General features: G+C 40.5%; 31 protein-coding genes. 28 read left to right on the top strand and 3 right to left on the bottom strand.

What is annotated here, in order from left to right; all coding sequences use genetic code 11:
* The coding region (locus AB5542_RS00155) for an arginine repressor (RefSeq protein ID WP_368242936.1) at positions 1–456 on the bottom strand (456 nt) is incomplete at its 3' end.
* Between the two features lie 247 nt (positions 457–703).
* Between AB5542_RS00155 and carA the strand changes: the two genes are divergently transcribed.
* The 3 genes from carA (at position 704) to AB5542_RS00140 (ending at position 6066) form a co-directional block, all read left to right on the top strand.
* Positions 704–1786, top strand: a complete 1083-nt coding sequence (gene carA / locus AB5542_RS00150) for a glutamine-hydrolyzing carbamoyl-phosphate synthase small subunit (RefSeq protein ID WP_118305207.1) — start codon at positions 704–706, stop codon at positions 1784–1786.
* Positions 1787–1998: 212 nt separating this feature from the next.
* Positions 1999–5223, top strand: coding sequence for a carbamoyl-phosphate synthase (glutamine-hydrolyzing) large subunit (gene carB / locus AB5542_RS00145; protein ID WP_279038653.1), 3225 nt, complete (start codon positions 1999–2001; stop codon positions 5221–5223).
* Positions 5224–5367: 144 nt separating this feature from the next.
* Positions 5368–6066 carry a hypothetical protein gene (locus AB5542_RS00140; RefSeq protein ID WP_087419275.1) on the top strand — a complete coding sequence of 233 codons (699 nt, stop codon included), beginning with the start codon at positions 5368–5370 and terminating at the stop codon, positions 6064–6066.
* Positions 6067–6109: 43 nt separating this feature from the next.
* On the opposite strand, the gene AB5542_RS00135 is transcribed toward AB5542_RS00140, so the two are convergent.
* On the bottom strand, positions 6110–7282 hold the full coding sequence (locus tag AB5542_RS00135; protein ID WP_288215003.1) for an ATP-binding protein: 1173 nt from the start codon (positions 7280–7282) through the stop codon (positions 6110–6112).
* 181 nt (positions 7283–7463) lie between these two features.
* Here AB5542_RS00135 and AB5542_RS00130 point away from each other — a divergent pair, with 181 nt between their 5' ends.
* The 25 genes from AB5542_RS00130 (at position 7464) to AB5542_RS00010 (ending at position 45528) form a co-directional block, all read left to right on the top strand.
* Positions 7464–7871: a hypothetical protein gene (locus tag AB5542_RS00130; protein ID WP_288215002.1), complete on the top strand. Its 408-nt coding sequence runs from the start codon at positions 7464–7466 to the stop codon at positions 7869–7871.
* A gap of 116 nt (positions 7872–7987) precedes the next feature.
* On the top strand, positions 7988–9157 hold the full coding sequence (locus tag AB5542_RS00125; RefSeq protein WP_087419278.1) for an ATP-binding protein: 1170 nt from the start codon (positions 7988–7990) through the stop codon (positions 9155–9157).
* Between the two features lie 1197 nt (positions 9158–10354).
* Positions 10355–12688, top strand: a complete 2334-nt coding sequence (locus AB5542_RS00120; RefSeq protein ID WP_087419279.1) for a transglycosylase domain-containing protein — start codon at positions 10355–10357, stop codon at positions 12686–12688.
* A 198-nt stretch (positions 12689–12886) separates the two neighbouring features.
* Positions 12887–14251, top strand: a complete 1365-nt coding sequence (gene radA / locus AB5542_RS00115) for a DNA repair protein RadA (protein WP_087419280.1) — start codon at positions 12887–12889, stop codon at positions 14249–14251.
* A 90-nt stretch (positions 14252–14341) separates the two neighbouring features.
* Positions 14342–15472: an AAA family ATPase gene (locus AB5542_RS00110; RefSeq protein ID WP_279039758.1), complete on the top strand. Its 1131-nt coding sequence runs from the start codon at positions 14342–14344 to the stop codon at positions 15470–15472.
* 105 nt (positions 15473–15577) lie between these two features.
* Positions 15578–16141, top strand: coding sequence for an RNA polymerase sigma-70 factor (locus AB5542_RS00105; RefSeq protein ID WP_279039756.1), 564 nt, complete (start codon positions 15578–15580; stop codon positions 16139–16141).
* 109 nt (positions 16142–16250) lie between these two features.
* A complete protein-coding gene (locus AB5542_RS00100; RefSeq protein WP_279039755.1) occupies positions 16251–17417 on the top strand; it encodes a FecR family protein in 1167 nt (388 codons plus the stop codon).
* Positions 17418–17581: 164 nt separating this feature from the next.
* The gene (locus AB5542_RS00095) at positions 17582–21058 is read left to right on the top strand and encodes a SusC/RagA family TonB-linked outer membrane protein (RefSeq protein ID WP_279039753.1); all 3477 of its coding nucleotides are present in this window, start codon (positions 17582–17584) and stop codon (positions 21056–21058) included.
* Between the two features lie 19 nt (positions 21059–21077).
* Positions 21078–22472, top strand: a complete 1395-nt coding sequence (locus tag AB5542_RS00090; protein WP_279039751.1) for a RagB/SusD family nutrient uptake outer membrane protein — start codon at positions 21078–21080, stop codon at positions 22470–22472.
* 22 nt (positions 22473–22494) lie between these two features.
* Positions 22495–23610 (top strand): hypothetical protein, encoded by a 1116-nt coding sequence (locus tag AB5542_RS00085; protein ID WP_279039750.1) that lies wholly within the window; start codon positions 22495–22497, stop codon positions 23608–23610.
* Positions 23611–23747: 137 nt separating this feature from the next.
* Positions 23748–24671, top strand: coding sequence for an ABC transporter ATP-binding protein (locus AB5542_RS00080; protein WP_279039749.1), 924 nt, complete (start codon positions 23748–23750; stop codon positions 24669–24671).
* 23 nt (positions 24672–24694) lie between these two features.
* A complete protein-coding gene (locus AB5542_RS00075) occupies positions 24695–27034 on the top strand; it encodes a Gldg family protein (protein WP_279039748.1) in 2340 nt (779 codons plus the stop codon).
* A 219-nt stretch (positions 27035–27253) separates the two neighbouring features.
* Entirely contained in the window at positions 27254–27799 is a 546-nt protein-coding gene (locus AB5542_RS00070; RefSeq protein WP_270542975.1) for a sigma-70 family RNA polymerase sigma factor, read from the top strand.
* Positions 27800–27883: 84 nt separating this feature from the next.
* Entirely contained in the window at positions 27884–29053 is a 1170-nt protein-coding gene (locus AB5542_RS00065) for a FecR family protein (RefSeq protein WP_270542976.1), read from the top strand.
* Positions 29054–29202: 149 nt separating this feature from the next.
* Positions 29203–32466, top strand: coding sequence for a SusC/RagA family TonB-linked outer membrane protein (locus AB5542_RS00060; RefSeq protein WP_270542977.1), 3264 nt, complete (start codon positions 29203–29205; stop codon positions 32464–32466).
* Positions 32467–32491: 25 nt separating this feature from the next.
* Positions 32492–33973 carry a RagB/SusD family nutrient uptake outer membrane protein gene (locus AB5542_RS00055; protein WP_270542978.1) on the top strand — a complete coding sequence of 494 codons (1482 nt, stop codon included), beginning with the start codon at positions 32492–32494 and terminating at the stop codon, positions 33971–33973.
* 11 nt (positions 33974–33984) lie between these two features.
* Entirely contained in the window at positions 33985–34797 is an 813-nt protein-coding gene (locus AB5542_RS00050; protein ID WP_270542979.1) for a DUF4843 domain-containing protein, read from the top strand.
* 32 nt (positions 34798–34829) lie between these two features.
* On the top strand, positions 34830–36371 hold the full coding sequence (locus AB5542_RS00045; RefSeq protein WP_270542980.1) for a PKD-like family lipoprotein: 1542 nt from the start codon (positions 34830–34832) through the stop codon (positions 36369–36371).
* 28 nt (positions 36372–36399) lie between these two features.
* Complete coding sequence (locus AB5542_RS00040) at positions 36400–37488, top strand: thioredoxin domain-containing protein (protein WP_270542981.1); 1089 nt, start codon at positions 36400–36402, stop codon at positions 37486–37488.
* Positions 37489–37533: 45 nt separating this feature from the next.
* Positions 37534–39825, top strand: coding sequence for a GH92 family glycosyl hydrolase (locus AB5542_RS00035; protein WP_279039763.1), 2292 nt, complete (start codon positions 37534–37536; stop codon positions 39823–39825).
* 21 nt (positions 39826–39846) lie between these two features.
* Positions 39847–42141 (top strand): GH92 family glycosyl hydrolase, encoded by a 2295-nt coding sequence (locus AB5542_RS00030; RefSeq protein ID WP_279039741.1) that lies wholly within the window; start codon positions 39847–39849, stop codon positions 42139–42141.
* Between the two features lie 35 nt (positions 42142–42176).
* Complete coding sequence (locus AB5542_RS00025; RefSeq protein ID WP_270542983.1) at positions 42177–43334, top strand: MFS transporter; 1158 nt, start codon at positions 42177–42179, stop codon at positions 43332–43334.
* Positions 43335–43474: 140 nt separating this feature from the next.
* On the top strand, positions 43475–44572 hold the full coding sequence (locus AB5542_RS00020) for an ROK family protein (RefSeq protein ID WP_270542984.1): 1098 nt from the start codon (positions 43475–43477) through the stop codon (positions 44570–44572).
* Positions 44573–44832: 260 nt separating this feature from the next.
* Positions 44833–45045, top strand: a complete 213-nt coding sequence (locus tag AB5542_RS00015) for a hypothetical protein (RefSeq protein WP_270547526.1) — start codon at positions 44833–44835, stop codon at positions 45043–45045.
* A gap of 252 nt (positions 45046–45297) precedes the next feature.
* Complete coding sequence (locus AB5542_RS00010; protein ID WP_087419294.1) at positions 45298–45528, top strand: RNA polymerase sigma factor; 231 nt, start codon at positions 45298–45300, stop codon at positions 45526–45528.
* A 44-nt stretch (positions 45529–45572) separates the two neighbouring features.
* Here the strand turns inward: AB5542_RS00010 and AB5542_RS00005 are convergent.
* A partial coding sequence (locus AB5542_RS00005; protein ID WP_368242925.1) for a glycoside hydrolase family 2 TIM barrel-domain containing protein occupies positions 45573–47272 on the bottom strand: 1700 nt, incomplete at its 5' end.

Below are 47272 nucleotides of genomic sequence, written 5' to 3'. Positions count from 1 at the left end.
AGCGTGTATAGACGAGAGAGCATCCAGCAACTCGTTATGGGTAACGCCTTCCCGCATGACAATAAGGACTGTATCGTCACCACCGATAGTTCCCAGTACCTCAAAATAATTTTCATTATCAATCAGAACGGTCACGGCTTTCGCATATCCGGGAAGAGTTTTCATCACGGCAATATTTCCTGAAAAATCAATGCTTGAAATGGCGTCCGTCACGATGGCGGAGGCTTTTTCATCGGCTTGTTCATTCTGAATACTGTCCGGGATAATATATATGTAACCTTTATCTTTATGAGGTATTTTAGCTACTCTCATGAATTTAAGATCGCGTGATAACGTACTTTGCGTTGCCTCTACGTTTAGCTCTTTCAGTCTGAACAATAATTCTTCCTGCGAGCAGATCTGTTCGTTCTCAATAAGCTTTCGAATGGCCAACAGGCGTTTCGTTTTATTTCTCATAGGTGTTTATATTACGCCTCACAAAGTTAGGGAAATTTGTTTTATATTCAATACGGGGATATAAAATAAAGAGAGGGTATTGATGTACTTATCTGGGGAGTATAATGGTTTGATAAGTTTTAGAATACGGTGTATTGATGTCCCTATAATCTTAAAAATATTTATTTTCATAAATATGCTTTGTAAATTCATATATTCACCATATTTTTGCATAAAATTTAATTTATAGTTGATTGATTGAATAAATATGCATGAATTAAAGAAAGCCCGTCTCGTTTTAGAAGACGGGACAGTTTATGAGGGAACTTCCTTTGGTTACGAGAAATCGGTGTCCGGGGAAGTTGTTTTTTATACGGCAATGACCGGGTATCCGGAGAGCTTAACAGACCCTTCTTATAAGGGGCAAATTCTGGTTCCGACTTATCCCATGATCGGAAATTACGGGGTCCCGGTCGATGACGAGCGAGACGGAATATCCAAGTTCTTCGAGTCGGATAAGATTCATTGTAAAGCTTTGGTCATTTCGGATTACTCTTCCCGGTATAGTCATTGGAATTCACAAAAAAGTCTCGGAGATTGGTTAAAAGAACAACAGATTCCGGGGCTTTTTGGTATAGATACCCGGGCATTGACTCAAAAGTTAAGGGATCATGGAGCAATGTTGGGTAAAATACTGTTTGACAATGAAGACATACCCTATTATGATCCGAATAAAGATAACATCGTTGCCGAGGTTTCCACGAAAAAGATCATGGAATACGGAAACGGGAAATATAAAGTGGTTCTGGTGGATTGCGGGGTAAAAAACAATATATTGCGATGCTTGTTAAAACGGGATGTTACGGTGAAACGAGTTCCGTGGAATTATGATTTCACGAAAGAAAAATTCGATGGTATCTTTCTTTCTAACGGGCCGGGAGACCCCTCTCGTTGCGAGGAAACGATAGAGCATATACGGAAAGCATTGAAAGGGAATACCCCTATCATGGGTATTTGTCTGGGAAATCAACTCATGGCAAGGGCTGCCGGGGCCTCTACCTATAAATTAAAATATGGACATAGAAGTCACAATCAGCCGGTCATGAACCCCGGTGGAACCCGTTGTTATATTACTTCCCAGAATCATGGATTCGCGATAGATGAGACAACACTTCCCGCTGACTGGGAACCGTTGTTCGTGAACGTAAATGACGGTACAAACGAGGGAATTCAGCACAAGAAAAAACCTTTTTTCTCGGCTCAATTCCATCCAGAAGCATCAAGTGGTCCCGTGGACACGGAGTTTCTTTTTGACAATTTCATTGCTGCAATGAAAACATCGAAGAAGTAATTGAAAACGAGTTAATGATAATGCTGAGAATGGTGAGTATTCCAGCTCCTCCTCTGTTCATAGAGGAGGTGGCACGAAGTGCCAGAGGAGTTATTATTATTTCTATAAACTCCCTCCCCCCTTCGGGGTACTCCCTCTATAAACAGAGGGAGAGTTAGAATACTTATTTTGACGGAAAAAACGAGCAATGAATCTAAAACTTTAAATCTAAAATAAGAATGGGTATAGCAAAGGTATTGCTTCTGGGATCGGGAGCATTGAAGATAGGGGAAGCCGGAGAGTTTGATTATTCCGGATCACAGGCTTTGAAAGCACTTCGGGAAGAAGGTATTTACAGCGTGTTGATAAATCCGAATATAGCCACGGTACAGACATCGGAAGGGGTGGCCGACAAGATATACTATTTACCCGTGACACCGGAATTCGTGGAACAGGTGATCGAGAAGGAACGTCCGGATGGTATTCTTCTCTCTTTTGGGGGACAAACTGCATTGAATTGTGGAGTGGCTCTTTATAAATCGGGTGTTTTAGAAAAGTATAACGTGCAAGTACTCGGAACGCCTGTACAAGCCATCATAGATACCGAAGACCGGGAAATCTTTGCCGGGAAATTGGCAGAAATTAACGTGAAAACACCGAAAAGTATTGCTGCCAGTAATATGGAAGAGGCGTTTGCCGCAGTGGATAAATTAGGTTTTCCGGTGATTATCCGGGCAGCTTACACGCTGGGGGGATTGGGTTCCGGTTTTTGTTCAAATAAAGAAGAGTTGGAACGTTTGGCTGCCAGTGCTTTTTCTTATTCTCCTCAGGTTTTAGTGGAAGAATCTTTGAAGGGATGGAAAGAAGTAGAATACGAGGTGGTACGTGATAAATATGATAATTGTATCACGGTCTGTAACATGGAAAACTTCGATCCGCTGGGAATTCATACCGGGGAAAGTATAGTAGTTGCTCCATCACAGACTTTAAGTAATAGCGAATACCACAAATTGAGATCGATAGCTATAAAAATAATCCGGCATATAGGCATCGTGGGTGAATGTAACGTGCAGTATGCCCTTGATCCGAACTCGGAAGATTATCGGGTAATCGAGGTAAACGCTCGTCTTTCACGGTCCAGTGCATTGGCATCCAAGGCAACCGGCTACCCTTTGGCTTTTGTTGCCGCAAAATTGGGTATGGGATACGGGTTACACGAGATCAAAAACTCGGTAACCAAAGTCACCACGGCATGTTTCGAGCCGGCATTGGATTACGTGGTTTGTAAAATACCTCGCTGGGACTTGAATAAATTCGAGGGAGTTTCCAAAGTGATCGGTTCTTCCATGAAAAGCGTGGGAGAAATCATGGCTATCGGACGATCTTTCGAAGAGGCAATTCAAAAAGGAATCCGGATGATCGGGCAGGGTATGCACGGTTTTGTCGGTAACGTGTTGAAAGCGAAAGATATTGATGAAGAGTTAGTGAACCCGACAGATTCTCGGATATTTGCTATTGCCGGGGCTTTCGACAAGGGATATAGCGTAGAGAAAATTCATGAATTGACGAAAATCGATCATTGGTTTTTACAACGTTTGGAAAACATTCACTTGCTAAAAGAAGAGTTAAGTAAACTTGATAAGGAAACGGATATTAGTGAAGGTCTGTTGCGAAAGGCAAAACAATACGGTTTCTCTGATTTCCAGATCGGTCGATTGACCGTGAAGAATACCTCGTTATCTCACCACGAGAAAATGTTGAAGGTTCGGGATTACCGGAAGAAATTGGGAGTATTACCCTGTGTGAAACAGATTGACACGCTGGCAGGTGAATATCCGGCAATGACAAATTACTTGTATGTCACCTACAACGGGTCCGAAAATGACGTGAAATACGAGCATGACGGGCGTTCCGTGATCGTGTTGGGGTCGGGAGCTTATCGCATCGGTAGTAGCGTGGAATTCGATTGGTGTGGTGTGAGTGCTTTGAATACAATCCGGAAAGCCGGCTATCGTTCGGTGATGATTAATTATAACCCGGAGACAGTCAGTACGGATTACGATACCTGTGATCGTCTCTATTTCGACGAGTTGTCATTCGAACGGGTGATGGATATTATCGAATTGGAAGCACCGAAAGGCGTGATTGTTTCCACGGGTGGCCAGATTCCGAATAACTTGGCTATGCGATTGCATGGTCAACACGTGAATATTTTGGGAACTTCTCCCGAATCTATCGACCGGGCAGAAGATCGTCAGAAATTCTCTACCATGTGTGACGAGTTGGGTATTGACCAGCCCCGGTGGAGCGAATTAACGAGTATAGAGGACATTTATCATTTCGTGGATAAAGTGGGTTTCCCCGTGTTGATTCGTCCTTCTTACGTGCTATCCGGGGCCGCTATGAACGTGGTGTCGAATAAAGATGAGTTATTACATTTCTTGGAGTTAGCAGCAGAGGTATCGAAAGACCATCCTGTTGTGGTATCCGAGTTTATCGAACAGGCGAAAGAGGTCGAGATTGACGCCGTGGCGCAGGAAGGAGAGGTGAAGGCTTACGCTATCAGTGAACATGTTGAATTTGCCGGAGTACATTCCGGTGATGCCACCATCGTGTTCCCTGCCCAGAAGTTGTACATCGAAACTATCCGTCGGATCAAGAAAATAGCCCGTTCCATCGCTAAGGAGTTGAATATATCCGGGCCTTTCAACATGCAGTTCCTCGCTAAGGATAATGATATCAAGGTGATCGAGTGTAATTTGCGGGCATCAAGAAGTTTCCCGTTCGTGTCGAAAGTGTTGAAATACAACTTTATCGATATGGCCACCCGAATCATGTTGGGTGAAAAGGTCGAGGCTTTAAATAAGTCTGTATTTGATTTGGATTACGTGGGAGTGAAGGCATCTCAATTCTCTTTTGCACGGCTTCTGAAAGCCGATCCCGTACTTGGGGTGGATATGGCATCTACCGGGGAAGTGGGTTGTATCGGGGAGAATTATTACGAAGCAATACTGAAAAGTATGCTTTCCGTGGGACATCGAATCCCGAAGAAAAACATACTGATCTCTTCCGGCCCCTTGCGTTCTAAAGTGGAATTGATCAATTCAACCCGTATGTTGATAGAGAAAGGGTTCACTATCTATTCCACGGAAGGAACCGCCAAATTCTTTAAAGAAAACGGTATCGATGTGAATATCTTATACTGGCCGGACGAGGACAAGGAACCGAATATCATGGAGTATTTGCACGACCGGAAAATTGATCTGGCCATCAATATTCCGAAAAACCACACGAAACGGGAGTTGGATAACGGGTATAAAATCCGTCGAGCTGCGGTGGATTACAATATCCCGCTGATCACTAACGCCCGGTTGGCTAGTGCGTTCATCTATGCGATTTGCAAGGTGGATCCGTCGGAGATTGCGATCAAGAGTTGGGACGAATACAGAGAGTATTGAAAGATAAAGACTAAAAATCAAATTGAATCATAATATGCAAAGGGCTGTCTAACAAGATAGTCCTTTCTGATTTTTAAAAACTGTTGTTTTGAATCAGCAATTTTGTATATTTGTATATGAAATTATAAATATAGAAATAGAATTTTGGAAGACGAATGTATAAAGCGGCGAATAAAGATTCCTGACGATTACACGTTTGAGGATTTGAAGAAGGAAATAGATAACGGGGGTAGATTTATTATGTTTCCCTATACTATTTCCATTTTGGCGTTCCCGTTGTCTTTTTTTTCTCCTGCTATTTTGGTAAAAAAGGGGGAATCTATAAGTAAATACAAGTGGCGTTATAATTTGATTTCTTCTATTTTCGGTTGGTGGGGTGTAATTCTTGGGCCTTGGGCGACAGTTAAAAGTATCAGAAGTACGAGCAAAGGCGGGGTGGATGTGACGGATGATGTCTTGTTGAATTTGGATGAAGCAGGTTTTGAGTTACGGGAGTTTGAGTGGAGAGTTTCAAGACAGACTTTTTGTAAGGTTGATAAATGGGATAAGCGAGAATTTATCAAGGCTTTGGCACCTGTTTACGAGAATGATTCTAATATTCGAAAAATTGTAATTGGCTATTATATAGGAGAAAGTTGCGATACGAATGTTTATTGTATAGGTTTGGATTGCGTGTGGAATTTCAATAAATATTATGATATTTTTGGAGCTGCGATATACACTCGTTTCCGGGAAAGTACGGTATTTTTACTTTTGGATCTGAAACAAAATGAGGATTATATGGTTGTGTATTTATTAGAACAGGGTGATGTGATTGTTGATAAAACAATTTGTGAACAGTAGGTCGGATTCAAATATATCTTTTAGTTTTTATCTTTTAGTTTTCTTAATAGATTAATCCGAATGCCCAAAGAGGAATGATATTTTTATATCCGTATTCTATATCATCTTTTACAACATAAGCATTTTCTATCCCTTCAATTTGCTTTTGTGTCTTATTTTTGCCATCAATTTCGAAGGTATATTTACCAATAGTGAAATCTGCTACGGATGATGTGGTAACTTCTTGTGTTGTTCGCATGAAAGAAAAGAACACCGTTTCCCTCACGTTTCCAATATCTGGCGTTGTGTCTGAGATGGCGTATGCAAGATTTGTATCATTAAGATACACCTTGTCAACTTTACCAAGTAGTTTTATTCCTTTGGTATCATTTCGTAATTGGTTGATTACTCCGGCTTTTTCGAGATAGAACATCAAGTCGGGTACGAAATTACGGTTCACGTCTAAATCTCTTGAAAGTTTCGAGAAATTCGGTTTAAAGGGAACACTTTGCGCCACGATATATAATAATTTTTTTAGCTTTTGCGCCGTGGAAATATTCATTTGTGCGAAATTGGGAATATCATTTTCAAGCGTTTGATTTAAAACACTTTTCAAGCGAATGTAATAACCGTCTTCTTTAAAAAACGGGTAATAACCCTGTTGCAGGTACTCTTTAAATAATTGCAACGGTCGTTCCTTATCGTATGGGAATTGTATTTTATTAGATAATATGTCTTCGAATGAATGTACGGGTAATTTTATATTTTTGGCTATATTCAGGTATTCCCTGAATGACAATCCTGTCATATGATATTCTAGTTTACGGCGGCTGAGATCGGCTCCCCCTTGTTCCAGATCAAGAATAGAAGAACCCGTGTATATTACATTTAATCCGGGGATTTGATCATATATATTTTTAATCTCCTTGGACCATGCTTGATATTTATGGATTTCATCAATATATAACTTTTTTCCACCTTGCTGGTAAAATTTCAGTGCAAGCTCATAAAGTGTATTTGTGGAAAAATAGAGATCATCTGCCGTGACAAAAAGAGTTTCGTTAATGTTATCATGGAGTTTTATATGTTGTAATAACAAGGTGGTTTTGCCGACTCCTCTTGCTCCAAGTATTGCCACCAGACGGCTGTTCCATGAAATTTGATCATGTAGATAACGAATGAAATTTGTTGTAGTGTTGTCCAAAAGTAATCTAAATGTTCTATATAGATTTTCCATATTACTGATGTTTTTCAAGTCATTTCTGCAAATATAGGGAAAATTGCATGATATAACAAGCAATGATTTGGTAAAACTGCAAGATATATCTTGCAGTTTTACGGGATGATAATAATTTTTTGGGTATTTGACCTTAAATTGCTAGCTTTGTAATAATCATTATAACAAAAAATAGGTACTTATGACGAGTAAGAAATTGAAAAGAATTCTATATGTTTTCGCGGTTTTAATCATGTTGATACTGGGAATCGTCGTGTGGATGCAATCATCCGGTGGAGTTGTTGAGGAACAGACGTTTACTATTAATAATAAGCAATTGGCCACTTTTGTCTATAACACCGAAACAGAAACTCCCCAAAGGCTACATATCACGGTGAAAGGTTCCTTGGATTGTGATGCTATTTTAACTATAAGAGAAGACGGAGAGACTAGTGGAGTTCGTTCCCGTCGCTCGTTTCCTTTAAAAGCAGGAGAACTGAAAGATCGGGATTTCCAGACGATGTGGACTCATACCGGGATGATCATAGAATTCAAGACAGATGGATGTACCGTTAATGATGTGAAGGTTAAGATTGAGGTGATAGAGTAAATGATTCATAACGATATATTGATTTGCTGATTTAAACTAGCAATTTTTCGAAAATTTGCTGATTTAAATCAGCATTTTTGTATATTTGCATCAATAACATTGATTTTATTACAGTTATGGAACAATTAATTGAACTTTTCCGGCGTTTATTGTTATTGACAGATACATCATATATCCGATATTTGTATGATAAAATTGATTGGTCGGCACGTATGATTGGAATTGTGGGACCTCGGGGAGTGGGGAAAACCACTATGTTGTTACAGCGTATAAAATTAAATCATTCGCTGGATGATACGCTTTTTATTAATGCGGATGACCTGTATTTTGCAGAACATAGACTTTTTGATTTAGCTTCGGATTTTTATAAAAACGGGGGAAGACATCTTTTTATTGATGAAGTGCATAAATATTCGGAGTGGTCTAAGGAACTGAAAATGATATATGATTATTATCCTGATTTTCAGATTATATTCACGGGTTCTTCTATTTTGGATATTTATAAGGGAAATGCAGATTTAAGTCGTCGGGCATTGAGTTACTATTTGCCGGGACTCTCTTTTCGTGAATATTTGAATTTATCGTATGGAATGCAGTTGCCAGCCTATTCTTTAGAGGATATTCTTTCGCACAAAATTGAATTTCCTGAAACAAGGTTACCATTACCTTTATTTAAAGAGTACATGATGAAAGGATATTATCCATTCTTTCGGGATCCTGGTTATGAACAACGCTTGCGGAATGTGATAGGTCTTACGGTAGAGAATGATATTCCTATCTATGCTAGTATGAATATTGCTTCTACAAAAAAAATTCGGCAATTACTTTATATTATTTCTCAAAGTGTACCATTCAAGCCTAATTTTACGAAAATAGGTCAAATGATAGATGTGCATCGTAATCAAGTAACAGATTTCTTGTATTATCTGGAAAGAGCTGGTATAATTGCTCAATTACGTGGTGAAACTGGAGGTATTAGATTATTGGGTAAAGTGGAAAAAGTGTATTTAGATAACACAAATTTGATTTATGCTTTAGCTGAAAATAAATCAGATATAGGAAATATTCGAGAAACGTTTTTTCTTTCCCAGATGAAAGTGTACAATGATGTCTTTTCATCTGAAAAGTCTGATTTCCGGATTGAAAATTTTACTTTTGAGGTTGGAGGCCAAGGAAAACAGCAAAAGCAGATAGAAGGGATAGAAAATGCATATATCGTAAAGGATAACATTGAATATGGATATAAAAATATTATTCCACTGTGGCATTTTGGTTTTAATTACTAGTTTACTTACTTGATTCTTTTTTCAAAAAAACAAATAAAAACATCCTGTGCTAGATCTTCTGAATAATCTCCATTCATGATATAGTGATAGATAAAATTATATATATCAATATAATGGTATTTGAAAATATGTTCAAATTCTTTCTCTTGCATAGTAAGGATTAAAGATACACCTCACAAATATATAAGATAAAATTTTTATTACAAGTATTAAAAATCGTTTTATTTTTTGATCTTGCCTTTCCCTATCTTTTCTCTATCCTTTTTCTATGGTTCCTCTACCACATAAAGTAATCTCGAACATACCGCATACAGAACATGAACACAAATCTATGTTGTTGTTATGTTGTTACTATGTTCATGCTATGTTTATGGTATAGGGAAAGAATAGCCTAACCATGAGCCAAGTATTATGTATTGTCCTGAAAAAAGTTTACAGTAAACTTAGTAAACCAATTTTAGTAAACTACAATTGACAAAAAGATAGTTAACGAATATATAGTTGTTAAATATCATTATTAACAGATTAGATCAATGAAAATTTTTTTTCCAAAAAAGTGATTTTAATTTATAATGTCATATTCGGAAATGGTATGAAACGATAATGTTTCGAAGTATCTTAAATTCAGTGTAAGATCAGACGTGATTTTTAAAAAGATTAGTTTCCAGTGTGAATGAAAAATAGTTTCCATCTGCACTGGAAACTATTCTTTAATAAATAAAGTATTGGTCCTAAAGAATTTTTAATGGATAGATAGATGTTTTGAAAACTTATTAATGGAATGTAAATTGGTTCGTTATCCGTGTAGAATCCGTACATTATCCGTTGAAGACAGGGTGTAGTTAGGGATCAAAGACGTATCACTTTCGAATCAAAGACGTTTCAAAGACGTTCAGCGGGTGTCTTTGATATGGGGGTGAAGGGAATATGGTTATTGTGTGATAGGGTATTTCATTTATTCTTCAGGCTTTGTATTTCGTGAAACATGTGCTATCTTTTTCCCATCAATTGTTCAAGATCGGTATTAACTTCGACAACAAGACACGATATATTGAGAAGTGGATTGTGGAATAAAACTCTTAAGGTTTCAAGAAGTTTTGATCGTTTTTATGAAAGAGCAAGGAGAGATTCTTCTTGATCGGTAGAGATATAAATTTAATTTTCTAACTTTGTATGCTAAAATAAAAACGAGAAGTGATGTTTAAAAGATATTGGAAAGACTTTGCCATTTTCTGGGGGCTATTTATTGTTTTTGTTGCGGGTGTGTTTTTCTTTTTCTACCTTGTTTCGGCGGGTAAATTAGGTTTTATGCCCACGTTCGAGGAGTTGGAGAACCCCAAGAATAAATTTGCCACGGAGATTTATTCCGAGGACGGGAAGATTTTAGGAAAGTATTTCGAGGGGAGTGAGAACCGTCGGTACATGGACTATAAGGATATTCCTCAGAGTGTTATCGATGCGTTGATTGCCACGGAGGATGTACGTTTCTATGATCATAGTGGTATTGACGTGCGAGGATTGTTCCGGGTGGCACAGGGTATGTTGACCGGGAATTCTTCTGCCGGAGGTGGTAGTACGATCACGCAACAATTGGCAAAGATGTTGTTCCCTCGGGAGGCAAATCAGAATTTCATGGAGTTAGCCGTGCGTAAATTTCGGGAGTGGGTGATTGCGGTGAAATTGGAGAAGAGCTACACGAAGGAAGAGATCATCACGATGTATCTCAATAAGTTTGACTTTTTGAACTTGGCCGTTGGTATTAACTCTGCCGCAAACATATATTTTTCGACAACACCCGATTCTTTGAAGGTGGAACAAGCCGCCATGTTGGTGGGAATGGCCAAAAATCCTTCGCTTTTTAATCCTGTACGCAGAGAAGAGAAGACGTTGGGACGCCGGAATGTGGTGTTGGGACAGATGTTGAAATATGACAAGATTTCACGTGCTGAATTTGATTCTTTGAAAGTTCTGCCTTTGGGATTGGATTTTCACAAGGAGGATCATAAAGAGGGTATTGCGACTTATTTTCGGGAATATTTACGGTTATACATGACAGCATCCAAACCGGATAAAAAGAATTATAGCAAGTGGAGTAAAGACCAGTATGCGGTAGATTCTTTGGCTTGGGAAACGAATCCGCTTTACGGGTGGTGCAACAAGAATTTGAAATCAGACGGTTCGCATTATAATATCTACACGGACGGGTTAAAGATTTATACAACATTGGATTCCCGGATGCAGAAATATGCGGAAGAGGCCGTGACGGAACATCTGGGAGGAACGTTGCAGCCGGCATTTATGGCTGAGAGAAGTAGAAAAGCTCATCCGCCTTTTTCGAATGATTTGACGGTTTCCGAGATCAATGATATTTTGAATACTTCTATCCGTCGTACCGAGCGTTATCGGTCAATGAATAAGGCTGGTAAGAGTTTTCAAGAGATAAAGAAATCCTTTGATAAAGCGATCCCGATGTCTGTTTTCACGTGGAAAGGTGTACGGGATACCGTGATGAGTCCGTTGGATTCATTGAAACATTACAAGTCATTCTTCCGGGCCGGATTCATGGCGATGGAACCTTCTTCGGGCCGAATCAAGGCGTACGTGGGAGGACCGGATTATCGTTATTTCCAGTATGATATGGTAAGTACCGGAAAAAGGCAGATCGGTTCAACGATCAAGCCGATTCTTTACACGTTGGCGATGCAAGAAGGGCTGGGACCTTGTGATCAGGTGCTGAACGTGCAACAGACGTTTGTCTTGCCGGACGGGACGACTTGGACACCTCGTAATTCCACGGATAAGCGGGAAGGTGAGATGGTGACTTTGAAATGGGGATTGGCAAATTCGGTGAATAATATTTCCGGTTGGGTATTGAAACAATTTACCCCGGAGGCCGTCGTGCAAATGGCTCACCGGATGGGAATCACGAGTTTTATAGACCCAGTTCCTGCGATTTTCTTGGGCTCTTCTGAGGTTTCCGTGAAAGAGATGGTCGGGGCATTCTCGATATACGCGAATAAAGGGGTATATAATGCACCGATGATGGTGACTAAAATTGAGGATAAGTATGGTAACGTGCTGGCGAATTTCTACCCGGAATCCAGAGAGGTGATTACTGAAAATACGGCATTCCTGATGGCGAATTTGTTACAGGGGGTTGTGGATGAAGGAACGGGGCGCCGTTTGCGTTTCCGGTATGGTTTTAAGAACCAGATCGGGGGAAAGACCGGAACGACACAGAATCACTCTGATGGTTGGTTTATCGGAATTACACCTGATCTTGCCGGAGGGGTTTGGGTAGGTGCGGAAGATCGTTCTATCCATTTCCAGAATCTGGCGAATGGACAGGGAGCTAGTATGGCACTTCCGATTTGGGCTTTGTTTATGCAGAAAGTATATGCGGATAAATCTCTTGCCGTGCCGCAAAGTGATTTCCAAAAACCGAATGGGGTGAACCATGTGCTTGATTGTGGGGATGCGGATAGAGAGGGAATGACGGATTATGATTCTTCAGATGAAATCTTTGATTAATTGAAAATTCATTTTGTTGATGATCTGATTTATAGAAAGTATTGTAAGAATAACGAGATTGAAAAAGTTTTATTTGAGAACTACCCCCACCGACTCCCCCTTACACAGGGGGAGAGTTGATTACCAAGTGGTTTTCCCTATTGGGAGAGGAGAGGTTATTATTTAGATGGTTTATTTCAATCTTCAATTTTCAATTGTATGGCTAAAACAAAAACCGTGTACGTTTGTCAGAATTGTGGAGCAAAGGAATCCAAATGGGTTGGGAAATGCTCTACTTGTGGGGAGTGGAATAGTTTTGTGGAAGAGGTGGAAGTTTCTACCAAAGGAAACCGGGTGGCTTCTATCGTGGGGGCAAGTTCTTCACGGCCTTTGAAGTTGTCGGAGGTGAAGGCGAATGCGGATGAACGTATGGATACCGGAGATGGAGAACTGAACCGGGTGTTGGGAGGTGGAATCGTACCGGGTTCTATGATTCTACTGGGGGGAGAGCCGGGTATCGGTAAATCGACGTTGGTACTGCAATTTGCCTTGCATAATCGTTGTGGGAAAGTGCTGTATGTTTCCGGGGAGGAGAGTGTGTCGCAGATCAAGATGCGGGCGCAACGATTGGGGGCGGAGAATGACGATTGCCTGTTCCTTTCGGGGAACTCGTTGGAGACGGTATTGGAACATTCCCGTGCGCTTGAACCGAAATTATTGATTATTGACTCTATACAAACGCTGGCAACAGAGAGTGTGGATGCCATTCCGGGGAGTTTATCGCAAATCCGGGAATGTACTAACGTGTTGCTGCGTTACTCGAAAGAAAATACGATTACGACTATTTTGATCGGGCATATCACGAAAGACGGTCAGTTGGCCGGTCCGAAGATTCTGGAACATATGGTGGATACCGTCCTGCAATTTGAGGGTGATCAGCAACATATGTATCGTATTTTGCGCTCTATGAAGAACCGTTTTGGTTCGACTTCCGAGATAGGTATCTACGAGATGTTGCAATCCGGTTTGCGACAGGTGGCTAATCCTTCCGAGTTGTTGCTATCCAATCATGACCAAGATTTGAGTGGAGTCGCCGTTTCAGCCACCATGGAAGGCGTTAGAACGATTTTGTTGGAAGTGCAGGCCTTGGTTAGCACGGCGGCTTACGGGACGCCCCAGCGGTCTGCAACGGGCTTTGATACGCGACGCTTGAATATGTTGCTTGCCGTGTTGGAAAAACGGGTGGGTTTCCGGTTGGCGGCGAAGGATGTGTTTTTGAATATTGCCGGAGGAATACGGGTGAGTGACCCGGCTTTGGATTTAGGGGTCGTGATGGCAGTTCTCTCTTCAAATATAGACGCCCCGATACCCACGAATACCGTGTTTGCCGGGGAAGTTGGCTTGTCGGGAGAGATTCGTGCCGTGAGTCGTATCGAACAACGAATACTGGAGGCTGAAAAACTCGGATTCCAACAAATATTTGTTCCGGCGGGAAATAAGAAAGCGTTGACAAAAGTTCCTGCACATATAAAAGTGAGATTTGTTTCTCGGGTGGGAGATATTTGTCGGGAGTTATTTAGCTAAATCGTTTATCCATATTGTATTTTGTGAACTGACTATTTTGTAACTTACAAAATAATCAGTTATATTTGTTCTAGAATAAAACGAATAAATATGGAAACGCCTTTTGTTTTTGGGAAAATAGCTACGGATCAAAATTTCACGGATCGACGAGTGGAAACAGAACGTTTATTGCAGAATTTCAGAAGTTTGACAAATACGATTATTATTTCTCCTCGTCGTTGGGGAAAATCATCGTTAGTAACGCATGTTGCCAAACAACTCCTAGCGTCTGAAGGAGATGTGAAATTATGCATGATTGACCTTTTTAACGTGAGGGAAGAAGAGGAGTTTTATACATTATTAGCGAAAGAGGTTTTAACATCTGTATCTTCCAAGTGGGAAGAAATAGCGATAAATGCCAAAAACTTCCTTGCCCGCTTGATCCCCCGGATTTCTTTTACGGCTGATGTGGAGAGTGAGCTGTCTTTTGGGATTGGTTTGGAGGAATTGAAACGTAATCCGGATGATATTCTGGATTTGGCAGAGGCTTTGGCTGTATCTAAAAATATTCGTTTAATTATTTGTATTGATGAATTTCAGAACGTGGCTAATTTCGGGGATTCTTTGGCGTTTCAAAAGAAGTTGAGGGCCCATTGGCAGCGACATACTCACGTTGCTTATTGTTTATTTGGCAGTAAGCGACACATGTTGATGGATGTTTTTGCGAATGTTTCAATGCCTTTTTATAAGTTTGGAGACTTAATGTTTCTTCAAAAAATAGAAACGGAAGAGTGGGTCCCGTTTATCCGACAAAAATTCCAAACGACTAATAAGGTTATCGAACGGGATGAAATTCAGTTATTGGTGGAATTGGTAGACAGGCACCCGTATTATGTACAGCAATTGGCTCAACAGGTGTGGCTTAGGACAGAGAAGTTAGTTGTGCCATCTGTTGTTAAGGAAGCGTATAATGGGTTGATTGACCAGTTGAGCTTACTTTTTCTGAATAGCATGGAAACGTTTAGTAATGCCCAGCTCGGTTTTTTGAAGGCATTAATAGCGGGAGAAAAGCAATTAAGTTCAAAACAAACATTGCAGGCTTACCGGATTGGTACCTCTGGAAATGTGGTTAGAATAAAGCAAGCTCTTATGGAACGGGAAGTGATTGATGTGAGAGGGAATGAAATCACATTTCAAGATCCCTTGTTCGAGGCTTGGTTGAAACGGGATTGGTTTAAATGAAAATTATGGAACTGACTGTTTTGTAAGTTACAAAATAATCAGTTCCATGATTTTGTTTCTTAGCTGGAATATTTTATATTTGTCAAGAATCCAATTAGGGAGTGAATGGGTATTTCAGAAGATAAATTTATTCAACAGATTAATGCCAAAGAAGTAGGAGCGTTTCGGGCTTTATTCGAACACTTCTACAATTATCTTGTGTTGTATGCCATGAAACGTGTCCGCCAGCGGGAAGTAGCCGAGGATGTGGTGCAGGAGGTATTCGTGGCGATCTGGGAAAGCCCGAAAGAATACAATTCTTTTCATGGATTCAAGGCATTTCTGTATGATGCGGTTCAGAATAGGTGTCTGGATTATTTAAAGCACAAAGCGGTTGAAAATCGGTATCTTGCTTATCAACTTGCCAATCATGATGATGAAGGTGAACGGGAGTATAATTTAATGCGGGAAGAAGTTTACCGGGAATTGTACTTGGCTGTTCGTGAATTGCCTGATCGTTGCCGGGAAGTATTTGAATTACATCTGAAGGGTAAAAAAAATGAGGAGATTGCCGAATTATTATCTCTTTCCGTGGAAACCGTTAAGACTCATAAAAAGAATGCCGTTCGTTTCTTGAAAGAACGCCTGGGTAATTTATTTGTCTTGTTGGTTATGTTTCGAATGTTTTGATTCTAGCCTACTTTTCGTTTAGTTTATAAAATTTTATTGAAAAAAGTCTTTTTCTACTTACCCCTTTTCGAGGTGCTTGTCGTATGTGGTGTAAAATTAGAGAATGGATATGGAAATCTTTAATGAGAAAATAGTTCGAATGATTCGACTTTATTTATCTGGTGCTATTTCTGAGGAGGAACGACAGGAGTTGAAATTCTGGGTAGAGGAGAGCGAGGGAAACCGTCGTTTTTTTGAAGAGATGAAGGAAGAAGGGCGGTTTGCGGAGGAGTTTCCTGAGTTTTGCCGGATTGATATGGAAAAGGGTTGGAGACGTTTTGAACGGCAAATACAGCGTGAGCGGTATTATTTATGGCGACGGGTATTGAAGTACGTGGCTGTGGCTGTGATCCCGGTCATGATAGGAGTTGCTATCTGGATACTGAACCGGGAGGAAGAAGTTGAAAACCGGGTAATAAGCGAGGTCATTGAACCCGGGCAGGTAAAGGCGACATTGGTACTTCCGGGAGGAACGACATTGGCACTGAAAGGAATGAAACAGGAGGAAATAGAGGTCGGAGAAGGGCTGAAAGCTAAACGAACGAGTGGGGGATTGGTGTATGATAGTGGTATTGACGGGAAAGAGGAAAAATTGCAATATAGTGTGTTGAAGATTCCCCGGGGGGGAGAGTTTCACCTGACTTTATCTGATGGGACTAGTGTCATGTTAAATTCTGCGACGAATTTGGAATATCCCGTGAGGTTTGGAAAGGAGGAACGTAAGGTTTATCTGGACGGGGAGGCTTATTTCGAGGTGAAAAAAGATAGTGCTCGACCTTTTTATGTGGAAATAGAAGGAATGCAGGTGAGAGTCTATGGAACGTCGTTTAACGTGAATACGCGTAAGGGAAACGATATACAGACCGTTTTGGTGGAAGGAGAGGTAAGTATTAAATTGCCACATTCAACGAAAGAATATATGTTGAGCCCGGGCAAACTGGCTCGTTTTGACCGGGGAAGTGGAAAAATCGAGATTAAGAGCGTGAATGTCCAGCAGTATGTGGCTTGGACAAAAGGGATTTTCACGTTTGAGGAGGAGAGTTTAGAACAGATTATGAACACACTTTCGTTGTGGTATGACGTGGACGTGTTCTACCAGACAGAGAGTGTTAAACACCTTCATTTTTCCGGTCATCTGGGGCGTTATAAGGAAATTCAGGATATTCTTGATGCGATCACGGAAGCCACGGGGGTAAAATTTACAATCAAGGAACGAATTATTATTGTTACTAAATAAAAAAACGGAAGGCGTTGGAAGCACCTTCCGCTAGTTTAATCTCCGATAGACCTTATCGTGTGAGTCTATTGGTAAATAATCTAACTATCAATTACAAAAGTATGGAAAAAAATCGAATTTGCCTTCGATCCCATTCGGGTTGTTGGCGTAAATTTTGGAAAATTATGAGAATGTGTCTCGTTTTACTGTCTTGTTTCACGTTTTCTCTTTCGGCAAGTACTTATGCCCAACAGGAACGAGTTAGTTTGAACATGAAGGAGGTTACGGTGAAAATGTTACTGGATGAGATTCAGCGGCAGACTGATTTGCATTTTATTTTTAATACCGAACAAACGAATAGTTTGGGGAAGGTGTCTATTGAAGTGAGGAATGAGAGCGTGGAGGCCGTACTGATACGTCTTTTTGAAGGGACGGATTTAACGTATAGTTTTCGAGGAAATATTATCGTGGTGAAACGTCGGGAGGATACCCGTGGACAACAGGAAATGTTGAAAATCACGGGAAAGGTTGTAGATGAAAAGAAACAAGTTTTGCCGGGAGTGACGGTAAAGTTGGAAGGAACGACTGTTGGGACTGCAACGAATACGAAAGGAGTATTCTCGTTAATGTTGCCAGTCCGGGAGGGTTTTCTGGAATTTTCTTTTGTAGGTTTTAAAAGTAAAAAAGTTCGGTTTACAGAAAAAAGTGATACTCTTCTGGTGGTGTTGGTGGAAGATTTGAAACAGATCGAGGAAGTAGTTGTTACCGGTTATCAAGTGATTAAAGAGAAAGCTATGGCAGGATCTTATTCGAAGGTGAAAGCAGAAGATTTGATCATGACAGGTAACGAGACCATTGAGTCCATGTTGCAGGGGAAAATCCCCGGCATGATGGTTACTCACACGAGTGGTTTGACGGGAACCCGGCAGAAGGTGAGAGTGAGAGGAACATCCACGTTGGTGGGTAATGCTGATCCGGTATGGGTAGTTGATGGTATTATTCAAGAAGATAATCTGCCGTTTGAGGCCGAGTCGTTGGCGGCAATCAGCGATGATAATCTTGATATGATGAAAGAGTTTATCGGGGGAGCAGTTTCGTGGCTAAATCCAAATGATATTGAGGATATAACCGTGTTGAAAGATGCTTCAGCCACGGCAATTTATGGTGTAAAAGCGGCGAATGGGGTGATTTTGATCACGACAAAAAAAGGAGAACGAGGACGTTTGTCGGTGAATTATTCCGGGAATTTTTCCATGAGTCAGAGATTGAATTATAACCGGATGGAAATTATGAATTCAAAAGACCGGGTCGCTCTTTCTCGCGAGGCTTTTGAACGAGGTGCGCAGGTTAGTGACGAAAGAATTGGCTATATTGGATTAGCTTTGGCTTATTCTCGCCGGGAAATTAGTTTAGATGAATTTCACAAAGGGGTGAAAAAGTTCGAAACTGCAAATACGGATTGGTTTGATATTTTGTATAGAACTCCATTTTCTCAATCTCATTCACTGAGTTTTTCCGGGGGAAATGAGGATGCTACTTACCGGGCTTCTTTTGGGTATCGTAATCAAAAGAATACTGCAAAGGGTAATGAGCAGGAGTCTTACACGGGTAATCTGAATATGACAACTATTTTCTGGAAACAATTGACGTTAACCGCTTCGTTATCCGGTAACCATACGGAGACAATAGCTTTTGCTTCTGGGGTTGATCCTTATAATTACGCGATAAACACGAGTCGGACGATTCCTTGTTATGATGAGGGACAGTTGTACTATTATGAAAATGGTATGGCTAAATACAATATATTGAATGAATTAGAAAATTCAGGGAACAAGAATTCTTCGAAAAGTATAAACTTAAATTTGAATGCTCGCTGGAGAGTGTACGAGGATCTGACAATTTCGGCAACACTGGGTGGGGCATCAAGTTCTTCTTTTGCTGAAACATGGTTCTCGGAGCGATCTCATAAAATTACCGCAATTCGAGGGTATGAATATGGTGAATTTACCGTGACGGATAACGAATATAAGAAGTCAAAATTGCCTTATGGTGGGATGTTGACGGTCTCGGAGAGTCGAAATTTTAATTACACGGCACGAATACAAGCGGAATTCGTGAAATTATGTAATGGAGTACATGCCGTGAATTTAGTGGCAGGTTTCGAGACCCGTAGTAATCAATACAAGGGTTTTTCACAAACAAACTGGGGATATATGCCAGACCGAGGAAAGAGCTTTACCAATGTACCGTTGAATTATGGGATCACCTTGGTAGAAAATACGGAATATGCCCGGACGATACCGTCGGTTACAGATCGCTTGTCCAATTATATTTCTTATTATATGTCAGGTGGGTATATGTATGATAATCGTTACTCGATTAATTTTTCCGTGCGGGGAGATGCCTCCAATCGTTTTGGTGGATCTACGAAATTCCAGCCGGTATGGTCGGGTGGGCTGCGTTGGAACGTGACGGATGAGCATTGGATGGAAGGCCAGAATTTGGTGAATAATTTGTCGTTCTCTGCTACCTTTGGTTATCAAGGAAACGTGGCCGAGAATGTTAGTCCGGATTTTATCGCTAAAATGGGATCGGTAGATTCCAAGACCGGGGAATGGAAAATGACATGGAGTCAGCTGCCTAATCCTGATCTCAAACCGGAAAAAACGTTATCCGTGAATCTGGGAGTTAATTTCGCTTTCTTAAAGAGCAAGTTAACAGGAACATTTAACTGGTATTATAAGAAAACGACAGACGTGATCACGACAGCGAAAATTCCGTATGAAAACGGGACCACGAGTATGGCCTTGAATGATGGAGACGTGAAGAATAAGGGATGGGATCTTGCTTTTAGTGTCGTTCCGGTTCGGACAAAGAATTTTATGTGGAGTTTGGGTACGAGTTTTTCGGGAAATGATAACACGGTGAATTCGAAGTTGGAGTCGACAAAAGACTGGAAAAAGGCGGCAGCTGGAACGTTGAACAAAAAAGGGTATCCTGTCGGAAGTTTTTGGGCATTCCGTTTCACGGGACTGAATCCGGAACATGGTGCTCCGATGTTTGATTTTTCAAGGGCAGATACGAGGCAGGCTGCGGAAGATGCGACTGAATACATGGCGTACATGGGAACGATTGAACCGACTTTCACGGTAGGAATCAACATGATATTTCGCTGGAAACGTTTCTCTTTCCCGTTGAATTTTTATGTGAGCCGGGGAAATTATACATTTTTGAATTCCCCTTATACTTCGGGTCACCGGATGATGAGTGAGTATCGGAATGCTTCAACTCAGTTGAATAAACGTTGGCGGAATCCTGGAGATGAGAAACATACAGATATTCCTTCTATCCCGACCGGGGATAATAGTCATCCTCTTCGTCCGTTTGGGAATGGTACAGGAGTTTATCCTTTGGATGCTTGGGCAAAATCGGATGTCCGTGTGGTGAATGCGTGGTATATTCGTTTCAATGATTTTAAGTTTTCTTATAGTTTGCCGGATGGGTGGATCAGAAGTTTTGCAAAAAACATGACCGTTTCTTTCACGGCGACCAATCCTTTACAAATTAAGAGTAAGGATTTCAAGGGCCGCGATCCGGAAGTTGCTTTGGGACAACAGCCTCGATCTCAAAATTTCTCGTTGGGAGTGAACTTGAGTTTCTAATTTTATAAAAGATATTACGATGAAAATAAGAAAAATATATTTGCTAATGTCTGTTCTATGGTTAACGGGATGTAGTGATTTTCTAGAAGAGTCCAGTCAGGATGAGGTCCGGCCCGCGATGATTTCGGATTTGGAACAAATTTTATTGGGAGATGGTTATCATGATAATCATAACTTTTTTTACATGACAGAGATTTTCACGGATAATGTGAAATCGGTAGAACCGTTAGTTTATGTGCAGGATGAATATGAACGGAATAAATGGAGGTATTTGTGGGATTCAAAGATGTTTGATGATGATGGTGGGGGATATTATAACGGATGTTGGGAGATCCCCTATAAGGGTATTTTGGGGTGTAATCTGGTTTTGGATTACTTGGATGATATGAAGGGGGAGGATCTCGTCCGGGAGAGTTTGCGGGGTGAAGCTTTGGTACTTCGTTCCTGGTACTATTTCCATTTGATAAACTTTTTTGGAGTTGCTTATAATCAAGGAAATCCGGAGACCGATTTGGGTGTCCCGTTGAAATTGGATGCCACGGTGACGGGACAATTTTTTACTCGAAACACGGTGAAAGAAGTTTATGCTCGGATTGAACAGGATCTTTTGCGAGGAAATAAGTTGCTGTCAACCAATAGGTATGATCGTAATTTTTTTAGAATAGATCATCTGGCTGCTAAAGCGATATTGTCCCGGGTGTATCTATACATGGAAGATTGGGATAAAGCCTTGGCTTACGCGGACTCCGTCTTGATGGTAAAGTCTAATTTACTGGATTTAAATGATGGTGGACGGGTATATAATACATCTTCTACTCCGGATGAAATTATTTGGGTTAGGGAATATAGCGAAGGGTACAGTATAAGTTTTCAACCTAGGTTGTCTCCCCCGTTTATTTTATCGGAGAATTTGATAGATATATATACGGATAATGTTGATTTCCGGAAAAGTCTCTTTTTATATTATAATTCTACGATTACAAGAGGGTATCCCGGTATAAGCAAGGGAAGTTCTGATTATGGGAAAATGCAGGGAATTCGTACGGCAGAATTGTATTTGAATCGGGCAGAAGCCTATGTTCGGAAATATCTGGCGGGAGGTCAGGACGAATTCAGATTGAAGGCTTTGGCTGATTTGAATAAGTTGAGAAAATATCGTCTTAATAAGAGTAAGTATGCAGAAGTGGACTTGACGGATGGTCAGGAATTGTTGGATTTCTGTTTGACAGAACGTCGCCGGGAACTATGTGGGGAAACGAGTCATCGTTGGTGTGACGTGCGCCGTTTGGGGGTAATGGTTACTCATCTCTTGTATGATAGTAGCATTGAGTATGAACAGAATATGGAATATTACGCTTTGCCAATACCGAAGGTGATCACGGAGCAGAATCCTTCTCTGGTACAAAATCAATAGATTAATTTTTAATTAGAATCGTATGAAAACAAAGAGTATATTGTGGATATTAATTGTCGGATTAGTCGGGTGGATCGGATGTAACGATGACGGTAAAGAGCTGACTCCTTCGGGCGTGGAAGAATACGAGCTAGTGATACCACAAGGTAATCATGAATATGATGCCCGTATTATGGATTGGTTTGATCGGACTGGCGTGTATGTTCTCTATAAGTTTAACCCGGTTGATGTTTATTTTAATTTAAGCAGTTGGCAAGGAATGTATCCGGATACGGTGAGGACTGTGAATTATTACGAGATGAAAGAGGGTGATTTTGTGAAAGACAGTGTCGTGCATCTTGCTGGAGTGGAATATAAATTGGGAGCGACAAAGAACTCAAGTTCTTCATGGCAGGAAGTCTCTTTAAATGAGAAAACATTATTGGTCGTGAACTATAAAACACAGTACGAGGGTAATTTTTCTGTGGAGAATGCAGATGAGGCATATATCAGTAAGCAGTTAGATTTGTTGGAACAGATTTTTTTAAATTTTTATTCAGACACGTTATTGGCTTCCGTGTTACCGTTGAAAATTATCTTAGGTCGGGAACTGAAGTCTGTTGCCGGAAATCAACAGACGTTGTTGAGTAAATCATACCTGCTTTCGTTTAATAACTTTATATTCAGTCATGGAGATGAAACTGTTGAGACTATGACGGATGCGAGTAAAAAAACAATAAAGAATGATTTGAATAAATGGTTCCTTCAGACGTATGACAAAATGAAGGATCGATTTTCTTATGACGATTTTTATGATGTTTCCGATTATTATTGGGCAGGAGGTTCGGCTTCTTCCCGGCCTGTTGATAGTATGAGTTATCGCCTTGGGTTTGTAAAGCGTCCGTACGCATCTGCTCAACTCTCTATGATAGAGGATGATGATTCCAAAAATTATTTCAACATGATTTTTGATTATTCTTATACAACCTTGACAGCGACCCCGCCGAATGGGAATTATAATGCGAATGATCTCACGGGAATACTTCACCCGCTAAAAGACCGGAATGGTTTGATTCGGAGAAAGTATAATATTCTGATTGATGCGTTTAAAGAACAGGGCATAGATATACAAACTATTGGAAATTATTTGGGTAAGTAAAAATTAGGAATTGAATCAAGGGTGATATACGCCGCTCTTATTCGGGTGCGGAATGAGGGTGGCGTTCCTTTTATTAGATATGAAATAGAATGTCATTTTTTGATGTTCAACTATAATGATGAATAAAAATCGTATGTATGGAAAATCCAATTGTAAAAGTAGAGCATTTGTATCACCGTTATGCCATAACTCGATGGGCAATCGAAGATATTAATTTCGAGATTAACGGTTCGGGGGTAATTGGTTTGCTGGGGTCAAACGGGGCCGGGAAGTCAACGACAATGAATATTATTTGTGGGGTATTGAAGCAGACTCAGGGTAAGGTGAGTATTAACGGGATTGATACATTGAAGGAACCCGTGGCGGCCCGAAAGTATATCGGTTTTTTGCCGCAGAAACCCCCGTTATATCCTGATTTGACCGTGGATGAGTATTTGCGTTTTTGTGCCGAGATTCATTGGATGGATCGGAAAATAATTAAAACGGCAATCGGGTTGGCAGAAGAACGTTGCGGAATCACGCACGTGAAAGAACGGTTGTTACGTAACCTGTCCGGGGGATACCAGCAGCGGGTGGGTATTGCCCAAGCTATTTTGCATGATCCTAAATTCGTGGTTCTTGACGAACCGACAAACGGGTTGGACCCGAACCAGATTCTGGAAGTGCGTCAATTAATTCGGGATATAGCGGAGGATCGTACAGTGATGCTTTCAACGCATATTTTGTCAGAAGTTCAGGCAACCTGTTCAACGATCAAAATGATTGAACACGGGAGGGTGGTGTTTTCTGGTAGTGTGGAAGAGTTTGATAATTATATCGAGCCGAACACGCTTTACGCGGAGTTTGATATACCCCCGTTGCCAGATGAATTGATGGCACTTCCCGGTATCAAACGAGTGGAGTGTGTGGGAGGTCACGGTGCCCGCTTGATGTATGACGGGGATCGGGACACGATAAAGCAAGTGATCCGTGAAAGTGTTACCCGGGGATGGGAAATGACAGAAATCCGAACAGAAAAGAGTTCCATGGAAGCCGTGTTTGCTAAATTATCAGGAAAATAATCATATTAAAAGAAAACTATATTATGAGAGCAATATACAGGATAGCCCGTTTGGAGCTATCAAATCTTTTTTATTCGCCCGTAGCGTGGCTTTTGCTTGTTCTTTTCGTGTTCATGACGGGGATGACGTTCGGTGAGATGATGGAAAGTTTATCCCGAAGACAGGAGTTGGGTAGAAGTCTGTATGCTATTTCCAAAGATATTTTCTATAATTCCAGGGGACTTTGGGGAAGCGTGAGCCAGTGGTTTTATTTGATTATGCCTTTGTTGACAATGGGGCTAATCAGCCAGGAGTTTAGTCGAGGTTCTATAAAATTATTATTCTCGGCCCCGATCACGGGACGGCATATCGTGCTGGGAAAATACTTGGGAATAATGTTGTACGGGTTGATCATGATGGCTATATTATTGGTTTTTGTCGTGATTGCCGGGAGTGTCGTGGAATCGTTTGGATGGGCAACTGTGTTCACAGGTTTATTAGGTTTGTATCTTTTGTTCGGGCTTTACGCGGCGATTGGTCTTTTCATGTCAACGTTGACCAATTATCCAATCGTGGCGGCAATCGGGATGTTGTCTTTACTGACCTTGTTGGGCTTGGTTTCCGGGATTTGGCAGGAATACTCGTTTGTACGTGAAATCACCTACTGGTTGTCTTTGGGAGGAAGGGCAAATACGTTTATCAGAGGGTTAATTTGCAGTGAGGACATCGTCTATTTTGTTATCATGAGTGGGATGTTCCTTAGTTTTGCCGTGTTAAAATTAGAACTGTTACGTGAAAGTTGTTCCCTTGCGGGGAGAATTTCCCGTTACCTGGGGATATTCATTATAACGATGTTGGTGGGATATTTGACATCTCGTCCTATGTTAAAGTGTTATTATGACACGACTTATACAAAGGAAAATTCGTTAACGAAAGCGAGTCAGGATATAGTGGCAAAACTCGATGGAAAAGTGAAATTGACAACTTACGTGAATTTGTTCGGGGAGCTTTACGGTATAACGGCGAAAAATATAAAAAGGGATATTGATCGCTACGAACGCTACATCCGGTATAAACCTGATATGGAATTGAATTACGTTTTTTATTATCATGTGGATACAACAAGCGAAAACTTTAAAAAGCGCTATCCCGGTAAAACGTTATTGGGGGCGGTAAAAGATGCGGTAAAGTTACAAGATACCCGTTCGGGACGTTACCTGACTCCAGAGGAAATAGCGAAGGTGGAAACTGAAAAAGGTATCAACTTGAGTGACGAGAGGTATGATTTTGTGACTTTGATTGAGCGAGAGAATGGACAGCGAACGTTTCTGCGTGTTTATCGTGATTTCATGAATCCTTTACCGGGAGAGACTGAAATTTCTGCTGCATTGAAACGGGTTGCTATGAGATTACCCCGGGTTGGAATCCTGTCAGATCGGGGAGCACGTTCTAGCGTGGGAGATCGTAATCGGGATTATTCTTATTCGGTGTCGGAAAAAACTTATCGTCGGGCAATGATTAATCAGGGTTTTGACGTGTTGGATGTCAGTTTAAGACGGGGATGCCGGGATTTGGATAGTTTGGATATTCTGATCGTGTCCGAACCATTGGAACCGTTTACGAGTGATGAACTGGATATTCTATACAGTTACGTGGAAAATGGTAAAAATTTACTCGTGGCGGGTAAACCGAAAACATATTCTTATCTGACGCCCTTGGTGGAACAATTAGGGTTGCAATTTGAACCCGGAATTTTGGTGCAAAAGGCTGTGACTGACTATCCCGCACATTTACTTCTTTGCACGGTTACCGATAGTGCCCGGGGGATATCTAGCCATTGGGATAATTTGTATTACGTGACACATCGGAGAAGTTCGACTCCCTCGTTAGTCATGCCGGGTGCTTTGGCTATCCAGCAAAAAACGGATAAAGGTTTTCGAATCATTCCGTTGCTGGAATCCAGAGATTCTATGGCTTGGAACGAGTTAGAGACTATTGACTTCGTGAACGATACGGCTCGTTTGAATCCCAAGGTTGGTGAACGGGCTGGAGTGAAGAGTACGATGGTGGGTTTGGAGAGAGAACAGGCGGGGCGTTTACAACGGATCATCGTGTTGGGCGATGCCGATTGTTTTAGTATGGGTGAATTATCCGTTTCCCGCAGGGGGATAATCTCTGCTAATGGTGCTTTACTGATGGCGATGTTTAACTGGTTCTCTTATGAGGAATTACCCGTGAATACTTCACGTTCGTCATATGTTGATAATAAACTGAATATTGGCATGGAAACCGGAGCTTCACTTAAAGTAATATTACAGTGGATTCTTCCGGCATTACTTCTTTTGATGGGGATGTTCGTGCTGATTCGGAGGAAGGGGAAGTAAATTAAAATATGAGTGTGAGAGAACATTTCTATGTTTATAGAGAAAGTGTTAGCTTGTTCGTGTAGATTTTAGATCAGGATTGAATAATGGATGTAGGTTGGGATTTTTAGTCTCAACCTCTCTTTATGAATAAACTTGTTAAGAGAGTGAGTATCTTTTTGGACCGTGAGTTTCTTGAGTCTGATTTTTTCCTTATACTTGCATGATAAAACTTGATAAGTGAATTGGAATACCCAAATATTAATTGATTTTCAGCAAGGAAAGTTAGATTTGTTGTATCGGAATGTTTATCCGGGATTAATCTTGTATGCCATCAAGTATTTGGGGGAAGAGAGCGAGTTTTTGGCTGAGGATTGCGTACAGAATGCTATTTTCAGTGCTTGGGAAAGAAGAAATAAATTCGATTCCGTGTACACGTTTAAGGCTTTTCTTTATATGGCGATCAAAAATGACATCATTAGTATTCACCGAAAAAATTCAGCCCGGGAGCGGTATGTCCGGGAGTTGGAGGATGTATCTTGTTTTGCCAATTCAGTGATTGATCAAGAGGCTCAGACATTGTTGTATAGCGCCATCGAAGAGTTACCTGAGAAGGCAAAAATCGTTTTTGAAATGAGTTTTATGGAGGGATTAAAGAACGTGGAGATTGCAGAAAAATTAGGTTTATCCGATAGCTCCGTGAAAAAATACAAGGCGACGGCCTTGGATTTCTTGCGTAAAAAACTAGAACCCTCTTTGTTTCTATTCTTATTTTCAGGCTTATAGAAATTATTTTGAAAAAACTTCAATTTTCTATTGCCCCTTTTGAGGGGTATTGCGTTATAGGGGGGATAAAAAAATAACCGTATTATGACGTGTGGGAATGAAAAATGGTTTCGAATAGCCGGATTACTTGCCCGACAGCGGGTTGGACAGCTTTCTGAAGAAGAACTTCGGGAGTTGGAAGAATGGAGAGAAGTTTCTCCGGAAAATAAGCTGTTGTATGATCGTTGGCAAGATGGAGAATTCCTAGAGGTCGGTTTTAAGAACTACCAAAGAATTGGTCGTCGGAAAGCATTGCTGGATATGGAAAAGCGAGTGCAGCTCCAACGTAAGAAAGAGGTAAGATTACGGGTTTTACGTTGGGGAACCGTGGCGGCAGTATTTGTCGTGGCCGTGTTCGGTAGCTTATATTTGTTCGAGAGGGAAACAGAAGAACCTGTAAAGGAACAGGTTTCGATCGCTTTGATGAAATCGCAGCGTCCTGTGTTAAGGTTAGATGACGGGACTACGATGTTGTTGGATAGTTTGAAAGGGGATTTTGAAGAGGCTGGAATTTTAGTAAAGAAGACCGGAGAATCAACATTGTCTTACTCGGCAGAGAATTTGCCACAGCAAGTGCAATTGGCCTATAATACTATTGAAGTTCCAAAGGGGTCTGAGTTTGACTTGATTTTGTCAGATGGAACCCGGGTTTGGTTGAATGCCGATTCTAAATTGAAGTATCCGGTTACTTTTGGAAATGATAAACGAGAGGTGGAATTAGAGGGAGAGGGGTATTTTAAAGTGACGAAGGATGAGAGAAAGCCTTTCCGTGTTGTCGTGAAAAAACAGACTGTGGAAGTGTTAGGAACTGAGTTTAACGTGGATGCCTATCCGGAAGAGAAGAATACGTATACCACTTTGGTCAGTGGGAAAGTGAAGGTGGATGCCGATGGACAGACCGTGATTCTTGATCCGGGGATGCAATCCGTGGTGAATGATGAAAAGATGTACACCCGGAAAGTGAATGTGGCGGAGGTGATAAGCTGGCGAAACGGGATGTTCGTGTTGGAGAATCATACCTTGGAAGAGATTATGTCAAAACTGGCTCGTTGGTATGATTTTACGGTTTTCTATCAGAATACGTCTTTAAAGGAGGCTACGTTTAAGGGTAAAATTCCTCGTTATGCCTCTTTCGAGTCGGTTTTGAATATATTGGAGAAAACGGGAGAAGTGAAGTTTAACGTGAAAAATCAAACTGTAACTGTTTATCAATAAATAAAAAAGGGGAATTTGGTCGATTCCCCCTTTGCCAAACATCTGTTGGTCGCAGATGAATGTTTAATGTAATACTTTACAAATGTATGAAAAAAAAGGGTATGACGTGTAGTCTTCTTGGTAGAAGATTGCGAAAAATTCTGTTAATTATGACATTGAAAGTTTTTATTTTGCTTGTTGCATTTAGTTCTGTAAGTGCCATGAGTTACTCGCAAGAACAGAAAATGGATGTGGTCTTCCATGACGAGATGCTTGAGAACGTGTTGGAATATTTGAAAGCGAACACGGATTATGAGTTTGTGTATCGTAGAGAAAGTTTGGGTGATTTTAGAGTGAAAAACGTAGAATTGAAAGATGTAACATTAAAACAGATTTTAGATCAGGTATTATGTCAGAATGGGTTTGATTACGAGATTGTGGATAAGATCGTCATTATTCGTAAACTTGTTATACCCCAACAGAAAAAAGAAATTAAAATTACCGGTCAGGTTACTGATGAGAAAAAACAGCCTATGCCGGGAGTTACGGTTGTTGTAAAAGGTTTAACAATAGGTACTGCTACGGATGCCGATGGAAAATATGTATTGAAACTTCCAGAAATGAAAGATTTAGCCATATTATTTTCTTTCATCGGAATGGAAACAATGGAAGTAAAATATACAGGTCAAGATACGATAAACGTGATACTCAAAGAAAATATAAAGATGGTGGATGAAGTGGTTATCACGGGTATTTATACTCGTAAGAAAGAGAGTTTTACAGGATCTTCAACGACATTTAATTCAAAAGATCTGAAAATGGTGGGTAATCAAAGCGTGTTACAAAGTTTAAAAACCTTGGATCCGGCTTTTGCTATCATGGAAAACAATGAATTCGGGTCCGATCCGAATCATTTGCCTGATATTGAAATTCGTGGGAAGAGTAGTATCGTGGGATTGACGGATGAGTACGAGACAGACCCGAATCAGCCATTGTTTATTTTGGATGGTTTTGAAACAACATTACAGACAATTAGTGATTTGAGTATGGATCGGGTACAGAGTATCACTATATTAAAAGACGCAGCGGCTACGGCTATCTATGGTTCTAAGGCTGCTAACGGAGTGGTTGTTGTGGAGACGAAATTACCACAAGCAGGTTCTTTAAGATTGACATATAACGGGAATATGCAGTTTTCTTTTGCTGATTTGTCCGATTATAATTTGATGAATTCTTACGAGAAATTGACGTTTGAACGTTTGGCTGGATGTTATCGTTTGATTGATGATAACGGTAATATTTTAGACGAGAGTCAAGATCAGATTTATAATGACTTGATGAAAGAAGTAGCTAGAGGGGTTGATACTTATTGGATGAACGAGCCATTGCGTTTTGCGATAACTCATAGACATACTCTTGCTATTGAAGGGGGGGATGATGTTTTTCGCTATGGTGTTGGGGTTAGTTACGGAATGACGGAAGGAGTGATGAAAGGTTCCGATCGAGAGGTGATGAACGGGAATATTCGTTTGATTTACAGGAAAGGAAGATTGTCATTCACGAATAATCTGAATATTGATTACTCAAAGGCTGATCGGGAACCAGTGGCGTTTTCTGAATTTGCTAAAGCGAATCCTTATTTCCGCAAATATGATGAAAACGGGGAGTTGAAAAAGGTGTTATTCTCTAATTTTGCAGCTACTTATTACAGTCCGTTGTTTGATATGAAACAGACCAATTTTGACGGAACGGAAACAACGGGTTTCACAAATAATTTTGAAGCGGATTGGAGAGTGATAGATGAGTTGAGGATTCGGGGACGATTCGGATTAACGAAGTCAAATGAACAAGTAAAAAAATTCAGATCCCCGTTTAACACTGAGTTTGCTTCTAAAAGTGATAATGCAGACCGGGGAAGTTACGAAGAGACAAATACTCAAATCTTGAATTATGATGGGGATTTAAGCGTGACTTACGGGAAGTTGTTTAACGAGAAACACATGATAAATGTTGTTGGTGGTATGCGGTTGAGCCAGAACAGTTCGAATAAAAGCGGGTATAAAGTACAAGGTTTTATAGATGATGAGTTTTCTAACCCTGCGTTCGCTCTCGGCTATCAAGAGGATGGAAAAGCAACTTATACAGATTCTAAGAATCGAGCATTGAGTTATTATTTGAATTTTGGTTATTCTTATGATGATCGTTATTTGCTGGATTTGAATTACCGAGCAGATGGTTCTTCCGTGTTCGGGTCAGATAAACAATTCACGAATACTTGGTCTGTAGGGTTAGGGTGGAATATTCATAAAGAAGCTTTCTTTAAAAATGTATCGGGTATTAGTTTATTAAAGCTACGAGCTTCTATTGGTAATCCTGGAAATCAGAATTTTAATGATTATATTTCTACCCGAGTGTATAGTTATAATACAGATAATATGAATGTTTTTGGTTCTAGTGCAATCGTTTCCAATTTAGGAAATCGAGGCTTGGAATGGCAAAAGACATTGGATCGCAATATTGGTTTTGATGTTGTTATTATTGACAACCGTTTGAGGGTGAACTTTGATTATTTTAACAAGAAGACTGATCCGTTGTTGGTACATATCGGAACCCCTTCTTCAACAGGTTCAACAACTATTCCTCGTAATGTGGGTAAACAAATTACGCAGGGTATAAACGTGACGTTGAATTATTCTATCGTGCGTAGGGATGATATGTTCTGGTCTGTGAATGCAAATATGCGTCACCAGACTTCGGAATACCGGAATGTCAGCGATGTTTTAACTAAATATAATTTGGATAATCGTAATCGTAATTTGACACGTTATTATGATGGGGGGAGTCCTTCCGATTTGTGGGCCGTGAGATCTTGTGGTATTGATCCTGCAACTGGACGAGAAATTTTCTTGACAAAGGAGGGGAAGCAAACTTTCGTGCATGATTATGACGATGAGGTTGTTGTTGGAAATAGTGATCCGGATGTGGAGGGAGTGATTGGTACATCTTTTTATTATAAAGGATTCTCTGCTTCCATTAATTTACGTTATCGTTTAGGAGGACAGATTTTTATGCAAACGCTTTATGATAAAGTGGAGAACCTTTCCAGTGCCAAGAAGTGGGAAAATTTGGATAAACGAGCTTTGTATGACCGTTGGAAACAACCTGGGGATAAGGCAAAATTTAAGTCAATTGCCGATAGTGAAATAACACCGATCTCTTCTCGTTTCGTGGAAGACAATAACGTGTTATCCGGGGAATCCATTTCATTGGGGTATGAGAGTACGGGAAAATGGTTAAGTCGTATTGGAGCTTCTTCCATGTCATTGAGGGCTTATATGAATGATATTTTTAGAGTTTCCACGGTAAAGAATGAACGCGGATTGAGTTATCCTTTTGCCCGTTCCATATCCTTTTCGTTAGGAGTGACTTTTTAGATATAAATAATTAATAAATAAAGATATGAAAATGAAGATAAAACATAGCTGGCTTTTGTGTTTGTTGGCTTTTTGTTCCTGTAATTCATGGATTGATATAAAGCCATCCGATCGTTTGTCAGAGGATATGCTTTTCGAGAATCGGCAAGGATTTGAGAAGGCGATCAATGGAGTGTATGTCGGTTTGGTCGATCGTGCTCTTTATGGCCGAGCTTTAAGTGTAGGAACAATTGACTTTATGGCACAATATTACACGTATGGTAGCGGTAGTGATATGAATTCAATGGTGGGGGCTTATCGTTATGAAGAAGATGAAATTAAGGCGATTTTCCAGAGTGCTTGGGAAAAGGCTTATGCGTTGATTGTGAATTGTAATATAATTATTGAAAAATGTGATACCAAGAGAGAGGTGCTGTCGGATGTTTATTACGGTTTGTATAAGGGGGAGGCGACGGCTTTGAGAGCGATGTTACATCTGGATATGTTGCGTTTGTTTGGTCCCGTTTATGACGATGTTTCTAAAACAAAAGAAAGTATCCCGTACGTAACAAATTCCGACTCGGAAATCTCTCCGTTACTTTCAGCAGAAGAGATTTTAAATTTCGTGATTGAGGATTTGAATACGGCTTTGGATCTATTGAAAAGTACAGACTCGATTTTGACTGAAGGTGTACGCAACGAATCAAATACTGATGGGGGAGACAACTCTTTATACTACCGTCAGTATAGGATGAATTATTATGCGGTAAAAGCTTTATTAGCCCGGACATATGCGTGGGGGCATGATGATAAAAATGCATTGATTGTTGCCGAAGAGATATTGAGAGAGGTACAAGTAGAGGGAGCCGAGATTTTTCCTTTCGTGGAACATTCTGCGGCTGTTGATCCCTCTGTACCTGACCGGATGTTCTCTCCAGAAGTGCTGTTTTCTCTTTATGATTCTTATCGGGGAGCCGAAATTCAAGACAAATTGTTTATTCCGACGGTAGATCAAATATATACTTTTAGTTCCAGACGGTTAGAAATGGGAAGAGAATACTCTTTTTATGCTTCAGAGAATGATTATCGTTATGCAATTTGGGCAAAGTATAGTAATGCGGGAACTGAAATTAATTATCACCGGAAATATGAAGATGTATCAGGAAGTAATGCAAACAAATTTAATAAGATGGTTCCTTTGATTCGTTTGAGTGAAATCTATTTGCTAGCTGCCGAGTGCTCTGGCAATTTTGAAACGGCAAAGGGATACTTGAATAAGGTTCGGAATAGTCGAAATTGTCCTAGTTCGACTACGACAGAAGCAACTTTGATGGATGAAATTACGAAAGAGTGTCGTCGGGAGTTTCTGGGGGAAGGACAAATGTTTTTCTTCTATAAACGTAAGGCCATGCAGAAGATTCCTAATGGGAAATGGGAGAAAGATTCGGAAAGTCAGACGATAAATATGAACATAAATAATTATGTCGTGCCGCTTCCGGATAGTGAAATTAATATGAGACTGAATTAAAATGCTGGATTATGAAAAAATTGATGTATATATGGGTATTATTTCTTTTTTGTGTCGCTTGTGAGCGTGATTTAATGTCATACAAAGGAGAGGAAGCCATTTATTTCGCTGTGCAAAATGGTAATTCGTGGGGTTCGGAAAAGGATTGGCCTTATATGCCTTATTCTTTGGCTGAATTTGGAAGTATTTTAGAAGATACGTTGGTCGTTAAGATTAAGGTGATGATTACCGGAGAGGAAAAAAATTACCCGCGTCCGTTTAAAGTTGTGGTAAATCCAGATAGTACGACGGCGAGAGAAGGTGTTCATTATCGAGCATTAACGAATGAATATGTTGTGGAAGCAAATAGTAGTTACGCTTATATTCCTGTTTTACTTTATCGTCAACCTGAAATGAAAACAGATACGGTGACTTTAGGATTGAAATTGATTGCAAATGATTATTTTTCATTGACTTTTGATGAGTTTGATAAGATGGATAAATTCACAAATGGTAGTGTAGTTTATGATTCTTTTGATGCGACGATACATAAAATTTGTATGACTGATATTATGCCTCAACCGAAACAATGGTCTGCTTTTGAATTTGGAACTTTTACGCCCAAGAAATTAAATCTAATATGTCAATATTTTGGATATACTTATGATGATTTCCAAAATGACAAAAAGATAACTTATTTACAACAAATGGTTATTTCAAGGAAATTTTCAGAGGTGTTGAATAAAGCCTATAACGAGGGTAACCCTATATTAGAAGATAATGGGCAATTGATGTGGGTGAGTGGTTGCATATATGAGCAAGGTTCCTATCCGGAAGGAAATTAATAAGAAGTTTGATTGTGATAAAAATAAAAACGATGAAACAATTTATATATATATGGTTGGGAATTACACTTTTGTGTGTAGTTTCGTGTTATGACGATAAAGGGAATTATGATTATCATGATATAAATGAGGTAACATTTGGAGATGTTAAAACAACATATAATGTTTTATTAAATATTGATACATTGAAAATTGATGCTCTTGTTGAAATGTCATCAGGAGATAAAACAGATGCGAGTCGTTTTCATTATGCGTGGATAATATCTCCTATAAATACGAGTAACCAAAAAGATACAATTTCTACGGAGCGTGTGTTAAATTATTTTATCTCGTTGGTTCCTAATACGTATGATTTGTATTTAAAAATTTGGGATAAAAAAACAGATGTGCATTGGAAGAAAAAATTCACGGTAATAGTAGGTACTCCTTATTCTCGTGGGCTTATGTTGGCGGGGGAAGATAAAAACGGGAATGTTGATTTGCAAATGATTTCTATGGCAGGAGTTGATACTGTGGTGGTTCGAAATATTTTGCAGAATAGTGGTTTACCTGCATTGAGAGGTCCTATTGCATTTTTTCATACAGGAAAGCAAAATGAAGAGTATAAACAAGTGTGGGTTTTGTCTGAAACGGGATCTTATTATTTAGATCGTGAGACCTTGAAAGGTTCTGAATTGAATTTGTTCGAGGATTTTTGTATGGAAAAGTATAATGAACCGATGGTTCCCATTGTCATGGCTCCAGAGGCAAAAAGTGCTGATGGTAACATTGATGGTCATCGGGTCGTTGTGTGTAGTAATGGTTATTTGTTTTATACCGGTTTAAATTTTATCTCGTATGGAACTTTCTCTTTTCCGTTAAATTATTTACAGGATGATTTGAATAAATATATTCCTGCAAGCAAATATATTTTTTATAGTATACAATCATTTGATAAATTTATATGGTATTCTGAAGAAACAGATTGCTTTTATAAAGTTACAAGTTATTTGTATCCTTATTCGGAAAAGATCGAACCGAAACTTTCGGATGCGTTTGCTTGGGACCAGAAAGGTACAGGCCGTAAGTTGATCTATGGTGAGAATACTTGGAATGAAGCAAAAGCATGGGTTTCTGATGGAAATTCGTTTGCGCTCATGGGGGATGGAACAACTGCTTTTATTTATAAATTTTATGTGAAAAATTTAGAAGCAAAGAATTGTTATCAAATTTCTTCAAGCGTGGCAGCTGATGTGTTAAGTGCTGATTATTATGCATTCTCGTCTACTCGTTCAGTGTTATTTTATGTGAAGAATAACACGTTGTATGCTTATAATTACGATATAGGTAATGAACGTGTGGATGTGATTCCTTTGGAAACAACGGATGAAATTACCATGTTAAAATTTGATTTGACCATGGAACCAATGAAAGATGCTTTGTATATTGCGACGTATAATGCAACGGAGGGAGGTTCTTTACGGAAATATTACGTGGGAAATAATCCGGATAAAGTAGAGTTAAAATCAGATCCGAAGGCAGTTTGGAAAGGATTGACGAAAGTGAAAAATATGAGCTGGAGGGCGTTGTTATAATTGTAAAATGATTGTTAAGTTGATAATGATGAGAAAGATATTTCTTTTAGTGATATTGTTGTGCTGGGGGATAGTGGGATTTACTCAGGATGGTGTGAATTTTGAGCATTTGAGCTTTAAGGAAGCGTTGGATAAAGCTCGGACAGAAAATAAATTGGTGTTTGTGGATTGCTATACTTCTTGGTGTGGTCCTTGTCGGAACATGACGGAGCATATTTTCCCTCAAAAGAAGGTCGGAGATTATTTTAATTCGAAATTTATTTGTGTGAAATATGACATGGAAAAGGGGGAAGGGCCTGAATTGGGTAAACGTTTTGGCGTGCGAGCTTATCCTACTTTCCTAGTCTTACGTGCAGATGGAACGCTTATCCATAAATTGGTAGGTGGGCGTGATGCTGATGGTATTATTCGGGGTGTTGAGGAGGCTTTTGATGCCTCCAAAGCCTCTGGGGCAATGGAGGCGAGTTACCAAGCTGGAGAACGTAGTAAGGAGTTTTTGTTGAAATATCTGAAGACATTGATTCGTTTTTATGATCCGTTGGAGACGGTTGTTGCCAGAGAATTGATGGAGCAATTAAGCGATGAGGAAAAAGTGAACGAAGATTATTGGTTTCTTTTTACAAATCACAAATTATCTCCTGCCGGTTCCGATATTGAGAAATATTTATTGAAAAATTACAAATATTTTTGCAAATCAATAGGCAAAGAGGAAGTTGCTAAAGAGGTGGAAAAACGATATATAGAACGTTTGATGAGAGTGTTCAAGAAAGAAGAAACTATGACCGAGCGACAATTGAAAGCTCTAGGACGTGAAATAGGTACTCTAAGATTACCTAATAACGGTGATCTGCAGTCTTATGTGAAGATTGCACGGAGCGTGACGAAGGATTTGACTTCTTTAGTGTCCGTTTGCGAGAATGAATTTTTCAAGATTAAAGTGTTGGAAGTTCCTTATATTCATTTTTATGATTGTGTCATGAAAGAAGGAACCCCAATGGATAAGGAACGCTGGATTGATGTGGGTGAAAAATTATATATGCAAATGAATGATGGTGAAACGAAAAAGATAATCAAGCTTTGTTTGGATTTTTACAAGAAGAACAATAAGCAAAATTGAAAATTTTGACAGATGAATAGGAAGTTACTTATTGTGGTATCATTGATGTGTGGGTTATCAGCAATCGGGCAAAAAAAGATCGATTACGTGGATCCGATGATAGGGACGAATGGTATGGGACATACTTTCCCAGGAGCTTGTGTTCCTCATGGGTTAGTGCAGTTAAGTCCAGATACGGATACGGTGCCGCATAATGTGAATGGAGTGTATCAATCTCGAGCTTACGAGTATTGTGCCGGTTATCAACATCGTGATAGTTCTATCGTGGGATTTAGTCATACTCATTTTAATGGTACCGGGCATTCTGATTTGGGAGATATTCTTGTTATGCCGATAACCGGAGATATGAAGTTTAATCCCGGTACGGCTACGGATCCGGATAGCGGTTATCGTTCCCGTTTTTCTCATGACACGGAAAAAGCGTCTCCGGGATATTATTCTGTTGTGCTAGAAGATTATGGTGTTAAAGCAGAATTAACGGCAACGGAGCGAGTGGGGGTGCATAAGTATACTTTCCCGAAAGGTGAAGGACATATATTGTTAGATCTGAAACATGGCATTTATAATTATGACGGAAAAGTATTATGGGCTAATTTGCGGGTAGAAAATGATACATTACTGACAGGTTATCGAATTACAAATGGTTGGGCAAGGGTAAATTATACACATTTTGCGATAACTTTCTCTAAACCGATCAAGAGTTACGGGTATCAGGAGATGAAGCCGATGGCTTATAACGGTATGTGGCGAAAATTTAATATTTACCGGGATTTCCCGGAAATCGGGGGACGGAATGTTGTGGCCTATTTTGATTTCGATTTGTCAGATGGCGAGCCATTGGAGGTAAAAGTGGCACTTTCTCCGATGAGTGCTAGCGGGGCCTTGAATAATTTGCGTGTGGAAACGGCAGGAAGGTCTTTCGATCAATTGCGCAAGTTGGCCGAGCAGAAGTGGGAGGATGCTTTAAGTGTAGTAGAGGTGGAAGGAGATTATGACCAGATATGTAATATCTATTCTTCATTGTATCACACAATGATTAATCCCTCTATTTACATGGATTACGATGGTACTTACAGGGGATTGGATCACGAGATTCATCATGCAGATGGATTTACGAATTACACAATTTTTTCCGTATGGGATACCTATCGGGCTTTACATCCGTTGTTCAATTTATTTTATCCATCCCGTAGTAAGGATATTATAGCCTCTTTTTTAGCCCATTACAAGCAAAGTGTACATGGGGCTCTACCGATTTGGTCTCACATGGCAAATGAAAATTGGTGTATGATCGGATACCACGGGGTTTCCGTTTTAGCGGATGCTTACGTGAAGGGCATTAAAATGGACCCGAAACTAGCCTTGGAAGCGGTTATAAGTAATTCAACGATACCCTATTTGGATGGTTTACAGAGTTATATGGATTTGGGGTATGTTCCGTTGAATGCAAGTCGTAATTCGGCTTCCGTGACGTTGGAATACGGTTATGATGACTGGACGATTTATAACATGGCTCGTTTGATGGGTAACACGGAGATTGCTGATAAATATTTGAAAAGAGCAGCAGCTTATAAATATTTGGTAAATGAAAGTCTTGGTTTTATATGCCCGAAAGATACCAATGGAAATGTAAAGGCTGATTTTGACGTGTTGGATACCCATGGGCAAGGTTTTATTGAAGGTAATTCTTGGAATTATTCTTTTTACGTGCCTCAAGATGTGAACGGAATAAAAGCTTTTATGGGAGGAGACAAACGTTTTATCGAGCGTTTGGATTCTTTGTTTACAATGGATTTACCTGCCAAGTATTATGAAAACACGGAAGACATTACGAAAGAAGGGCTGATGGGGAATTACGTACACGGAAACGAACCGAGCCAGCATATTCCTTACTTGTACATGTGGACTTCGCAACCGTGGAAAACTCAATATCGGTTACGGGAAATTATGGATCGGATGTATCGGAATAATATTGATGGGCTTTGTGGGAATGATGATTGCGGACAGATGTCTGCCTGGTATATCTTTTCGGCGATGGGCTTCTATCCGGTTTGTCCGGGTTCTGATCAATATGTATTGGGGGCTCCTTATTTCAAAGAAATGGTTGTACATTTGGAGAATGGTAAAAATTTAGTAATTAAGGCTCCCAAAGTGAGTGCTCGAAACCGTTACGTAAGATGGGTAAAATTAAACGGTAAGGTATATGACAAGGCCTACCTGACTCATCAGGATATTTGTAATGGAGGAGAACTTTATTTTGAGATGAGTAGTGTGCCGAATAAGAAACGAGTGTTCACGGAGGAACAGAAGCCTTATTCGATGACACGGGGTAAATGATAATTATAAAATATTGAAGCGATGAGATATATTGCGATTATTTTAGCTTTGCTAGTATTACAGTCTGTAAAAGCTCAAGAAGTGCCGTTAGTATCTTACGTGCGGCCTTTGGTGGGAACTTCGGGATTCGGGAATATTTATCCCGGCTCACAGATCCCTTTTGGAGGAATTCAAATAAGTCCGGATACGGATTTTGATTATTACGATGCGGCGGCAGGATATAAATATGACCATTCCACTTTGTTGGGATTTAGTTTGACACATTTGAGCGGAACTGGAATTCCAGATTTAGGAGATTTCTTATTTATGCCGGGGACAGGTAAAATTCATTTTACTCCTGGAACACACGAAAATCCCGATGCAGGATACCGTTCTCGTTACAGCCACGAGAAGGAATGGGTAAGTCCGAACTATTACGGGGTAGAATTATTGGATTATGGAGTAAAAGCTGAAATGACTTCCGGGATACGAAGCGGAATATTGAAGTTTACTTATCCGGATTCTGACAGTTCTTTTATTTTACTGGATTTGAATCACACGTTGTGGCAGAGTTGTCCGTGGAGTAATATCCGGGTGGAGAACGATTCCACGTTGACAGGCTACAAGTTAGTGAAAGGTTGGGGACCGGAACGTCATGTCTATTTTACGGCGGTATTTTCCCGTCCTTTTGAAGATTTTGGGATCATGCAGGATACTATTCCTGTGATTTATAACACGAAGCGTTTTCGTAGCCATTTGGAGGCATGGGGAACTGACTTGCGTTTCTGGATGCGTTTCCCGACTCAAGAAGGAGAGTCCGTTACTGTGAAAGTGGCTATTTCGGCTGTTAGTACGGAGGGAGCTGTGAATAATATGCGAGAATTAGAGGGAAAAGATTTTGCAACCTTAAAAATGGAGGGCGAGAAATTGTGGGAGGAGCAGTTGTCTAAATTTGCAATCGAGGGAACTCAGAAACAAAAGGAGACATTCTACACGTCTGTGTATCATGCATTCCTGCATCCTTTTATTTTCCAGGATGCGGATGGCCGTTTCCGGGAATTGGATAAGAACATCGGAAAAGCTGAAGGATTTACCAATTATACCGTATTTTCGTTATGGGATACTTATCGGGCACTACATCCGTTATTTAATTTAGTGCAGCGAGATATTAACGTGGATATTATCAATTCAATGCTGGCGCACTATGATAAAAGCGTGGAACACATGTTACCGATTTGGTCTTTTTATGGAAACGAAACTTGGTGTATGATCGGTTATCATGCCGTGTCTGTGATTGCTGATGCCATAATGAAAGACATACAAGGATTTGATTATGAACGAGCTTATGAGGCGATGAAAACAACGGCAACTAATCCTCATTACGACTGTTTACCGGAATATACCGAGTTGGGCTGGGTTCCTTTTGATAAAGAGAAAGAGTCCGTGTCGAAAAGTTTGGAATATGCTTACGATGATTATTGCATTGCACGGGTTGCTGAAAAATTGGGAAAGATGGATGACTATCGTTTCTTTATGAAACGTGCCCTATCATATAAAAATCTGATCGATCCGGAAACGAAATATATGCGAGGACGTGACAGTCAAGGGAATTGGCGTACCCCTTTCTCCCCGATAGCTTACCAAGGCCCCGGGTCCGTGAATGGTTGGGGGGATATTACGGAAGGATTTACGTTACAATATACATGGTACGTGCCTCATGACGTTCAAGGGTATATTAATGAAGCCGGAGAAGAATTATTGCGTGTGCGTTTGGATTCTATGTTTGTAACAAAAATGGCTGATGATATTCCGGGAGCTCATGATATTCAAGGGCGTATTGGTGCTTATTGGCATGGGAATGAACCTTGTCATCAGATATTGTATTTCTACAATTATTTGAAACAGCCTTGGAAATGCCAAGAAAAATTACGCTATATCATGGATACGTTTTATGGCAATACACCAGGAGCTTTAAGTGGAAATGATGATTGTGGGCAAATGTCCGCCTGGTATATCTTCAACACGATGGGATTCTATCCGACTGCTCCGTCAAGTAATGTTTATAATTTAGGATCTCCGGGTCTGCCTGCGGTAGATATGCAAATGAGTAATGGAAAACATATTCGGGTGACCACTAAAAACTGGTCAAAAAAGAATGTGTATGTGAAGGAGGTTTATTTGAATGGGAAAAAATACAATAAGTCATATGTTACTTACAATGATCTTAAAGGTGGAATGGATCTGCATTTTGTTATGAGTGCCCGTCCTAATTACAAGCGAGGTACGTCGGACGATGCCGTTCCTCCCTCAATTTCCGAGAAAAAGGTGAAAGAGTAAACAAGGTAAGTTGTTTTTATGAATTATAACAAATTATGAGAGAAAGTTCTATAAATATCAAGGCTTTATTGCCCGTGTTATTCGGTTTTTTTATCATGGGATTTTGTGATGTGGTAGGAATCTCCACTAGTTACGTGAAGGCCGATTTCAGGTTAAGCGAGACTGTTGCTGGATTCCTGCCTTCAATGGTGTTTTTGTGGTTTTTGTTATTGGCTGTTCCGGCAGCAATCTTCATGAATCGTATCGGTCGGAAAAAAACGGTGCTGGTAAGTATGTTGGTAACTATTGTGGGGATGATTATCCCTTTTATTGATTATAATTTATACACATGTTTGGTTGCCTTTGCTTTGCTGGGTATCGGTAATACAATATTACAAGTGTCATTGAACCCGTTGTTGACAAACGTGGTTAAAGGAAATGTATTGGCAAGTTCATTGACTGCCGGGCAGGTATTGAAAGCGGTTTCTTCTTTTTGTGGTCCGTTTATTGCGGCATTTGCCGCAACCGTTTTGGGTAATTGGCAGTACCTATTCCCGATCTTTGCCTTGTTGACGCTGATTTCAATGGGATGGTTGATACTAGTGTATATTCGTGAAGAAGTGCCGGAACAATCGACCTCTTCGTGGGGAGCTACATTTGGTTTGTTGAAAGACCGGACGATTCTGTCGCTTTTTTTGGGAATTGTATTTGTCGTGGGTGTGGATGTCGGGATTAACACGGTGGCTCCTAAATTATTAATTGAACGTTGTGGATTTGATCTTGCGGGTGCGGGTATGGGATCAAGTGTTTATTTTGCCTTTCGTACAATCGGAGCTTTTGTTGGAACATTTCTGCTGGCACGGGTGTCTGGTAGCAAGTATTTTCGAGTGAATATCCTAGTGGCAATTGCAACGATGATTGTGTTGTTTTTTGTGTCAGGACAGTATCCGATTCTCGTACTGATTGCCTTGATTGGTTTCACATGTTCCAGTATCTTTTCCTTGATCTTCTCTATGGCTATCCAAGCTCGCCCGGAGAAGGCTAATGAGATCTCTGGTCTGATGGTAACAGGTATATTTGGTGGTGCTGTAATCCCACCTTTGATGGGTTATTGTACTGATTTGATCGGTTCCCAAGCTGGTTCGCTCATCGTAATCTTGGGGTGTATGTGTTACTTGTTGTATTGTTCTGTGGGAATTAAAACCCAGAAATGATTTGAGATTTAATGATTTTAAATTGAAACCTTTGGGCCTTTGGTTATTTCCCCCTATTTATAGGGGAGGAGTTGGATGCATCTCTATACTTTAGTAAATATTTCATTCTAATTTTTTAAAACACTAATTTTTAGTTCGATATGTATCAGTTTGACAAAAGAATCGTGATGACATTGGATGCAGGGGGGACTAATTTCGTATTCTCGGCTATTCGATCTAATGAAGAGATTGTGGAGCCGATCACGTTGCCTTCAAATGGGAATAACTTGGAAAAATGTTTAGAAACCATGGTGACGGGGTTTTCTGCGATCAAGTTGAAGTTGCCAGAGAATCCTGTGGCGATCAGTTTCGCTTTTCCTGGTCCAGCGGATTACGTGAACGGAATTATTGGTGATTTAAAGAACTTACCGGCATTCCAAGGAGGAGTGGCGTTAGGTGCTTTCTTGAGAAAGCAGTTCGGGATACCGGTGTTCATAAATAATGATGGGGATTTGTTCGCTTATGGGGAAGCATTGGCAGGTGCTCTGCCGGAAGTGAATCGTATGTTACGGGAAACGGGGAAGAATAAGGTCTACAAAAATCTGATTGGTATTACTTTGGGAACTGGATTCGGTGGTGGTGTGGTTCGTGATGGGGAGCTTTTTTTAGGAGATAACGGTGCGGCTGCAGAAGTGTGGGTATTGCGTGACAAGCGGCAACCCGTTTACGGGGTGGAAGAGGGAATTTCGATTCGGGCAATTAAGCGGGAATATGCCCAGTTGTCCGGGGATCTTCGAACGTTAACCCCAAGGGATATATTTGAAATTGCAGAGGGAAACCAAAAGGGTAATATGGTGGCAGCACGCAAGACATTCTATCATGCGGGAGAGGTGTTAGGAGAGGCTATTGTCTCTATGAATGCCGTGGTGGATGGTCTTGTGGTGATTGGTGGTGGAATTATTGCGGCTTATAAGTACTTGATGCCGACAGTAATGCGGGAGTTGAATGGAACGCTTGAGATGTACGGAGGAACCTCGACAGACCGGATGGAGATGAAAGCCTTTTTCCTGGATGATACGGTTGATAGAAAGGCATTTCTAACCTCCACGTCGAGACGTATTATGATACCTGGCACGACAGAAACAGTTGAGTATGATTCTGTGAAAAAAATGGGAGTGATCATGACTAGGCTTGGAACGAGTAAAGCGATTGCTTTCGGTGCCTACGCTTTTGCTTTAAATGAGTTGGATAAACGTTAATAGAATTGATGGTTTAAAGTTGGATGTGTTAGATCCATGTCGTAGAATATGAAAATTGGTGGATAAAATTCTGTGATTATTATGATTGCTGGCAATTGGTAATCACAGAATTTTTATATTATATTGATGGTGTTACATCGCCTTTGTAATAGATTCATATTGTTACTTTTTATTTGTATATTTATACAGATAACTTGGGTGAGAACGTTGTTAGACTTGGAAATGTTAGGTGTATTTGTTACACAGAAGTGTAGATCAGGATGCTGAAAGAAATATGTGTGGTGTTGGAAACAACTTACTTGAGTACCTATATCGTCGGGCATTCGGATGTCATGAAACGGAAAGCGATCTGGGGGCGGTACAGAAATTCATGTTTAGTGAATTTCAAAATGAAAACTAAAAGTCATAAACTAAAATTTACCTTCTTGAGAACTGGTTCACCCCGGATAGGTAAAGTTTATTTGCAATTGTAAGGTTATGATAGAATTTAATTCGTATTTATTTGGGAAAGTAAAAAGATTTGTGGATAACATTACTTTGTATTTAAGCAGAGGTAAGGTCTTTCGTGTTGGTTGATTCCGTTTAATTTTTTCAACTTTTCCCTGTTTTAGGATTAACTTTACATTCTTTATCAGTCTATAAACTTTATCCACTAGATAGGGTTTTGTTTGTTGGAAAGAATGTTTTATATTTGTCCGTGATCATTTGGACGAAAGGGTTATAATTTGGTACGGGAAGATATTTATCAAGAGTTGTATTTAGCTATTACGGAATTACCTGAAGATTGCAGGGAGATATTTTGGTTATACCTTCAAGGTAGGAATAACAAGGAAATTGCAGAAATTCTTTCTCTTCCGGAAAAAGACGTGCGGGCTTGTAAAAGGGAGGCTATTTATCGATTAAAAAGCCGCCTGGGTGGTTTGTTTTTCTGGTTGCAGATCATGAGAATCGTGTGAAATGAATGAAGTCGTACCGATGAAAGTACGACTTCATTTATTTTCTAGGGTAAGTACTGATAACTTAGCTTCTCGCTGATTTCCATGTTATTTTTGATCGGTAGAATGGTGAAATTCCAGTGGTAATCCTTGTTTGTCGGGAGCTTGTATTTGGGGTAAGGTTGAGATCCCCAGGCATCGTCCCCGGCAACACCCATCATGCGGTGATCTAGGCATACTTCCACGAAATTGCGGGGGAAGATGTCGTTGATGTGCGTTTGTTTAGGTTTCCGGTTTTTCGCCATGAGTGGGTCATGGGATTCATCTTTCGTGAAGTTTTGCCATTGGTACGGGCGATTGGATTCTTCCCCGTCGAAGTCTTCAATTCGGTTACGTGAAACGTTAAACTCCATGAAGTTCGAGTCGGCAATGAACAGGAGGCCTTTCCCGGTTTTATCCGTGAGTGCCAGCCAGCGGGTTTCCGTCTTGTGGCCGTTTTCTTGTGGCCGTACGTATGGAACGTATTGTTGCTCGGCCGTACTTTTGTAATGGCCGATAAGCGTTCCGTTATTCCGGTCACAATAGTTTTCCTCGGGGCCTCGTCCGAGATATTCCAGTTGATTCATGTCCGTGGGGATTCTGAAACGTACTCCGATTCGGGGAAGTTCAGGTACATCCGGTTGTGTTTCCAGATGGCAGGCCACGTGGATCATGCCTGACGGGTATAGCGTGTAAGACACGTGGTACTTGCTGTTGGTTTCTTGAAGCCTGTACGTGATTGTTAGATTCGTGTTTGTTGCGGAAGTAGAGGTTCTGATCCCGGCAATCTTGAAATTCTTGCTTGCTTGTTTCCAGCCTTGCTGACGATTCGGCATTCCATTGCCATAATCGTTGTCCGTGGGGCCCCGCCAGAAGTTAGGTTGGAACCCGAAATCTTCGGCAATATATTGAATGCCATTGGCCCGGTAGGAAGTCACGTATCCTTTCTGTTTGTTAAACACGAAGTCGATATTCGTGCCGGATATATGGATTTCCGGTCCGTTCTCTTCCATGGTTAGTGTTTTTTCAGGGGTGGGACGGAACACGGGTGCCGGGATGTAATCCGGTAACCTGAATTGTTCCGAGGCCACGATGTAGCCGACTGGAACGGTGGACGTCGCTTGTTTGGACTTCACGTAAAGGTTCAGGAAATACTCTGTTCCGGGTTTATTCTTCACGTTCCTGAGTGGAATCGTGAGCTGTTTGTTTGCCCCGGGGGCGAGATGTTGCGTGGGCAGGGTTCCGGACTGTACAGTTTCCGTGTTTGCCTGTATCGTGTACTCGATCGTGTATTGATTCAAGTTCGTGAAATCGTATCGATTTTCTACCCGGATGATTCCTTTTCTCAGATCAACGGGTTGAAACCACACGTACTGGTAGGCCTTTTTCACTTCGGTTAAACCGGGGTGCGGTTCTCGATCAGGGCCGACCACTCCGTTACACAAAAAGTTCCCGTCAGACGGGGAGTTTTCCCCGAAATCTCCGCCGTATGCCCAGAATGGGGTTCCTTCTTCATCTTTCACGAGGATTCCTTGGTCAATCCAATCCCAGATGAACCCGCCTTGTAGATTGGGATAACGGTAGATCACATCCCAAAGGTCCATGAGGTTTCCGGTGCTGTTTCCCATGGCATGGGCATATTCCGACATGATATAAGGGCGATCCGTTTGCGTGTTACCCCATTTTTCCAGCGTGGTTGCGCCCGGGTATTGCGGGCAGTAGATGT

This window comes from Butyricimonas sp. RTP31003st1_G1_RTP31003_210430, from assembly GCF_040920905.1.
GTDB classification, from domain to species: domain Bacteria; phylum Bacteroidota; class Bacteroidia; order Bacteroidales; family Marinifilaceae; genus Butyricimonas; species Butyricimonas paravirosa.
The sequence above is the reverse complement of the archived record's forward strand: the minus strand, read 5'-3'. Positions and strand labels throughout refer to the sequence as shown.

What these genes read in the sequence shown, in the direction of transcription:
- carA (WP_118305207.1), top strand. Translation starts at nt 704, where the DNA reads ATGCATGAATTAAAGAAAGCCCGTCTCGTTTTAGAAGACGGGACAGTT.
- AB5542_RS00135 (WP_288215003.1), bottom strand. Translation starts at nt 7,282, where the DNA reads ATGGAAAATCTATATAGAACATTTAGATTACTTTTGGACAACACTACA.
- AB5542_RS00130 (WP_288215002.1), top strand. Translation starts at nt 7,464, where the DNA reads ATGACGAGTAAGAAATTGAAAAGAATTCTATATGTTTTCGCGGTTTTA.
- AB5542_RS00125 (WP_087419278.1), top strand. Translation starts at nt 7,988, where the DNA reads ATGGAACAATTAATTGAACTTTTCCGGCGTTTATTGTTATTGACAGAT.
- AB5542_RS00120 (WP_087419279.1), top strand. Translation starts at nt 10,355, where the DNA reads ATGTTTAAAAGATATTGGAAAGACTTTGCCATTTTCTGGGGGCTATTT.
- radA (WP_087419280.1), top strand. Translation starts at nt 12,887, where the DNA reads ATGGCTAAAACAAAAACCGTGTACGTTTGTCAGAATTGTGGAGCAAAG.
- AB5542_RS00110 (WP_279039758.1), top strand. Translation starts at nt 14,342, where the DNA reads ATGGAAACGCCTTTTGTTTTTGGGAAAATAGCTACGGATCAAAATTTC.
- AB5542_RS00105 (WP_279039756.1), top strand. Translation starts at nt 15,578, where the DNA reads ATGGGTATTTCAGAAGATAAATTTATTCAACAGATTAATGCCAAAGAA.
- AB5542_RS00100 (WP_279039755.1), top strand. Translation starts at nt 16,251, where the DNA reads ATGGAAATCTTTAATGAGAAAATAGTTCGAATGATTCGACTTTATTTA.
- AB5542_RS00095 (WP_279039753.1), top strand. Translation starts at nt 17,582, where the DNA reads ATGAGAATGTGTCTCGTTTTACTGTCTTGTTTCACGTTTTCTCTTTCG.
- AB5542_RS00090 (WP_279039751.1), top strand. Translation starts at nt 21,078, where the DNA reads ATGAAAATAAGAAAAATATATTTGCTAATGTCTGTTCTATGGTTAACG.
- AB5542_RS00085 (WP_279039750.1), top strand. Translation starts at nt 22,495, where the DNA reads ATGAAAACAAAGAGTATATTGTGGATATTAATTGTCGGATTAGTCGGG.
- AB5542_RS00080 (WP_279039749.1), top strand. Translation starts at nt 23,748, where the DNA reads ATGGAAAATCCAATTGTAAAAGTAGAGCATTTGTATCACCGTTATGCC.
- AB5542_RS00075 (WP_279039748.1), top strand. Translation starts at nt 24,695, where the DNA reads ATGAGAGCAATATACAGGATAGCCCGTTTGGAGCTATCAAATCTTTTT.
- AB5542_RS00065 (WP_270542976.1), top strand. Translation starts at nt 27,884, where the DNA reads ATGACGTGTGGGAATGAAAAATGGTTTCGAATAGCCGGATTACTTGCC.
- AB5542_RS00060 (WP_270542977.1), top strand. Translation starts at nt 29,203, where the DNA reads ATGACATTGAAAGTTTTTATTTTGCTTGTTGCATTTAGTTCTGTAAGT.
- AB5542_RS00055 (WP_270542978.1), top strand. Translation starts at nt 32,492, where the DNA reads ATGAAAATGAAGATAAAACATAGCTGGCTTTTGTGTTTGTTGGCTTTT.
- AB5542_RS00050 (WP_270542979.1), top strand. Translation starts at nt 33,985, where the DNA reads ATGAAAAAATTGATGTATATATGGGTATTATTTCTTTTTTGTGTCGCT.
- AB5542_RS00045 (WP_270542980.1), top strand. Translation starts at nt 34,830, where the DNA reads ATGAAACAATTTATATATATATGGTTGGGAATTACACTTTTGTGTGTA.
- AB5542_RS00040 (WP_270542981.1), top strand. Translation starts at nt 36,400, where the DNA reads ATGAGAAAGATATTTCTTTTAGTGATATTGTTGTGCTGGGGGATAGTG.
- AB5542_RS00035 (WP_279039763.1), top strand. Translation starts at nt 37,534, where the DNA reads ATGTGTGGGTTATCAGCAATCGGGCAAAAAAAGATCGATTACGTGGAT.
- AB5542_RS00030 (WP_279039741.1), top strand. Translation starts at nt 39,847, where the DNA reads ATGAGATATATTGCGATTATTTTAGCTTTGCTAGTATTACAGTCTGTA.
- AB5542_RS00025 (WP_270542983.1), top strand. Translation starts at nt 42,177, where the DNA reads ATGAGAGAAAGTTCTATAAATATCAAGGCTTTATTGCCCGTGTTATTC.
- AB5542_RS00020 (WP_270542984.1), top strand. Translation starts at nt 43,475, where the DNA reads ATGTATCAGTTTGACAAAAGAATCGTGATGACATTGGATGCAGGGGGG.
- AB5542_RS00015 (WP_270547526.1), top strand. Translation starts at nt 44,833, where the DNA reads ATGCTGAAAGAAATATGTGTGGTGTTGGAAACAACTTACTTGAGTACC.